Consider the following 57671-nt stretch of genomic DNA (forward strand, 5'->3'; position numbering starts at 1 on the left):
GGGGGTGTGCGCCGCATGGATGCGGCGACCAAGCCCCCATGGTTGGGTTTACGGCGTCCCCCGCCAACCCACCCCCGCCGGCCCAAAACAGTGAAGCCTGCAAACGAGGGCTTTGGAAACGAAACAACCTGTTACCCGAACGGGCCATGCAGCAGATGAAACACCGTGCAATGCTTCCAACCTGTCCCCCGCCAGCGAGAAAGCCCGCATGACGACCATCATCGCCCCGCGCGTCCATGACATCGGCGGCCTCGAAGTCCGCCGCGCCGTGCCCAGCATCCAGGCGCGCAGCGTCGGACCGTTCGTGTTCGTCGACCAGATGGGCCCCGCCGTCATGGGCGCCGGTGCCGGCATCGACGTCCGCCCGCACCCGCACATCGGCCTGGCCACCGTCACCTTCCTCTGGTCCGGCGCCATCGGCCACCGCGACACCCTCGGCTCCGACCAGGTGATCCGCCCCGGCGACGTCAACTGGATGACCGCCGGCCGCGGCATCGCCCACTCCGAACGCACCCCGCCGGTCGAACGCGAACACGACCATCCCATCCACGGCATGCAGACCTGGGTCGCACTGCCGAAGGCGTATGAAGAAACCGCGCCCGCCTTCTACCACCACGCCGCCGCCACCCTGCCCGAGCAGCGCCGCAACGGCGCCTGGCTGCGCGTCATCGCCGGTCGCGCCTACGGCGAAGAATCCCCCGTGAAAGTCTTTGCCGACACCCTCAACGTCGCCATCGACCTGGACCCCGGTGCCGAACTCGACCTCGATACCGGCCACGTCGAACGCGCGCTCTACATCCTCGAAGGCGAGGCCCAGCTCGACGGCGTCGATCTGCCCGCCCAGCATCTCATCATTCCCGAAACCGGCGCCCGTGGCCGGTTGCGTGCCAAGACGCCGTTGAAGGCCATGCTGCTTGGTGGTGAACCGCTGGACGGACCGCGCCACCTCTGGTGGAACTTCGTGTCCAGTTCCAAGGAACGCATCGAGCAGGCCAAGCACGATTGGGAATCGGGGGCTTTCGGCAACATTCCCGGCGACGACAAGGAATTCATTCCACTGCCGGCGTAATGCGCGCCCGTTGCATCATCCGATTTCCGACGTGATTCCCCTTGGGCATCCGTGGAGATCTTCAATGAGCATGGGCAAGCGTCTGGCCGCCGAATTCCTCGGCACCTTCTGGCTGGTTCTCGGCGGCTGTGGCAGCGCCGTCCTCGCAGCGAAATTCGGCGGTGACGGCAACCCGCTGGGCATCGGCTTCCTCGGCGTCGCACTGGCCTTCGGCCTCACCGTACTGACCGGCGCCTACGCGTTCGGCCACATCTCCGGCGCCCACTTCAACCCCGCTGTCAGCGTCGGCCTGTGGGTCGGCGGGCGCTTCCCGGCGCGCGACCTGCTGCCCTACATCGTCGCCCAGGTGCTGGGCGGCCTGCTGGCCGGCTTCATCCTGCTGCAGATCGCCTCCGGCGCACCCGGCTTCCAGATCGACGGCAGCCAGGCCGGCGCCTTCGCCAGCAACGGTTACGGCGCACTCTCGCCCGGTGGCTACAGCGTCGCCGCCGCCTTCCTGTGCGAAGTGGTGCTCACCGCCCTGTTCCTGGTGGTCATCATGGGTGCCACCCACGGCCGTGCCCCGGCGGGCTTCGCCCCGATCGCCATCGGCCTGGCCCTGACCCTGATCCACCTGATCAGCATCCCGGTCACCAACACCTCCGTGAACCCGGCCCGCTCCACCGCCGTGGCGGTGTTCGCCGGCAGCGGCGCGCTGGGCCAGCTGTGGCTGTTCTGGCTGGCCCCGCTGCTGGGCGGGCTGATCGGCGGCATCGCCTACAAATGGATCGGTGCCGATGGCCCACCCCGCTAACCGGGTTCAGAATCATTTGAAACGGTTATTTGAAGAACCGGTCACATTCCGTTAAGGTCGAAATCACCAGACCGTCACCTGACGGGTCCTTCCGGTACGCGCATGGGGCATGCGCAGCACATCGGCCAGGGAACGCTTGGCCACCGGAAGCGCCCGCAGGGGACGACACGGCTACTTGCACACTTGGGGGAACGCATGAAGATCCTGCACGCCTTGATATTCCTTGGCCTTTCACTGACGGCCGGCATCGCCTCGGCGCAATCGGCCGCCAAATGCCCGGCACTGCCCGAATCCAGCGGCCTGCAATGGCAGGAACAGTCTGCGGCCACCTACGTGCTCTGCAAGGCCACTGCGGCAGACGGGCGCGAGGTCATGACCATGATGCTCACCGGGCGCGACCCGGATATTCCGCTGCCCCGCCCGCTGCGCCAGGAAAAGGGCAACTTCGCCGGTGAGTCGCTGTACTGGTACCAGCCTGACCTGGGCGGACAGCAGCCGCCGGGGTATGCCACCCGCCGCATGACCGTGGTCAAGTTCGACAAGAACCGCTACGCGCAGATTTCGCTGTATCCCAGCGACGCCAGCGAGCTGCGCGCGCTGCAGACGTTGTCGCAGGGCATGAACCTCAATCCGTCGGCGGTCGCCGCGGAGCGCTGACACCCGGTAGCGCCGGCCGTTGGCCGGCGCTGGCTTGTTTCAGAAGCGGCCTTCCTGGAAATCCACGAAGGCCTGCATCAGTTCCTGCCTGGTGTTCATCACGAACGGGCCATGGCGCATCACCGGCTCCCGCAACGGCCGCCCGGCGACCAGGATCAATCGCGCTCCACCGGCGCCCGCGCGCAGCTGCAGCAGTTCGCCGCCATCGAGCACCGCCATTTCCTGCCGGTCGACCGGACGCGCGTCATCGCCGTCGCCAATCGTCAGCCCGCCTTCGAACACATAGGCGAACGCGTTATGCCCTTCAGGCAGCACGTAATCCCAGGCCGTGCCTGCATCCAGCTGCACATCCAGGTACAACGGATCGGTGGCCGGCTGCACGATCGGGCCGACCGTGTCGCCCACCTGCCCGGCGATCACCTTGACCTGCACGCCCGGCGCCGGCTGCGCCAGCGGGATGCGGTCCGGCGCGAACTCCTGGTACTTGGGATCGGTCATCTTGTCGCGCGCCGGCAGGTTCACCCACAACTGGAAGCCGCGCATCTGCCCCGATTCCTGCTCGGGCATTTCCGAATGCACCAGGCCGCGGCCGGCGGTCATCCACTGCACGCTGCCCGGGGTGAGCAGGCCCTCGTTGCCGTGGTTGTCCTTGTGCCGCATGCGCCCGTCGAGCATGTAGGTCACGGTCTCGAAGCCGCGATGCGGGTGGCTGGGGAAGCCTGCGATGTAGTCCTCGGCGCGATCGGTGCCGAATTCATCCAGCAGCAGGAACGGGTCAAGGTCCGGCAGCGAGGGGCCGCCGATGACCCGGGTCAGGCGCACGCCGGCCCCGTCGGAGGTGGCCATGCCACGGATGGTGCGCTGCACGCGCACCGGGGTTGGGCTGCTCATGTTGACTCCGGCGAAAGGAAGATGGATACAAGATGGGCGCAGCCCCCGGAGGCGCCAACCGTCATGCCCGCAACCGATTGTTCCAAGCGTGGTGTTCTGTACCCGTGTACGACCAAAGTACTAGCGGCAAGCCTCCGCAGGCGCATTGACCCGGTCACTGCCAGGGCGGACCCTTACGGAGTTCTTCAGGGAGACGCAATCTCATGAAAGGTTTTTCCAAGCTGGGTTGGGCGGCGCTCGCGCTGCTCGGCGCATTCTGTCTTGGCACCGTCGCATTGCGGCGGGGCGAACACATCAACGCGCTGTGGATCGTGGTCGCCGCAGTCTCCATCTATCTCATTGCCTATCGCTTCTACAGCCTGTTCATCGCCGACAAGGTGATGCAGCTCGATCCCACCCGGGCCACGCCCGCGGTGATCAACAACGATGGCCTGGATTACGTGCCCACCAACAAGCACGTGCTGTTCGGCCACCACTTCGCGGCCATCGCCGGTGCGGGGCCGCTGGTGGGCCCGGTGCTGGCGGCGCAGATGGGCTACCTGCCCGGCCTGCTGTGGCTGGTGGTGGGCGTGGTGCTGGCCGGCGCGGTGCAGGACTTCATGATCCTGTTCATTTCCAGCCGCCGCAACGGGCGTTCACTGGGTGACCTGGTGCGCGAGGAAATGGGCCAGGTGCCTGGCACCATCGCGTTGTTCGGCGCATTCCTGATCATGATCATCATCCTGGCGGTGCTGGCGATGGTGGTGGTGAAGGCACTGGCGGAAAGCCCGTGGGGCATGTTCACGGTGATTGCGACGATGCCCATCGCGATCCTGATGGGCATCTACATGCGCTACATCCGCCCGGGCAAGATCGGCGAAATTTCGGTGGTGGGGTTGATCCTGCTGCTGCTGGCGATCTGGTACGGCGGCAAGGTGGCGGCGGACCCGGTCTGGGGCCCGGCCTTCACCTTCACCGGGATCCAGATCACCTGGATGCTGATCGGTTACGGCTTCGTGGCGTCGGTGCTGCCGGTGTGGCTGCTGCTGGCCCCGCGCGATTACCTGTCGACGTTCCTGAAGATCGGCACGATCGTGGCGCTGGCCATCGGCATCCTGATCGTGATGCCGGAGCTGAAGATGCCGGCGCTGACGCAGTTCGCGGCAAGCGGCGATGGTCCGGTGTGGAAGGGCGGCATGTTCCCGTTCCTGTTCATCACCATTGCGTGCGGTGCGGTGTCGGGCTTCCATGCGTTGATCGCGTCGGGTACGACGCCGAAGCTGCTGGCCAATGAGCGCCACATGCGCTACATCGGTTACGGCGGCATGCTGATGGAATCGTTCGTGGCGGTGATGGCGCTGGTGGCGGCATCGATCATCGATCCGGGCATCTACTTTGCGATGAACAGCCCGGCGGCGGTGATCGGTGCCGATGCGGTCTCGGCGGCACACTACATCACCACGACGTGGGGCTTCACGATCACGCCGGAGCAGCTGGAGGCGACGGCGGCGGCGATTGGCGAGCCGACGATCCTGCACCGTGCGGGTGGCGCGCCGACGCTGGCGGTGGGTATCGCGCAGATCCTGCACCAGGCGATCCCGAGTGGCAGCAACGCGATGATGGCGTTCTGGTACCACTTCGCGATCCTGTTCGAGGCACTGTTCATCCTGACGGCGGTGGATGCGGGTACGCGCGCGGGCCGCTTCATGCTGCAGGACCTGCTGGGCAACTTCATCCCGGCGCTGAAGAAGACCGAGTCGTGGACGGCGAACATCATCGCGACGGCGGGCTGCGTGGCGCTGTGGGGCTATCTGCTGTACACGGGCGTGGTGGATCCGTTCGGTGGCATCCAGACGCTGTGGCCGCTGTTCGGCATCTCGAACCAGATGCTGGCGGGTATCGCGCTGATGCTGGGTACGGTGGTGCTGTTCAAGATGAAGCGTGACCGCTATGCGTGGGTGACGGCGGTGCCGGCGGTATGGCTGCTGATCTGCACGACGTATGCGGGGCTGATCAAGATCTTCGACAGCAATCCGGCGCAGGGCTTCCTGGCGCAGGCGCACAAGTTCCAGGATGCGATTGCGAGCGGGACGATCACGGCACCGGCCAAGACGGTGGGGCAGATGCAGCAGATCGTGGTGAACGCGTACGTCAACACGGGGCTGACGGTGCTGTTCCTGTTCGTGGTGTTCGCGATCCTGGCCTATGCGATCAAGACGATCGTGGTGGCACGCCGTACGCCGCAGCGCACGGACCGTGAGACGGAATACGTGGCGCTGCAGCCGCACCAGATGGCGGACCTGTGATGAGCACGGGTCTGGTTCCGGTCGGGCAGTACCAGGCGCACCGCCGCATCTGGCGGCGCCTGGTGCAGACGGCACGTCTGTGCTGCGGGATTCCCGATTACGACAACTACGTGCGGCACGTGCTGGAGAAGCATCCGGACCGCACGCCGATGGACTACAAGACGTTCTTCCGCGAGCGCCAGGAAGCGCGTTACGGCGGCCGCAATGGGGGTCGCTGCTGCTGACATTGGCGCTATCGCGCCGTTGACCGGTAGGTCTCGACCGTTGGTCGAGACGGCTTCTAGAACCGAAAAGGCGGCGCACCTGCGCCGCCTTTTCTCTGGGCTCTGATTTGATATCGGCCATGGCGGGGCGCCGGTAAGGGTGCGGGACACGCCGTAAACCCATCCCTGGGGGCTGGTAGAAAACATCCATGTTTTCTACAGTCCCGCACCCCCACCGCCGCCCCGCCATCCACAGATGGCAGATGACGGAACCTAGAGCAGGTAGCGCCAGCCGTTGGCTGGCCTTCCCGATGCTGATGGTGTCGTTACGCTCCGGCCATCCATTTAAGGATCAAGCCGGTTACGTATGCCAGACCGGTTCCCGTGGCGTATCCGACTGTTCCGAGGAGCACCCCCACCGGCGCCAGGCTGGGATGGAATGCCGCTGCCACCACAGGTGCCGATGCCGCTGCGCCGATGTTGCCCATCGAGCCGATGCCGAAGAAGAACAACGGCGCTTTGACCATCTTGGCGACGGTCCACAGGACGAGAATGTGGGTCAGCATCCAGATCACGCCGAGCAGGAACAGCCACGGGCGGTCCAGCAGGGACAGCAGGTTCATCTGCATGCCGATGCAGGCGATCAGGAAGTACAGGAACACGGTGCCCAGGCGGGATGCGCCTGCCGATTCGAGCCGGCGTGCGCGGGTGAAGCTCAGGCCGAGGCCGAGCAACGTGGAGAGCAGGACCACCCAGACGAAGGCACTGTCGAGGCTGAACTGGCTGGCCCAGCTGATGTGGGCTTTGAACCAGGCGCTCAGGGGGGCGGCGATGGCGTGGGCCAGGCCGACGCCGCCGAGGGCGACGCCGACGATCAGCATGAGGTCGGTGAGGCTGGGAATGCGGGCGTTCTGGGCCTCATAGGCACTGATGCGCGCTTTCATTTCGTCGATGGCGCGGGTGTCAGCGCCGTTGCGGGTGTCGATCTGGGTGGCGCGGTTGGCCAGGAACAGCAGGACGGCCATCCACAGGCTGGCGCAGGCGACGTCGACGACGGCGAACTGGCCGAAGGTGGTGGCGTCGGTGCCGAATACTTCGCGCATGGCGACCATGTTGGCGCCGCCACCGATCCAGCTGCCGGCCAGTGCGGCCATGCCGGCCCAGGTGTCGCCGGCGACGGTTTCCGGGTGGATCCAGGACATCAGCTGGAACGACACCACGGCGCCGAGCATGATGCCGAAGGTGCCGGCGCAGAACACGATGAGCAGCTTGGGGCCGAGCTTGAGGATGCCCTTGAGGTCGATGGAAAGGGTGAGCAGCACCAGGGCGGCGGGCAGCAGCACGTCGCGGGCGATGGGGTTGTAGAGGGCGGTGTCGTGGCCGTCGATGAGGCCTGCGGTGTTGTAGATGGCCGGGATGAAGTAGCACAGCAGCAGGGCGGGCACCCAGGCGAAGATTTTCTTCAGCAGGGGGGTCGGGCCGCTGGCGGCCCAGAAAATCAGGGCCAGGGTGGCCGCGATCAGGCCAAGGCCAACGATATCGTTGGTGATGAGGGCAGTAATGGGTTCGGTCGGCATGCGATCCTCTGTCGATCGAAAGGGCAAAAAAAAGCGCCGCATGATGCGACGCCTTTTTGAGCTTAACACTGTCTTCACCACATGCCACGTTGCGCTGCCGCGAACTGCCACGGCTACCCTGGCAACGATGCGCTCAGGTCGAGGATGACGCGGGTACCGCGCGGTTCGCTCTGTTCGATGGTGAGTGCCCAGCCGAGGTGTTCGCACAGGCGGGCGATCAGTTCGAGGCCGATGCCGCTCTGTCCGTTGCGATCACCGCGGGCCATGCGCGCGTAGACCGCGGCAATTTCTTCAGGGCTCATGCCTTCGCCGGGATCCTGCAGGGTGACCACGGCACGGTCGGATACGTTGATGGTGATGGTGCCGCGGCCACTGTTTTCGATGGCGTTGCGCAGCAGGTTGCCGATCGCGGCCTGGACCACGCCGAGCGGCGCGATGATGTCCACGTTGGCCAGGCCCTGCACGGCGATCTGCAGGTCCTTGTCGCCCATCAGGTGGCGATGGTCTTCGATGATGTCCGGCACCAGCTGGTCCAGCGGGATGCGTTCCTTCAACGCGGCCAGGCGCGCCGGTTCGCGCGCGAGTACCAGCAGCAGCTGGATAAGCTGCTCCACGCCCTGGGCGGTGCGGTGCACGCGCTGCATCTGCTGGCGCGCACGGTCGGGCAGCGCGGGCTGCTCCAGCGCCAGTTCGGCGGCGCCGGTGATCACCGCGATGGGGGTGCGCAGTTCGTGGCTGGCGGTGCTGATGAACACCCGTTCGCGTTCCACGAACTGTTCGTTGCGGGCCAGGTAGTCGTTGAGCGCGGCGGCGATGACGTACAGCTCGGAGCTGCCGCGCGGGTCGACTTCGACGCGCTGGCCAGCCATGCCGGGCTTGAGGCCGTCGATATGCCGGGCCAGTGAGCGCAGCGGGCTGACCAGGCGGCTGACGCCGAACGAGGCCATCACTACCGTCACTACGATCATCACCACGCTGGCCAGCATCACCCAGCGGGTGGCGAATTCTTCCAGGTCGTGGAAGTCGTTGATGTCCAGCACCAGTGCAAGCCGGCCCTGCCCGGCGGTGTCGCGCACCATCACCGCGCTGGCGCGGCCGGCGATTTCCACGCCGTCGTGCAGGCCCGGATGCAGGGTGCGCAGGATCGGCGGAACACCGGGACTGTCATCGACGGTGAACAGGCGCAACGTGTCCGAGTCCTGCCAGCGGTAGTGCGGTTCGTGTTCGATGTGGCTGACGATGCTGTCCAGTTCGGAGTTCAACAGTGCGCGCCACGCCGAATGCTCGGCATGCTCGTGCACGTAGTTGCCCACGCTGAACACCGCCAGCGAGATCAAAGCCAGGTAGCCCAGCAGCCACCAGACCAGCCGCCGGTGCAGCGGCGCGGGCTTACGCAGTTTCATCGTGGCCTTCGGTGGCCGGCGCACCCAGGCGATACCCCACGCGCGGCAGGGTATGGATGAGCTTGTGCTGGAACGGACCGTCCACGCTGCGGCGCAGTTCGTAGATGTGGGAACGCAGCAGGTCGCCGTCGGGCAGCTCATCGCCCCACAGCGCGAACTCCAGCTGCTGGCGGGTGACCGCCGCCGGGCTGGCGCGCATCAGCACTTCCAGCAGCTTGCGGCAGGCCGGGTACAGGTGCAGGGCCTGGCCGTCGCGCTGCGCTTCCAGCGTGGCCAGGTCCAGGGTGAGATCGGCTACTTCCAGCACCTTGCGCGGGTTGCGCCCCTGCGCGCGCACGCGCAGCGCTTCCAGCCGGACTTCCAGTTCCGGCAGGGCGAACGGCTTGGTCAGGTAGTCGTCGGCGCCGGCGCGGAAGCCGGCGATCTTGTCGGGCAGTTCGTCGCGCGCGGTGAGCATGATCACCGGCACTTCCGAGCCGTGCTCGACGCGTAGGCGGCGCAGCACGTCGGGGCCTTCCATGCGCGGCAGCATCCAGTCCAGGATCAGCGCGTCGTAGCTCTGGGTGGCGGCCAGGTGCAGGCCGGTGACGCCATCGGGGGCGACGTCGAGGACATGGCCACGCGCTTCGAAATACTCGAACAGGTTAGCGACCAGTTGGCGGTTGTCTTCAATGACCAGGAGCCGCATGCGTCGGGAACTCGGGAGTGATACCGCCATGGTAGCCCGTGGAATGTCGGAATCCGGTCGCAATCGCCCCGGTTCGACGCCTTTCTTACATCGGCTGGGCGACAGTGCGGGCTTTCCAACCGATCCCTTGCCCTTGCAGACGATCCTGACCCGCCATCGGTGGCGACTGCTGACCTGCCTCGCCCTGCTGTTGGCCCTTGCCGCAGGGATCGGACTGCGCGCCCCTACCCCGCCGGATGAGCCCCGTTTCGTGCTGGCCGCCCGGGCCATGGTCGAGACCGGCCAGTGGCTGCTGCCCCACCGGGGCAGCGAACTGTACGCCGAAAAGCCGCCGGTGTTCATGTGGATCCAGGCGGCGACCTACCAGGTCATCGGGAACTGGAACCTGGCCTTCCTGCTGCCCTCGCTGCTGGCCGGGCTGGCCACGTTGTGGCTGAGCTGGGACCTGGCGCGGCGTCTGTGGAACCGGCGCATCGCCTGGTGGGCGCTGCTGGCGCTGGCCAGCTGCCTGCAGTTCGGGCTGATGGCCAAGCGTGCACAGATCGACATGGTGCTGGTCGCGCTCACCACCCTGTCGTTGTGGGCGCTGCTGCGCCACCTGCTGGAACGGCCGAACACGCGGTTGCTGTGGGTGGCCGGGTTCGCCGCGGGTCTCGGCACGGTCACCAAGGGCGTGGGCTTCCTGCCGCTGCTGGTGCTGCTGCCGTGGGCGCTGTGGCGCTGGAAAGGCCAGCCGCGGCCTGGCGCTGCCCTGCCCCGCGCGCGTTCACTGCTGTGGCTGATACCGGCATTCCTGCTCGGCACCGCCGTATGGCTGGGCCCACTTGGGATCGCGCTGCTCAATGACCCCTCGCCGGAGCTGCAGGGCTATGCGCGCGAACTACTGTTCAAGCAGACTGGCACCCGCTATGCCAATGCCTGGCACCACGTGCAGCCGGCCTGGTACTACCTGCAGGTGATCGCCACGCTGTGGCTGCCCGGCAGCCTGCTGCTGCCCGCGCTGGTTCCCGCGTGGTGGAGGCGCCTCAAGCGCCTGGATGGGCGCTACTGGCTGCTGCTCGGCTGGGCGCTGCTGGTGCTGCTGTTCTTCAGTGCCAGCCCCGGCAAGCGCGAGGTCTACATCTTCCCGATGCTGCCGGCGCTGTGCGTGGCCGCCGCCCCGCTGCTGCCCGGCCTGCTGCGCCGGCCTGGTCCGCGCTGGCTGCTGCTGGCCTACGTGCTGGTGCTGGGCGCGGCGGCTCTGGGGATCGGCGCGCAGTTGCTGGGCGACGGTGCCTGGGCGCATGCGCAGCTGGCCAAGCGCGGCATGCCAGAAACCCTGCTGCCGGTACTCGGGGCGTGGCTGCTTGGCTTCGGCATTGTGGTGCTGCTGCTGGCCGCCTGGCTTCGCCAGCGGCGTGCCGGCATGCTTGCTGTGTTGACTGCGGTGCTGTTGTGGAACCTGCACGGCTGGGGCCTGATGCCTGCATTGGGTCCGTACAGTTCTTCGTCGGCATTGATGCAGCAGGTCGGCGAGCGGATCGGCCCGTCGGCCGAGCTGGGCGCGCTGGCCTGGCGCGAGCAGAACCTGCTGCAGGCCGACCGGCCGGTGACCGACTTCGGGTTCAAGCGCCCCTGGGACGAACAGTGGCATGACGCTGGCCCGTGGCTGGCGCAGGCGCCGCACGAGCGCTGGCTGCTGGTGCTGGAGCAGGCGATCAGTCCGTGCGTGGATCGCGCGCAGGCGGTAATGATCGGCAGTGCCAACCGCAACCGCTGGTGGCTGGTACCCGGCACGGCATGGAATGCAGCCTGCCACGCGGAACTGTCCAAGGATGCAGCCGCCGGCGTGGACGACGGTGACTGAATCGCGGATGCACGGCGCGGCCGATTAACGCGCGGGGAACATCGCTCCGACCGGTCTCCGACACGCCGCTGACGACCATGGCGCCGGTTTCCCCGCCGGCCCTGCCTGATGCTTCCTGCTTCCCCTGCACTTGTCCCGCTCGCTTCCGACGCGCCCGCGCAGGCGTCCGGGTTCCTGCGCCGCCATCTCGGTTGGCCGCTGCTGGCCGTGCTGGCCGCCAGTGCCGCACTGATGGCGGGCGGGGGTGACCAGTGGCTTGCGGACCAGCTGTACCGCATGGAAGGCCATCACTGGCTCCTGCAGAACGCATGGGCGACGAGCCAGTTGATCCACAAGGGTGGCAAGTGGCTGAGCGCAGCGGCAACGCTGCTGACCCTCGTGCTGTGCTTCCACGCCTGGCGCCACGAACGCGCGGCCGCATGGCGCTGGCCGCTGCTGTACCTGGTAATGGCCGTCGCGCTGGGCACCGGCGTGGTGTCGCTGCTGAAGTCCCTCACCAACATGGATTGCCCGTGGGACCTGGCGCGCTACGGCGGCCTGCGCGAATACGTGGGCCTGTTCGCCACCCGCCCGCACGGCATGCCGCGCGGGGTGTGCTTTCCGGCCGGGCATTCCAGCGCCGGGTTTGCCTGGGTGAGCCTGTACTTCTTCGCGCTGCTGGTGCGCCCGGCATGGCGATGGCGTGGCCTTGCCGTGGGGCTGGTCGCCGGCGGCGTGTTCGGTGCCGCGCAGCAGCTGCGCGGCGCGCATTTCCTGTCGCATGACCTGTGGACGCTGGCGACCTGCTGGACGGTGTCGCTGCTGTTGTTCCTGCTGGTACGCCGCATGGCAGGAGCACGCGCGTGAATGCCATCGCCTCGCGCATGCCGCGCCTTGCTTCGCTGTCAGCCCTGCGCCACTGGCGCCCCACCTGGTCCACCGAAACCCTCATCGCGCTCACCAGCATGTTCTTCGCGCTGGCCTGCAACGGCCTGTTCTGGCACAGCGCGATGGCCACCCATCCGGGCAGCCTGCGCTTCGGCCTTTCGCTGCTGTTGCTGCTGGTCGGCGCGCACAGCCTGCTGATGGGCCTGCTGGTGTGGCGCTGGAACGCAAAGGTGATGATCGGCGTGCTGCTGCTGGGCACAGCGATGGCCGCGCATTACATGGGCAGCTACCACATCTACCTGGATGCGGACATGCTGCGCAACGTGCTGGCGACCGACCACAAGGAAAGCCGCGAGCTCATCACTCCCAGCCTGATCGCCCCGCTGGTGCTGCTGGCGGCGCTGCCGATGGTCGTGCTGTGGCGCGTGCAGCTGCTGCGCCGCAGCTGGGGCAAGGCACTGCTGTGGCGTGGCGGCTTCCTGCTGCTGTCGGCCGCCGTGGCACTGGGCGGTTCGCTGCTGTCGTTCCAGGAAATGTCGGCGCTGATGCGCAACCAGCGCGAGGTGCGCTACCTGGCCACGCCGGGCAACTACCTGCTGGGCCTGCCCAAGGCGCTGCGCGGCGACAACCCGATCCAGCGCGCACCGAAGCTGCCGATCGGGCTGGATGCCAAGGCCACCCCGCGCGCGGCCGACAGCAGGCCGCGGCTGCTGGTGATCGTGATGGGTGAAACCGCGCGTGCGCAGAACTGGGGCTTGAACGGCTACGCCCGGCAGACCACGCCGCAGCTGGCGCAGACCAGCGCGATCAACTTCCCGGACATGCATTCGTGCGGCACCAGCACCGAAGTGTCGCTGCCCTGCCTGTTCTCGCCCTATGGCCGCCACGATTACGATGAGAAGAAGATCCGCGCGCACCAGTCGCTGCTGCACGTGCTCGACCACGCCGGCATCGGCACGCTGTGGCGCGACAACCAGTCCGGCTGCAAGGGCGTGTGCGAAGGGCTGCCGATGCAGGCACTGGACGATGCAACGCATCCCACCCTGTGCGCCAACGGCCGTTGCAGGGACGAGATCCTGATCGACAACCTCGCCGAGCAGGTCCGTGCAACGCCGGGCGACCGGGTGGTGGTGCTGCACCAGCTGGGCAACCACGGCCCGAGCTACTTCGAGCGCTACCCCACCCGCTTCCGCCACTTCACCCCGACCTGCGACACCCCGGACCTGGGCAAGTGCAGCCGCGAGGAAATCACCAACAGCTACGACAACGCGCTGCTGTATACCGACCAGCTGCTGGCCCACACCATCGGCACGCTGCAGGGCATGCAGGACTACGACACGGCGATGATCTATCTGTCCGACCATGGCGAATCGCTCGGCGAGAAGGGCCTGTACCTGCACGGGGTGCCGTACGCGATCGCCCCGCAGGAACAGACCCGGGTGCCGATGACCATGTGGTTCTCGCCCGGCTTCGCCGCCAGCCGTGGGCTGGACCTGGCCTGCGTGCGCCGGCGCGCCACCCAGTACACGGACCATGACAACGTGTTCCCGTCGGTACTGGGCCTGATGCAGGTGAAGACCGCGCTGTACGAGCGCGACCGCGACCTGTTCGCCGGCTGCGGGCGCTGACGGGACCTGTGGCCCTTGCGGTGCGGCGGCGGCCCCACTAGCCTTCGCCGGTCTGTCACCACCCAAGGATGTCCCCGTGAACCACCGCCCGCTCCTGCTGGCCCTGGCTGTCGGTGCTGCCGCACTGACGCTGGCGGCCTGCCAGAAGGACCCGTCCCCGGCCGATGCACCGGCCGCAGGCACCGCCGCGCCGACCGAAACCGCGGACCAGTTCATCGCCCGCGTCAACGCCGAGTACAAGGCGCTGTACCCGGAAATGACCTCGGCCCAGTGGCTGTCCTCGACCTACATCAATGACGATTCCGAGCGCGTGGCGGCCAAGGCCAACGAACGCTGGCTGACCATCCTCAACGGCTGGATCGCCCAGGCTGGCAAGTACGACGGCCAGCCGATGAGCGAGGACACCAAGCGCCAGATCCACCTGCTCAAGCTGATGACCGCCATGCCGGCCCCGCGCGACCCGGCCAAGCTGGGCGAGCTGACCCGCATCGCCAGCCGCATGGAAGGCGCGTACGGCTCGGGCAAGTACTGCACCGACGAGGCCAACCCGGCCACCTGCCGCCAGCTGGGCGACCTGGAAGAAGTGCTGGCCAGCAGCCGCGACTATGACAAGCAGCTGGACGCCTGGCAGGGTTGGCACGCCACCACCAAGCCGATGCGCGCCGACTACCAGCGCTTCGTCGGCCTGGTCAACGAAGGCGCCAAGGAAATGGGCTTCGCCGATGCCGGGCAGATGTGGCGCAGCGGCTACGACATGCCGCCCGAGCAGATCGGCCCGGAAACCGACCGCCTGTGGGAACAGGTCAAGCCGATGTACGAGCAGCTGCACTGCTACGCCCGTACCAAGCTGGACGGCACCTACGGCAAGGACAAGGCCGAAACCGAAGGCGGCCTGATCGCCGCGCACCTGCTGGGCAACATGTGGCAGCAGGACTGGTCCAACCTGTGGGACCAGCTGGAACCGTACCCGGGCGCAGGCAGCCTGGACATCACCGCCGCCTTGGAAAAGCAGTACCAGGCCAACCTGAGCGGTGCACTGGCCAAGGCCGGCGGCAGCAACGCGAACGTGGAAGCGCTGTACAAGGCGCAGCGTGAGGCCGAACTGCGTACCGCCAAGCAGATGACCGAACGCGCGCAGGACTTCTACGTGTCGCTGGGCATGCCGGCGCTGCCGAAGTCGTACTGGGACAAGACCCAGTTCATCAAGCCGCTGGACCGCGACGTGGTCTGCCACGCCAGTGCGTGGGACATGAACATGGAAGGCGACGTGCGCACCAAGATGTGCATCAAGCCGACCGAGGAAAACTTCACCACCATCTACCACGAGCTGGGCCACATCTATTACGACCTGGCCTACAACCCGCTGCCGCCGCTGTTCCAGGGCGGTGCCAACGATGGCTTCCACGAAGCGATCGGCGACACCATCGTGCTGGCGATGACCCCGCAGTACCTCAACTCGATCGGGCTGGTCGACAAGCCGCAGGAAAGCCGCGAGGCCACCATCAACGCGCAGATGCGCATGGCCCTGAGCGGCGTGTCGTTCCTGCCGTTCGGCCTGATGATCGACCGCTGGCGCTGGGGCGTGTTCGATGGCTCGATCACCCCGGACCAGTACAACAAGGCGTGGTGGGACCTGAAGGCCAAGTACCAGGGCGTGGCCCCGGCCTCGGCGCGCGGCGAGGAGTTCTTCGATCCGGGCGCCAAGTACCACGTGCCGGGCAATACCCCGTACACCCGCTACTTCCTGGCGCGCATCCTGCAGTTCCAGTTCTACAAGGGCCTGTGCGACGCGGCCGGCTACAAGGGCCCGCTGCACCAGTGCAGCTTCTACGGCAACAAGGAAGCCGGCCAGAAGTTCTGGGCGATGCTGAGCAAGGGTGCCAGCCAGCCGTGGCAGGCCACGCTGAAGGAAATCACCGGCGGCGACAAGCTCGATGCCGGCCCGATGATCGAGTATTTCACCCCGGTCAACGAGTGGCTCAAGCAGCAGAACCAGGGCCAGATGTGTGGCTGGCAGCCGCCTGGCGCGGCGGCAGCGCCGAAGGCCCCGTAAACGAAAAAAACCGGCCAATGGCCGGTTTTTTTCTGCGCGGTCGGTTGTCAGGATTTGGGTTTCAGCGACGCGGCCAACTCGGTCTTGAACTGCTCGAAATCCTTGCCCTCGCCCTTGGCTTCGGCGTGCGCGGCGTCTTTCAGCGCATCCGAATACACCAGGCGCACCGGGGTGCCCTGGCGCTCGTGCAGTTCGGCGGCCTGCATGATCAGCGCCAGCACGCGGGCGGCGCTGGGGGTCTGCCCGGCGATACGGCCATCCATGCCCAGCACCCACTCGCCGTCGCGACGGACCACCCCGGCCAGCAGCGTGCGTTGCTGGTCGCGCAGCTCGGCATGCGGCTCGACCGGCGATGCATGGGCCTTTTCGCGGTTGGCTTCTTCGATTTCGCGGCGCCGGCGCAGGTCACGACGCAGTTTGGAGGTGGTCGACATCAGGGGGAGTTCCGTACCGCAACAATGGTGAAAGAATACCGCACGGGGGCTCAGGCAAGGGCCGCCGCAGCCTCGCGGCGGCGTTCGCAGCGACGCTCCCAGAACCAGAAGCTGGCGCCGATGGCGAAGAAGCCGGCATAGCCCAGCGCCAGGTGCAGCGGAGTGTGGCTGAGCATCGGCGACACCACCCCGGCCACCACGGTGTTGATCATCAGCTGCAGGAACATCTGCATCGACGAGGCAAGACCGCGCTGGTGCGGGTACATATCCAGCACCGCAAGCGCCAGGATCGGGAAGATCAGCGCCATGCCCACGCCACCGACGAAGATCGGCAGCACCGCCCAGGGCAGCGCGATCTGGTCCACCGCCAGCACATAGGCCAGGTTGACCAGCGCCGATACCGCGCACAAGCTGAAGCCGATCCCGACCTGGCGGGCGGCGGTCATCCGCCCGGCCATGCGTCCGGAGAGGAACGAGCCCGTGGTCATGCCGCCGATGGTGGGAATGAACAGCCAGGCAAAACCGCCCTCGCCCAGCTGCAGGTGCTGCATCACGAACACCGGTGCCGAGGCGATGTACAGGAAGATGCCGGAGAAATTGAACGCACCGGCTGCCGCCAGGCGCAGCAGGCGCGGATTGGTACCCATCTGCAGGTAGCTGCGCAGCAGCGCGCGGGTGGACAGCGGGGTGCGGGCTTCCACCGGGTGGGTCTCCGGCAGCCACTTGCCGGTGGCGGCAAGCAACACCAGCGCGAACACCACCAGGAACCAGAAGATCAGCGGCCAGTCGCCGCCGCCGAGCAGGATCCAGCCGCCGATGATCGGCGCGATCGCCGGGGCGATGCCGAAGATCATCGAGACCTGGCTCATCAGCCGCTGCGCGTCGGCGCCATGGTAGAGGTCGCGGATCACCGCCCGGCCGACGATCACGCCTACGCCGGCGGTGACGCCCTGCAGCGCGCGGAACACCAGCAGCGTGGTCAGGTCGCGCGACAGCGCGCAGCCGATCGAGGCGGCGATGAACAGCACCAGCCCGCCCAGGATCACGCGGCGGCGGCCGAACGCGTCCGACAGCGGGCCGTGCGCCAGGCTCATCAGGCCGTAGAACAGCAGGTACACGCTCACGGTCTGCTGCACCGCCACCTGGTCGACCTGCATGCGTTCGCCCAGCAGCAGGAACGCCGGGAAAATGGTGTCGATCGAGAACGGGCCGAACATGGCCAGGCCGGCGAGCAGCAGGGCCAGGCGGCGGTTGGAGGGCGGAGCGGGTGTCATCGGGTCTTCCGTCAGCGGCCGTGCGAACGCACGGAAGGCGCCGGCCGCAGCCTGCGGTGGCGCCTGATGAATACGAGGATGCAGCCATGATAGGCCGTCCGCCTGCCTGGCACCATGCCCGGCGCCCGGTTATGGCGCGGTCGGCGCCCCCTGTTCATGTGCCGGACGGGCGTTGCCGACCGGGCCGCTGGGCTATAATTGCCGGGCTACATGGTGGGAGAAGCGGCGCTTTGTGTTGAAGCACCCGCTGCCGAAGGCGCAACGCCCGTAATCGCTCAGGCCCGATACCACCCGCACCAAAACTCTGGAGAGACCGGCCAGTGCCGGCGCCGAAGGGGCACGAAGCACGCAGCCGCGCGCTTTTAAACTCTCAGGCAAAAGGACAGAGGGGCACCCAGGAAGACCGCAGGGTCCGGTGGATCGTTGTCGCCCATGACACGCCCCGTCCGCGCTTCCGAACGTGCGTGCCCACTCTTTTGGATGCCAGCCATGTCCCAGAACACCCCTACCCTGCGCGAGCTTGAACACCACCACGCGTTCGTTGAACGCCACATCGGCCCCAACGACGCCGAAATCGCGCAGATGCTCGACGTGGTCGGCCACGCCTCGCTGGACGCACTGACCGACGCCATCGTGCCGTCGGGCATCAAGTCGCCGGCCGCACTGGCGCTGCCCAGCTCGCTGACCGAAGTGGAAGCACTGGCCAAGATCCGCGCCATCGCCGACAGGAACCAGGTGTTCCGCACCTTCATCGGCCAGGGGTACTACGGCACCCTCACCCCGAACGTCATCCTGCGCAACGTGCTGGAAAACCCGGCGTGGTACACCGCCTACACCCCGTACCAGGCCGAGATCTCGCAGGGCCGCATGGAAGCGCTGATCAACTTCCAGACCCTGTGCGCCGACCTGACCGGCATGGAGATCGCCAACGCCTCGCTGCTGGATGAAGCCACCGCCGCGGCCGAAGCGATGACCCTGGCCAAGCGTTCGGCCAAGTCCAAGTGCGACACCTTCTTCGTGCACGACGCCGTGCACCCGCAGACGCTGGAACTGCTGCGCACCCGCGCCGAGCCGATGGGCATCGTGCTGCGCGTGGGCACCCCGGCCGAAGCCATGGAAGCCGAAGCCTACGGCGTGCTGCTGCAGTACCCCGATACCTTCGGCCACATCGGCGACTACAAGGCGCTGGCCGATGCCGTGCATGCCCGTGGTGGCCTGGTGGCCGTGGCCACCGACCTGCTGGCGCTGACCCTGATCGCCGCCCCCGGCGAATGGGGCGCGGACATCGTGGTGGGCAATTCGCAGCGCTTCGGCGTGCCGTTCGGCTTCGGCGGCCCGCACGCGGCCTTCATGGCCTGCCGTGATGCCTACAAGCGCTCAATGCCGGGCCGCCTGATCGGCGTGTCGGTCGATGCGCAGGGCAATGCCGCCTACCGCCTCACCCTGCAGACCCGCGAGCAGCACATCCGCCGCGAGAAGGCCACCTCCAACATCTGCACCGCGCAGGTGCTGCTGGCGGTGATGGCCTCGATGTATGCCGTGTACCACGGCCCCGAGGGCCTGACCCGCATCGCCCGCCGCACCCACCGCCTGGCCGCGATCCTGGCTGCCGCGCTGCGCACGGCCGGCATCAACGTCGGCGAGCATTTCTTCGACACCCTGCACGTCAAGGACATCGACGCGACCGCGATCCATGCCAAGGCCGCCGCCGCCCGCATCAACCTGCGCGCGATCGACAGTGAAGCGGTCGGCATCAGCCTGGACGAAACCACCACCCGCGCCGACATTGTCGCGCTGGGCCAGCTGTTCGGTGCCAGCGTGGATGTGGAAGCACTGGACGCGGCCACCGCCGATGCCCTGCCGGCCGGCCTGGTGCGCACCAGCGCGTTCCTGACCCACCCGGTGTTCAACACCCACCACAGCGAACACGAGCTGCTGCGCTACCTGCGCTCGCTGGCCGACAAGGACCTGGCGATGGATCGCACCATGATCCCGCTGGGCAGCTGCACCATGAAGCTCAATGCCACCGCCGAGATGATCCCGGTGACCTGGCCGGAGTTCGCCAACATCCACCCGCTGGCCCCGGCCGACCAGGCCCTTGGCTACAAGGAACTGATCGACGGGCTGGAAGCGATGCTGGTCGAGTGCACCGGCTATGACGCGGTGAGCCTGCAGCCGAACTCCGGCGCGCAGGGCGAATATGCCGGCCTGCTGGCGATCCGTGCCTACCACCGCTCGCGCGGCGAAGGCCATCGCGACGTCTGCCTGATTCCGGATTCGGCGCACGGCACCAACCCGGCTTCCGCGCAGATGTGCGGCATGAAGGTGGTGGTGACCAAGACCGACGGCAATGGCAACGTGGATGTGGAAGACATCCGCATCAACGCCGAAAAGTACAGCGACCGCCTGGCCGCGATCATGATGACCTACCCCTCCACGCACGGCGTGTTCGAGGAAGAAGTGGTCGAGATCTGCGAGATCATCCACAAGCATGGCGGCCAGGTGTACACCGACGGCGCCAACATGAACGCCCTGGTCGGCGTGGCCAAGCCCGGCAAGTGGGGCTCGGACGTGTCGCACCTGAACCTGCACAAGACCTTCTGCATTCCGCACGGCGGCGGCGGCCCGGGCGTGGGCCCGTGCGCGGTCAAGTCCCACCTTGCCCCGTTCCTGCCGGGCAAGCTCGGCGACAACGGCCCGGTGGGCATGGTCAGCGCGGCCAGCTTCGGCAGCGCCTCGATCCTGCCGATCAGCTGGATGTACATCACGCTGATGGGTACCGAAGGCCTGCGCAAGGCCACCCAGGTGGCGCTGCTCAACGCCAACTACATCGCCAAGCGCCTGGCCCCGCACTTCAAGACGCTGTACACCGGCCGCAACGGGCTGGTGGCGCACGAGTGCATCCTGGACGTGCGGCCGCTGGAGAAGACCTCCGGCGTGGGGGCTGAAGACGTGGCCAAGCGGCTCATCGACTTCGGCTTCCACGCCCCGACCCTGAGCTTCCCGGTCGCCGGCACGCTGATGGTGGAGCCGACCGAAAGCGAATCGCTGCACGAGCTGGACCGCTTCATCAACGCGATGATCCAGATCCGCGAGGAAATCGCCGCGATCGAAGACGGCCGCCTGGACCGCGAGGACAACCCGCTCAAGCACGCCCCGCACACTGCCACGGCGGTGTCGGCCAGCGAGTGGTCGCACGCCTACCCGCGTGAACTGGCCGCCTTCCCGCTGGCCAGCCTGCGCCAGCAGAAGTACTGGCCGCCGGTGGCACGCGTGGACAACGTCTACGGCGACAAGAACGTGATGTGCGCCTGCATCCCGGTCGACGCGTACAAGGAAGACGAGGGCGTGGAGGTCTGATCCTCCTGCCTGGTTTAAACGAAAACGGCCCGCGAAAGCGGGCCGTATTCATTTCACGCAACACCCATCCGGGATCAATCGACCTGGCGGTTGCGGCGCGCGCGGCGGGCAATTTCGCTGGTGATGGCGATCACCGCGGTGAGCGCGGCCATCGACAGGAACTGCACGCGGGTGTGCGCTTCGGAGAGCAGCAGGCCGAAGATCAGTGCCAGCACGCACAGGCCGAGCACGGTCAGGTACGGGTAGCCGGCCATGCGGAACGGCAGGCGGGTGCCGTCGCGGTTGGCGCGGTGGCGCAGGATCAGCTGCGACAGCAGCGAAATCGTCCACACCAGCAGGCAGGTGGAGCCCACGATGTTCAGCAGCACCGGCAGCACCTTGTCCGGGAACACCAGCTCCATCACCGTGGCGGCGAAGCCGAACAGCACGCTGGCCAGCACCGCGATGATCGGCACGTGGCGCGGGTCGGTCCATCCCAGCACCGCCGGGGCTTCGCGGCGGCGCGCCAGCGAATACATCATGCGCGAGGCGCCATACAGGTTGGCGTTGAGCGCCGACAACAGTGCAATCACCGCGATCAGGGTGATGGCCGTGGCCGCCCCCGGAATGTTGGCCACCTGCAGCACCGCGGCGAACGGCGACTTCAGCGCTTCGCTGGTCCACGGCACCACGGCGATGATCACGCTCAGCGAGCCGATGTAGAACACCAGGATGCGCCAGGCCACGGTGCGGATGGCACGGGCAATGCTGCGCTCGGGGTCTTCGGTTTCGGCCGCGGCCACTGCCACGATTTCGGTACCGCCGAAGGCAAACACCACCACCAGCAGCGCGGCACCGATCCCGGCCAGCCCGTTGGGGGCGAAACCGCCATGCTGGGTGAAGTTGCTCAGGCCCGGCGACGCCACGTCCGGCAGCCAGCCCATCAGCAGCGCCACGCCAATCAGGATGAACCCGATGATGGCGGCCACCTTGAGGATGGCGAACCAGAACTCGAATTCACCGAAGTTCTTCACCCCCAGCAGGTTGATCGCGGTGAAGAACAGCATGAATGCCAGCGCCGCCATCGGTACCGGGATCACCGGCCACACCGTGGCCAGCAGGCCCGCCGCACCGACCGCTTCGGCAGCGATCACGATCACCAGCTGCACCCACCACAGCCACCCCACCGTGGCACCGGCGGTGGCGCCCATGGCGTCGGCGGCATACACCGAGAACGCGCCACTGGTCGGTTTGGCCGCGGCCATCTCGCCCAGTGCGTTCATCACGATGATCACCAGCGCACCGGCCACCAGGTAGGACAGCAGCACGGCCGGCCCGGCCGCCTGTACGCCCACCCCGGAGCCCAGGAACAGGCCGGCGCCGATGGCGCTGCCCAGGCCCATCATGATCAGCTGGCGGGGTTTGAGCGAGCTCCCGAGGCGGGTGTCGGCGGGTGCGGCGGCGGAGGCCGGAGTCTGGGATGCGGGCATCGGAATCGATTGGCGGGCAACAGGTGCGACACCATACCTTGTCCGGCCGGCGGACGGGATAGGGGCGGCGTCCCTGCCCCTTTAATCAGGCCTCGGCGCGCTCTGCGATCTGGGCGCGATAGGCCCGCGGCGACACCCCGACCTCGGCCTTGAATTTGCGGGTGAACGCGCTCTGGTCGGTAAACCCGCAGGCCTGGCCGATGCTGGCGATGGTGTCGCTGCCATGCAGCAGATGCACCGCCATCTGGATGCGCAGCCGGGTCAGTACCTGCTGCGGGGTCATCTGGAACACCCTGCGGAAGGTGCGCTCCAGCTTGGACAGCGAAAACCCGGTGATATCCAGCAGGGTCTGCATGCGCACGTTCTCGGCGTAATGCGCGTTCAGGTGGGCCAGCGCCAGCCGCAGCTGTTCGTATTGGGTGCCCAGGCTGTCTTTCTGCCCCAGGTCGCGGGAGATGCCGATCAGCCCTCGGATCTGCCCGTCCACCAGCAGCGGCCGCTTGCAGGTGAGGCACCAGCCCGGCTCGCGGTTGGCGAACAGGTGCAGCTCCATCAGGTTCTCGATCACTTTGCCGGCCAGCACCTGCGCATCCTGGGTGGCGTAGTCCGCGCCCAGCCCCGTGGGGTAGATCTCGGCAGCGGTGCGCCCGATCACTTCCTTGCGCGACTTCAGCCCCAGCCGGCGCAGCATGGTCTGGTTGATATGCGTGTAGCGCCCGTCGCGGTCCTTCATGAAGAACAGCACATCGGGAATCGCATCGAACAGGGCTTCGATGTCGGCAGGTTCAACGCGCATGCGGGGATGGCAGGAGGATGGACACGCCACCAAGGATACCTGCCTGGTTGCCGGCGTGAAGCGCAGGTGCATGCGCGACCGGGTTCTCCGACCGGCGATTAACGCCCCGCCCGCCACTGTGAGGCGTTGCATCCCCCCTGCCAGCCCGGAGTCGCCTGATGGCCACCAGCAAGCCCCGCACCAAATCCGCCCCTCCCGCCGATCGCCGTGGCGAAGGCGACGAACTTCACCAGCAGGCCGGCGGTGGCCATCCGGCACTGACCACCAACCAGGGCATCCCGGTGGCGGACAACCAGAACTCGCTGCGCGACACCCCGCGCGGGCCGACGTTGCTGGAAGACTTCATCCTGCGCGAGAAGATCACCCACTTCGACCATGAGCGCATTCCCGAGCGCATCGTGCACGCGCGCGGCAGCGCTGCGCACGGCTATTTCGAACTTACCCGTTCGCTGGAGGAGTTCACCCGTGCGCGCGTGCTGACCGAAGTAGGCGTCCGCACGCCCGTGTTCACCCGTTTCTCCACTGTGGCCGGTGGTGCCGGTTCCGTGGACACCCCGCGCGATGTGCGCGGCTTCGCGGTGAAGTTCTACACGCCCGAGGGTAACTGGGACCTGGTGGGCAACAACATCCCGGTGTTCTTCATCCAGGACGCGATCAAGTTCCCCGACCTTATCCACGCGGTCAAGATGGAACCGGACCGTGCATTCCCGCAGGCCGCCAGCGCCCATGACACGTTCTGGGACTTCGTTTCGCTGATGCCCGAATCGATGCACATGATCATGTGGGCGATGAGCGACCGCACGATTCCGCGTTCGCTTCGCACCATCGAAGGCTTCGGCATCCACAGCTTCCGGCTGTTGAACGATGCCGGCGAATCCACCTTCGTGAAGTTCCACTGGCGGCCCAAGCTTGGGGTGCAGTCCACCGTGTGGGACGAGGCGGTGAAGCTGCAGGGGGCGGACAACGATTTCCACCGCCGCGACCTGTTCGAGGCGATCACTGCCGGTGACTTCCCCGAATGGGAGCTGGCGGTGCAGCTGTTCACCGAAGAAGAAGCCGAGGCGTTCCCGTTCGACCACCTGGATTCGACCAAGATCATTCCCGAATCGCTGGTGCCGCTGACCGTGATCGGCCGGATGGTGCTGGATCGCTGGCCGGACAACTTCTTCGCCGAAACCGAGCAGGTCGCCTATTGCCCGGCCAACGTGCCGCCCGGCATCGATTTCAGCAACGACCCGCTGCTGCAGGGACGGCTGTTCTCGTACCTGGACACCCAGCTCAGCCGCCTGGGTGGGCCGAACTTCCACCAGATTCCAGTCAACGCACCCAAGTGCCCGTTCGCCAACCATCAACGCGACGGCCATATGCAGATGAACATCCCCAAGGGCCGGGTGGCATATGACCCCAGCTCGCTGCAAGGCGACAGCCCGCGCGAGACCGCTGATGGCTTCCCCAGCCATGCCACGCCGGCCGATGATGGTCGCAAGGGGCGCGTGCGTGCTGCCAGCTTCGCCGACCACTACAGCCAGGCGCGCATGTTCTTCCGCAGCCTGGAGGCGCCGGAGCAGGCGCACCTGGCCTCTGCGCTGGTGTTTGAATTGTCCAAGGTGGAAACGGTGCCCGTGCGCGAGCGCACGGTGAGCCACCTGCGCAACATCGACGAGTCGTTGGCCAAACGCGTTGCCGACGGCCTGGCGATGCCCGCCCTGCCCGCCCCGGCCCCTACCGCCACTCCCGCCCAGGACCTGCCCAAGGCGCCGGAGGTGCGCATCATCGGCCGCACCAAGGACCTGCTCAAGGGCCGCTGCATCGGCATCCTGTTCGACGAGGGCTCCGACGCGGGGCTGATCGCAAACCTGCGCAAAGCGGCCGAGAAAGCCGGCGCGAAGGTGAAGCTGGTCGCGCCCAAGGTCGGCGGCGGCAAGCTGAGCGACGGCAGACTGCAGCCTGCGGATGGCCAGCTGGCAGGCACGCCCTCGGTGGTGTTCGATGCAGTGGCGATCGTACTGAGCGCCGACGCCGCCAAGCGCCTGAGCAAGGAATCGGCCGCGATCGATTTCGCCGCGGACGCCTGGGCCCACCTGAAGGCCATCGCCGCCGATGACGGCGCCCAGCAGCTGCTCAAGACGGCGCGCGTTGGCAAAGACAATGGCGTGGTGGAAGCCGAAGACGCCAAGGGCTTCATCGCCGCCGCCGCCACCCGCCAGTGGGCGCGCGAACCCAAGGTGCGCACCCTCGCCTGACCCGTCCCGGCAGGAGCGGACAGTGGATCCGCTCCTGCCGGGCAACGTGTAGAGCGGACCGTTGGTCCGCTGCTCCCTGAAGAGAGGACGATTCCCATGCCGCGCGGAGACAAATCCAGTTACACCGACAAGCAGAAGCGCCAGGCCGAGCACATCGAGGAAAGCGAAAAAGCCGAGGGTCGCAGCGACGAAGCCGCCGAACGCATCGCCTGGGCGACCGTGAACAAGCAGGATGGCGGCGGCAAGAAACGGCCGGCGAAGAAGGCCTCCAAGGCATCCCGGTAGGGTTGGTTCCCAAACAACCGCCAGTACAGGTGCCACGCACTTTGACGCATGGACCTGAAATCGAAACAGGTTTCCGCATCACCAACGCCTACGCCAGCGCGCCACCACCGCGCCTGGGTAAGCGGCCCCCTGACCCGATGCAGGGTTTGGCCCGGCACCGCCTTGACGGCCAGCGCGGTGGATGGGCGATACTCGCGCATCACCGCAGGATGCGGACAGGGGAATCACTTACATGAAATCTGCACGCACGCTGGTCTTGTTGGCCCTGCTGATGCCGTTGTCCGCACTGGCGCAGACGGCCCTCCACGATGGCCAGGGAAACGCCCTGCCTGAGACGTCTTCGGCGAAATCCAGCGAAGGCTTCTCGGCGTCGATGGTGGTTACCGCAGACCCGGAATGGCAACAGAAGTGGGAGAACCCGGTCAACGGGGTACCGAGCTTCGAACTGGCCACCGAGGTCAAGGAAGGTGGCTCGCTCTACATCCTGTCCTTCCTGACCAACCCGAAGCTGGACGCCGCCGGCATGGCGCAAGTGCGCTGCGACCTGCGGATCACCCGCCCCGACGGCAGCCTGAGCGGCGACGAGCACGACCTGCCCTGCTTTGTCACCCAGCTCGATACCGATCCCAACAGTGTCTATCTGTCTTCGGTGGGGATGAAGTTCACCGCGGAAGCAGGCGATCCGCATGGCACATGGACCGTGGCGATCACCGTGCGCGACACCGTGCGCAACGTCAGCCTGCCGCTGCAGTCGTCCTTCGACATCAACTGAATCCGGCCGAGGCTCATCACCGATGCTGGGACACATCGCATGACGCGCATCCTTGGAATGTTCCTGTACGTGACCAGCCTGCTTGCGGTGCTGGGAACGGGGGCTTACATCGCCCAGCTGATCCAGGTATTCCCCGTAGAACATCTGGCCAGTTATGGCCCGCGCATTCCCGCGGTGGCTGCACTGAATGCGCGGTGGCTGCCTCATGCTCCTGCCCTGCTGTTCGCTGCCGCAGCCGTATCGGCACTTGTTGCCATGGGAATATGGCGGCTGCCGACCCAGGTGTCCAACCGGCCCTTCGCGCTGGCCGCACTGGCGGCGGTCAACTACTTCCTCAGCCTCCACTGCTGCATGTCACTGCTGGTTGCCTGGTTCCTGCTTCCGCGACTGGCCAACGCGGCCTAAGCGGAAGGCTCGAAGCTGAGTGATTTACCCGGCCCGCTCAAGTTGTATCAAGCGCGCCAGGGAAAACGCAGAAGCCCCGCTTTCGCGGGGCTTCTGGTTGCCAGGCAGGCCTGGCACTACGCCGGATGGTGTCGGGCGTGGCCCGGCACCTGGATCAGGCGAACGGGTCCTGCAGGACCATGGTGTGGTCGCGGTCCGGGCCGGTGGAGACGATGCTGATCGGGCAACCGGCCAGCTCTTCCAGGGCACGCAGGTAGGCACGCGCGGCCGCCGGCAGCTTGTCCCACTCGGTGATGCCGTGGGTGTTCTCGTTCCAGCCCGGGAATTCCAGGTACACCGGGGTGCACTCTTCCCAGCCCTGCGCGTCCAGCGGTGCGTATTCGGTGCGCTTGCCACGGTATTCGTAGGCAATGCAGACCTTCAGCTTTTCCATGCCGTCCAGCACGTCCAGCTTGGTGATGCACAGGCCGCTGATGCCGTTGATGGCCACGGCGCGCTTGAGCGCGACGATGTCCATCCAGCCGCAACGACGCGGACGGCCGGTCGAGGCGCCGTATTCGGCACCGCGGTCGCGGATGCCCTGGCCGATCTCGTCGTCCAGCTCGGTCGGGAACGGACCGCCGCCGACGCGGGTGGCATACGCCTTGGCGATGCCCAGCACGTAGTCGATCGCATCGGCGCCGACGCCGGCACCGGCCAGCGCACCGCCCACGGTGGTGTTGGAGCTGGTGACGTATGGGTAGGTGCCGTGGTCGATGTCCAGCAGCGCGCCCTGCGCGCCTTCGAACAGCACGCGCTTACCCTGCTTGCGCAGGTCGTGCAGGATGCCGGCCACGTCGGACTTCATCGGCTGGACGTACTCGCCGAAGGCCAGTGCTTCGTCGTAGGTCTTCTGGAAGTCGACCGCGTCGGTCTTGAGGTAATTGGTCAGCACGAAGTTGTGGTAATCCAGCGCGGTGCGCAGAAGTTCTTCGAGCTGGGCCGGGTAATGCAGGTCGGCGATGCGGATGCCGCGACGCGCCACCTTGTCTTCATAGGCCGGGCCGATGCCACGGCCGGTGGTGCCGATCGCCTTGCCGCCGGCGGCGCGTTCGCGCGCCTGGTCCAGGGCGATGTGGTACGGCATGATCAGCGGCGCGGCCGGGGAGATCTTCAGGCGCGAACGCACTTCCACGCCGGAGGTTTCCAGCTCGGCGATTTCCTTCTGCAGCGCAGCCGGCGAGATCACCACGCCGTTGCCGATCAGGCACAGCGCGTCTTCACGCAGGATGCCCGACGGGATCAGGTGCAGCACGGTCTTCTTGCCATTGATGACAAGGGTGTGGCCGGCATTGTGGCCGCCCTGGAAACGCACTACGGCACCGATTTCCTCGGTGAGCAGATCGACGATCTTGCCCTTGCCTTCATCGCCCCATTGGGCACCAAGCACTACGACAGACTGACCCATGACGGGCTCCTCGAATTGTTGCGGCCATCGGGGCCGCGGACGGGTAAACCGTAGCAGGGCCGGCCGGCGCGGAAGTGACGGCTCCAATCGGGGAGCGGTCGGCGCAGGCAGGCCCAGACACGGAAAAAGCCGAACGGGGAGGCCCGTCCGGCTTTTGTGCATTATCCGGGTTTCCGGGGTCGACCGCCACCCCGAAGGGGGGCGGATTCAACCGGCGGTCAGCGGTCGTTCTTCATGTACTGCAGGAACGGGTCGTTCTTGTCCAGCACGATCACCCCATTACCATCGGTCATGGAGTTGCGGTAGGCCTCCAGGCTGCGGTAGAACGAGAAGAACGACGGATCGGCCGAGCCGGCCTGGCCGTAGATCCGGGCCGCTTCGGCGTCGCCGGCACCACGCAGGCGCTGGGCGTCGCGCTCGGCTTCGGCCACGATCACGGTGCTTTCGCGGTCGGCCTGGGCACGGATGGTGAGCGACTGCTCTTCACCCTCTGCCCGCAGCTTGGCCGCTTCCTGCTTGCGCTGGGCGCGCATGCGCTCGTACACGTCGTTGATCACCTGGCTGTCGGTCGGCAGGTCGATCTGCTTGATGCGCAGGTCGATGATCTGCATGCCCAGGCCCTTGACCGCCTCGTTGATGCCGGTCAGCTGACCGGCAATCAGTTCGCTGCGATCGCCGGAGACCAGCTGCTGCAACGAGCGCGAGTTGATCTGGTTGCGCAGCGAGTCGGTGATGATCGGCGCCAGCCGGGCATCGGCCACGCTGGCATCGCCGCCGGTGGCGCGGTAGTACGCGCGCACGTCGGAGATGTAGCCAATGGCGAAGAAGTCGACGCTGACGTCCTTCTGCTCGGCGGTGAAGTAACGCGCCGGGGCGGTGGCCAGCACCTGGAAGCGACGGTCGAACACGCGCACCGTTTCCACCAGCGGCAGCTTGAAGTGCAGGCCGGGCTTGATGTCGGCACGGACCACCTTGCCCAGGTTCAGCACCATGGCGGTCTGGTCCTCACGGACCACGAACACCGAACCCAGCAGGCCCAGCAGGACAGCAACGGCCAGGCCAATCCAAAGCGGACTCTTCATCGGATGGCTCCTTCGCTACCGGTCGGTCGGGTGGTCGGGCGCGTGGTCGGGCGCTCGGCGTTGCGCACGCCGTCAACCGGAGTGCTGGCCGGCAGCGACGGCATCATCACTTCCGGGGTCACCAGCGGGGTGCCGCTGGTGCCGGCGGCAGCGCCGGCGCGGTTGTCGGGCATGGGCACGTAGATCAGCTGGCGGCCATCGCCGCCGATGACCTTGCGGTTCTCGGCCAGCACCTTCTCGACGGTTTCCAGCCACAGGCGCTTGCGGGTGACTTCCGGGGCGTCCTTGTACTGGGCCTGCAGCAGGCTGAAGCGCTCGGCGTCACCCTGCGCGCGGGCCACCACGGCCTGCTTGAAGCCTTCGGCGGTGGTGCGGGCGCGCGAGGCCTGGCCGCGGGCTTCGGGCACGACCTTGGCCGCGTAGGCCTGGGCTTCGTTGATCAGGCGTTCCTTGACCTGCTGGGCACCGTTGACCTCGTCGAAGGCCGGCTTGACCTCTTCCGGCGGACGGGCATCGGGCAGGGTGAGCCCGGTCACGACCAGACCGGTACGGTAGGCCTTGAGCGCGGCCTGCAGGCGTTCCTGCGCGACCACGGCCAGCGGGCCACGGTTGTTGAGGACGGCGTTGAGGTCGGCACGGCCGACCTGCTCGCGCACCGCGCTCTGCGCGGACTGCTCCAGCACCTGGTCGGCCGACACCGAGCCGAACAGGTACAGGCGCGGATCGTCGATGCGGTACTGCACGTTGAGCGACACGCGCACGATGTTCTCGTCGCGGGTCAGCACCGGCACTTCGCTGCTGAAGGTTTTGATCTGGGTCGCGTTGACCTTGGTCACCGACTCGATCGGCCAGGGCAGCTTGAAGTTCGGGCCGGGCTGCAGGATGCGCGAGAACTGGCCGAAGCGCAGCACCACGCCGCGTTGCTGTTCGCCGATCAGCTGGAAGCTGGAGAACAACAGCAGCAGGACCACCGCCACCGCCACCCAACGCAGGATGCCGCCATCGAACAGGTCCTTGAGCGGTCCGGGCAACCCGCCCCAACCACCACCACCGCCGCCACCGCGCGGGCCGAACGGCCCTCGTCGATTCTCGTCGGAACCCTGTCCGCCCTTGTTGCCGCCGGGTGTATTCCAGGCCATGCACGCTCCATCAGTAAAGGTTGCCTGCGGGCCAGTCCCGCACCGTCAACCGTTCAATCCTGTCCGATTCTACTAGATGGGGCTGACCGACAGGATTGGAAGGGGCAACCCGGCGCAGGGCGCGATTCATCACGGTAAGGTGGAGCCCCCCATTCTGCAGGGCCACCCCCATGGCGATCCCCGAGCGGTTCACCGCTTTCCGCATCCACCAGGACGAGCAGGGCCACCACAGCGGTCTGGAGCCGATCGGCCTGGCCCAGCTCAACCCGGGCGAGGTGGTGGTGCGCGCCGAATGGTCGTCGGTGAACTACAAGGATGCCCTGGCCGGCACCGGCAAGGGGCGCATCCTGCGCCGCTTCCCGCTGGTGGGCGGGATCGACGTGGCCGGCACGGTGGTGGCCTCGACCGACCCGGCCTGGCGCGAGGGCGATGCGGTGCTGGCCACCGGCTGCGGGCTCAGCGAGACCCGCGATGGCGGTTACAGCCAGTATGTCCGGCTGGCGTCCAGCGCGGTCATCGCACGCCCCGCCGGCCTGGGCGCGCGCGAAGCAATGGTGATCGGCACCGCCGGTTTCACCGCGGCGCTGGCCCTGCTGCGGATGCTCGACAACCGGCTCACCCCGGCCCACGGCCCGCTGGCGGTGACCGGTGCGACCGGCGGGGTCGGTTCGCTGGCGGTGGATATCTTCAGCCGGGCCGGGTTCGAGGTGCACGCGATCAGCGGCAGGGCCGAGCAGGCCGATTACCTGCGGGGGCTGGGCGCGCGCGAGGTGCTGCCGCGCGACAGCCTGGCCACGGACAAGCCGATGGCGTCCGCCCGCTTCGGGGGTGGCCTGGACAATGCCGGCGGGCCGATGCTGGCCGGCCTGCTGGCCCAGACCGTGCCCTACGGCAGCGTGGTCAGCGCGGGCCTGGCCGCCAGTCCGGCGCTGGATATGACGGTGATGCCCTTCATCATCCGCGGCGTGTCGCTGCTGGGCGTGTCGTCGTCTTCGGCCCCGCGTGCGCTGCGCGAGCAGGTCTGGGAGCGACTGGGCGGCGACTGGAAGCCGCGGCACCTGGACGCAATCTGCACCGGCGAGATCGCCCTGGAGGCATTGCCGGCCGCGTTCGAGCGGATGCTGGCTGGCGGCGCGCTGGGCCGCACCGTGGTGCGGATCGACTGAGCGTTGCAGCTGGGCGACGGACGGCGCGGCGGACGCTTCTCTCTGACACGGGCGCGGCCCTACACTGCGGGCATCACTTGGGGAACAACATGGCACGCATTCTGATCGTCGACGATTCACAGTTGCAGCAGGTCGCAATCAAACGCATCGTCGAGAAGCTGGGGCACGAGACGTTGACCGCCGTGGATGGCGCCGACGGGGTGGAAGTGGCCAAGGCCGAGCTGCCCGACCTGGTCCTGATGGATGTGGTGATGCCCAACCTCAACGGGTTCCAGGCCACCCGCACCCTTGCGCGCGATGCCACCACCAAGCACATTCCCGTGATCCTGGTGACCACCAAGGACCAGGACACCGACCGCATGTGGGGCATGCGCCAGGGTGCCAAGGCCTACATCACCAAGCCGTTCTCCGAAGACGAGCTGTCCGAAGTGCTGGAACGGGTCTTCAGCGGGCAGCAGCCGCCTTCGGCGTGATGTGAGTGCGTACCGACCAACGGTCGGTACCTACCCGTTGTGGATACCGACCGCTGGTCGGCAGGCCGGCTAGATCTTTTCGCCGAACGCCTTGGCCAGCGCCTTGTAGGCCTTCTTCTGCGCCTCATCGGTCGGCACCGGGGCGATGATCTCGATTTCCACGATCTGGTCGCCGTCCGGGTTGCCCGGCAGGCCGCGGCCACGCAGGCGCAGCTTGCGCCCGGCATCCGAGCCGGCCGGCACCTTCAGCTCCACGGCACCGCCCAGCGTGGGGACGCTGATCGACGTGCCCAGCGCGGCCTGCCACGGGGTGACATCCAGCGTGTACAGGATGTTGCGGCCGTCGACCTCGAACTGGGGATGCGCGGCGTATTCCACTTCCAGCAGCAGGTTGCCGCCGTTGGTGCCCTGCCCGGTCAGCCGGATCACCTGGCCCGGACGGATGCCCTTGGGCACGCGCACGTCCAGCTGCTTGCCGTTGACGGTGATGCGCAGGCTGTCACCGCCGTAGGCCGCTTCCAGCGGTACCGACAGCTTGGCGCGGGTGTCGCGGACCGGCTGCGGGCCGGCGCCGGCGCCGCCAAAGCCACTGGCGCGGCCAGCCCCGCCGCCGCCGCGCTGGCGGGCGAACAGGCTTTCGAAGAAGTCGCTGAAGCCACCACCACCGGCGCCGCCGCCGAACACTTCCTCGAAATCGAAGCCCTGGGCGCCGCCATAGTTCGGCGGGGCATGGAACTCCTCGCCCGGCCGGTAGCCCTGGGCCTTGAGCTGGTCATAGGCCGCGCGCTTCTGCGGATCGCGCAGCGCCTCATAGGCCTCGTTGACCGCCTTGAACTTCTCTTCCGCGCCGGTTTCCTTGCTCACGTCCGGGTGGTACTTGCGCGCCAGCCGGCGGTAGGCGGTCTTGATTTCGGCATCGCCCGCGCTGGGTTCCACACCCAGCGTGGCGTAGTAATCCTTGAATTCCATCCATACACCTCGAATAAGTTCGGCCGCCCGCGCCGGCGGGAGCCATGCCGGCAATTCTAGCGGCTGGCCGCCCCGCTGCCGTGATCGAACGAATGATCCTGCGCAATGCAGTCGCCACGGGCGTCGGCTACGGTCGATATGGGAATGAACAGGTTTGTTTCAACGTTTTGACGCCGCCCTCCCACGCCCCTCACTACCCTGCCCTTGACCCAGGAGCTCCCATGACCATCCACGTTGGCGACCGCATTCCCGAAGTCACCCTCAAGCGCATCCGCGAGGGCATGGAGACGCTGGACACCCATGCCCTGTTCGATGGCCGCAAGGCGGTGCTGTTCGCGGTGCCCGGCGCGTTTACCCCGACCTGCTCGGCCCGCCACCTGCCCGGCTATGTCGAGCATTTCGCCGATTTCCGCCACCGCGGCATCGACGTGTTCTGCATGGCGGTCAACGACCCGTTCGTGATGAAGGCCTGGGGCGAAAGCCAGCAGGTCCCCGACGGGCTGCAGCTGCTGTCCGATGGCAACGGCGATTTCACCCGCGCGCTCGGCCTGGAACTGGATGCCAGCAGTTCCGGCATGGGCATGCGCTCGCGCCGCTTCGCGCTGTACGTGGAAGACGGCGTGGTCCGCAACACCTTCATCGAAGAGCCCGGCAAGTTCGAGGTCTCTTCGGCGCAGTACGTGCTGGAGCACCTGCCCAGCTGATCCCCCTCCCGCAACAAAGGAACCCGGCCAGCCATGTCAAAGCCAGCCAAGCAGCACCCGAAACCCTCCTCCAACGACAGCACGCCCCAGCCCGCCAGCCGTCCGCCGGGCATCAGCGACACGGCCACCCTGCGCGCCAAGGCCCGCAAGGACATCGAAGATGGCGCCATTACCGACAGCTACACCGCCGACCGCGAAGCGGTGATCAAGCTGCTCAACGATGCGCTTGCCACCGAATACGTGTGCGTGCTGCGCTACTACCGCCATTACTTCATGGCCAAGGGCATGCTGGCCGACGCGGTCAAGGGCGAGTTCCTCGAGCACGCGCAGCAGGAACAGGCGCATGCCGGCAAGCTGGCCGAACGCATCGTGCAGCTGGGCGGTGAACCCGATCTCAACCCCGACACGCTGACCCGACGCTCCCATGCCGAGTACAAGGAAGGCAAGGACCTTCGCGACATGGTCCGCGAGAACCTGATCGCCGAACGCATCGCCATCGACAGCTATCGGGAAATGATCAACTTCGTGGGCGACAAGGACACCACCACCAAGCGGATCCTCGAGGAAATCCTGGCGCAGGAAGAAGAACACGCCGATGAATTCGCGGACCTGCTCGAGGGTTGGATCGGCGAATGATCGCCGTACCGACCAACGGTCGGTACCTACCAGATACGCATGCATGATCGGTAGGTGCCGACCGTTGGTCGGTACCGTGCAATGAATCGGCAATGCGTCGGCCATGGCACGGTGGTAAGGTCGGCGACGTCCTCCTTGCAAGGAATGCATCGTGACCATCGCCCTTCGCCCTGCCCCGCTTGTGCTTGCCCTGCTGGCCTCTGCCGGGGCCTTCGCGCAGCCTGCCCCCGCGGCAGGCGAGCGCTCGCCGCCTTCGCCGCACTGCCTGGATGCACGTGGCGTACGCCAGGTTGAGCAGGCCAGCCCTGCGGCCATCGCCGTGCTGGGCGCCAATGGCCAGGCGTACCGGCTGGAGTTCACCGATGCCTGCCCCGGTGTCAACGAGGCCGAACAGGTCCGGCTGGACGCACCCGATGGCTGGGCCTGTGGCAGCCCCGGTGAGCGACTGGTGGTCGACGGCCGCACCTGCGCGGTGGCGGCGGTCGGGCTGATGGACAACCGCAGCTTCGCCGAAGCCGCCCGCGAGAGCAGCCGCCAGTACGCGGCGACCCTGCCGACAGTCAATGTGACGGCCAGATCAGCGCGCAGCAACCGGGCCCAGGCCTTCCAAGGCTCGCCCGAGTTCTGCTTCGCCACCCGCAACGTGCGCGGCTGGAGCGAAGATCCCAAGGGCGTGGTGGTGGAAACCAATCCGAAGAAGAACGGCGGTCATCGCTATTACCACCTGGAGCTGGGCAGCAGCTGCAGCATCCTGGAGGGCGCCACCGCCGTGGACTTCCAGTCCGGTTTCCAGAACGGGTTGATCTGCGGCAACCCGGGCGACCGCATCGTCATGGCCGACAATGGCCTGGTCAACGACGGCGAGGGCGGCGATCAACGCGCCCACACCCCACGCTTCGCCCGCCCCGGCTGTTCGGTATTGGCCGTCTACCCCCGGGAATGACGGTTACCGGAGGATCCGGAACCGCACCTGGGTCCAGGCACCATCGGCGGCGAGCGCGGTGAGGGTGTGCTCGCCGGCTTCGTCGAAATCCCGCTGGAAGCTGCGCGCGCCTTCGCTGCGTGCAATCCAGCGGTCATCCAGCAACCAGTCCACCGCGTGCTCACTGCCCAGCGCACGCAACTGCAGGCGCACGCCGTGTTCGGCATTGGGCGCGCGTGCGAGCGTTGCGCGGTCGTTGAGGCCCTCGATATGCAGGCTGCCCGCACTGCTGCGGCCATCATCGCGGCAATCCGGCGACAGCGCCGGCAGCTGCGCGGCCTGGCGCTGGGCCAGTGGCAGCCACGGCGACACCAGCGCCGGCCACCGCGCTATTTCACGGCGCTGGGCCTCGTGCGGTTCGCTGCATTCCGGTGACAGCCGCAGGCCGGTGCGGGCATCCACGTTGAATGCCTGCCGCCCCGCCTGCCACAGCCGCGCATCGCGTTCTGCGAAGGTGGGCGGCACCACATCATCGAGCAGGTAGGCCTGCAGGCGTCGCTGGCACAGTGCCGGCGGCGTGGCCTCGGCGCGTTCGCCGGTCGGCCAGCACACCTCGGCCTGGGTGACGTTGGCGGGCAGTGGCGCGGCGGCGGCGTCACCGCGCTGGCGCGGCAGGCTGTCGACCACTTCGAACATCAGCGGCAATGCGGTCACCGCGCCGTACTGGCCCGGCAACGGCGTGCCGTCCGGTCGCCCCACCCACACGCCCACGGTGTAGTGGCGGGTGGTGCCGATCGCCCAGGCATCGCGATAGCCGTAGCTGGTGCCGGTTTTCCACGCCACGCGCGGGCGCCCGGTCACGTCGAACGTCCCGGCGCCATAGCCCGGGCGCGGGTTGGATTCAAGTACTTCGCGGGTGATCCATGCGGCGCCCGGTGACATCAGCCGCCGTTCGATCACTGCATCATCGGGCGTGTAGCGCACGCGGCCGGCGATGCCGTTGCGGTTGAACGCGGCGAACGTGCCAACCAGATCTTCCAGCCGCGCCCCGGTGCCGCCCAGGATCAGCGACAGGTTCGGCGCGCTGCCGTGCGGGAAGCGCAGGGTGATGCCGGCATGTGACAGGCGTGCGGCGAAACGTGCCGACCCGACCCGGTCCAGCAGGTCCACCGCCGGTACGTTGAGCGACAACCGCAACGCGGTAGCGGCGCTCACCGGGCCATTGAACGCTGCATCGAAGTTGCCGGGGCGATACCCGGCAAAACTCTGCGGCGCATCCACCATCAGGCTTTCGGAATGGATCAGGCCGTCGTCGATGGCCATGCCATACAGGAACGGCTTGAGCGTGGAGCCCGGCGAACGCCAGGCCTGGACCATGTCCACGTGACCCAGCCGCTGCTTGTCACCGAACGCCACCGATCCGACGTAGGCACGCGCCTCCAGCGTCCGGTTGTCCACCACCAGCAGGGCCGCCGAGGTGCGTTCGGGCAGCTGCGAAAAATACGACGCCACGCGCTCTTCCAGGGTGCGCTGCAGCCCGCTGTCCAGCGTGCTCTGGATGCGCGCGGCGCGCGGCTGCGCGGCATGCAGCCGCTGGGCCAGCAGCGCCGCATGCAGCGGCGGCTGCAGCGCGCGGGTCACCACCGCTTCGATACGGGCGTCGTCCACTTCCTCGCGTGTCCATACCCCGAGCGCCGCCATGCGCTCAAGCACCTTGTCGCGCGCAGCCTGTGCCGCCTCCGGGTGGCGGTCCGGGCGCAGCCGGCTGGGCGACTGCGGCAGCACCGCCAGCAGCGCGGCTTCGGCATGCGACAGCTGCGCTGCCGGCTTGCCCAGATACGCCCAGCTGGCCGCTTCCACGCCTTCAATGGTGCCGCCGTAGGGTGCGCGCTCGAGGTACAACGCCAGGATCTGCGCCTTGTCCAGGTGCAGTTCCAGTTGCACCGCGCGCAGCAGCTGCTTGGCCTTTCCCCACGGGGTGCGCGTGTGCGGGTCCAGGATGCGGGCCACCTGCATGGTGAGGGTGGAGCCGCCGGACACGATCCGCCGTTCCAGCACCCATTGCTTGCCCGCGCGCAGCAGCGCCCAAGGGTTGACCCCGGGGTGCCGCCAGAACCAGCGGTCTTCGTAGTTCAGCAGGGCCTGCAGGTACAGCGGCGACACGCTGCTGGCGGAGGCCGGGTAACGCCACACGCCATCGGCGTCGGCAAACGCGCGCAGCGGCGTGCCGTCGCCGGCCACCACCAGCGTGCTGGTATCGCGCTGCCGGGGCAATGGCGGCGGGAACGCCAGGTCCAGCACCAGCAGCAGAGCCAGCAGCCCGGCCGTGCCCCAGCGCAGCACCGGCCACAGCCAGGGACGCCAGCGGTTCCAGTGCAGTCGGGAGCGAAGGGTCGTCATTGCAGTACGGCCGGCATCGCGGGCCCCGGCGTCGGCCGGGGCCCGCCCTGGGTCACGGCTGGACCACCGTCAGCGTGGTCGGGTTGCTGCGCCCCACCCCGCGCAGGTCGGGCCGGTACATGTCCTCGACCAGCGGCGGGGGCACCGTGTAGGTGCCGGGGGTGACCGCACGCACCAGGTAGAACACCTTGGCGGTGCTGCCACGCGAGAGCTTGAGCGCGGCCACGTAGCGGTCGTCGCGGAACTCCTCATGGCGGAGCGTGGCCGCCTCGCCACGGTCTTCCACGCGCAGTCCATCGACCACCACGTCGGCCCACTGCTTGGCATCGCCCAGGTTGAAGTTCTCGATCTCCAGCCCGGCCGGCAGCAGGTCGGTCAGCAGCGCATCGGGCATGTCCACGTTCGGGGTGACGCTGACCCGCACGATCAGTGCTTCGCCTTCCTTCAGCGCACGCGGGGTCCACGGCTTGCCGTCGGTGGTGAACCAGCTGCGTTCCACGCCGAGGGTGCGGCTGTCCGGTTCCGGCGCGGTGCGCGGAATGCCGGCCACTTCCAGGCTGGCGAACATCGGCGGCTCGCCCTTGGGGCTGAACCGCACGCCCTTGGCCAGTGCGGCGTAGTCGAAACTGCGGCCGAACATGCGGCGCGCGGCGATCGCTTCCACTTCGCTCCCGACGGCCAGCTCGCCGGATACCTGCCTGGCCTGGTTGGCCGCCAGCGCCTTGCCCAGGCGCGCGATGGCCACCTGTTCCTGCGTGCTCAGCCACATCCAGCCGTTGTTGCGGCGGGCATCCAGCGCGCGGCCCAGTTCCACCGCGCGTGCGTCGTAGGCCGGCTTGGACAGCTTGCGCTCGTGCAGCAGCGCGATCATCAACGCATCGTCGCGCACCGCGCTGCCGTAATCGCCGAAGTACTGCGGGCGCTCGCTGCTGGGCTTGGCGAAACCGGCCGCAATGGCCGCATCGCCCCGCTTGTGGTCACCCTGCAGCGACAGCGCGATACCCAGGTGGACCAGCGACAGGCCGGTGAGCGACTTGCTGCGTTCGTTGTCGTACAGCGCGCGCAGGGTACCCAGCGGGGCCCGGTTGACCCGCGCCAGCACGTAGCCCGAATACGCCTGGTTGGCGAATTTCAGGTTCTCGCGGCGGTCCTCGCCGTAGAACTGGTTGCCGCCGGACAGCAGGTCCTCGCTGAGCCGGTTGAGCGCCTTCTGCAGCACGCCGTCGGGCACGGCGAAGCCGGCGTCCTTGGCATCGAGCAGGAACTCGGCGATGTACGGGGTCAGCCACGGATTGACGTAGCCGTCGTCGCCCCACATCGAGAAGTTGCCGTTGGCTACCTGCATCGACGCCAGGCGGCCGAACGCGCCTTCCATGCGTTCGCGGCGGGTCCTGGCATCCAACCCATCGGCACCGAGCATGGCCGAGGTGGCTTCATCCAGCATCAGTGCGGCGTAGCCCTTGCTGGTGGTCTGCTCGGCGCAGCCATACGGATACTTCAGGGCACCGTCGAGCGCACTGGCGAAGGGAATCGGCGGCAGCGCGCTGACCAGCATGCGCGCGGTGACCGAATCGCTCATCAGGCCATCGGCCAGGCCTGCGCCCAGCTCCACGTCGGCCAGCGGGTCCAGCGTACGGGTCTGCGCGCGCAGCACCTGCGGCCACGCCGCGCGTACCGGCAGGTCATAGCGGCGGTCGACCTTGAAGCCGTTGCCTTCCACCCGCACGCGCACCTTGGCCACCGTGTAGCCCTCGCGCGCCACCAGCGGGAAGCTGAGCGTGCTCTTGGCATCGGCGTTGAGCTTGAGCGTCCGGCTGGGCTCGCCGAGGGTCAGCGGGCCGATCCCATCGACCTGCACGTTGAACTCGCCCGGTTTGCCGGTGAAGTTCTGCACGTCCAGGGTGACCGTGCTGCGGTCGCCCGGGGCCAGCACGCGCGGCATGCTGGCTTCGGCCAGGATCGGTGCACGCACCACGGTTTCCACGTCGCGCTTGCCGTACTGGTCATCGGCGTAGACCAGCGCGGAGACGCGCAGGGTGCCGTTGAAATCCGGCACCTTCAATGCGATCCGGGCAATGCCCTTGGCATCCAGTTTCACCGGGCCGGAGAACAGGTCCACGGTCTGCACGCGCGCGGTGGGGCGCTTGGCCTGCGGCAACGCGGCCAAGGCCATGTCACCACCGAACTTCAGTTTGCCGCTGCTGCCATCGAAGCTTTCGATCACCCGGCTGTAGATGTCGTAGGCATCCACGCCAAGGCGACGCTGGGCGAAGAAGTGGCCGGCCGCGTCAGGCACCGGGAAGCGCGTGATGTTGAGGATGCCCACGTCCACCGCCGACACCGTGACATGCGCCAGCTTGCCCGCCAGCTGCGGCGCGCTCACCGTCACCGGCAGGGTCTGCTCCGGCCGCATCTGCTTGGGCGCGGACAGGCCGACCGCGATCTGGCGTGCCTTGCGGTCCATCGGCACGTGCACCACGCCGACCGCGCGGGCCGGGGTGATCTTGCTCGGCGCACTGCCACCGCGGAACACCAGCGCGGTGATGTAGACATCGTGGCGCTCCCACTCGGCGGTGACCGGAATGTCGAAGGTGCTGCCCGGCTTGGCGTCGATTTCCTGCACGTACAGCATCTTGTCGCTTTCAACCATCAGCACGCCCTTGCCGGCGTGCGGCGGGGTGACGGTGACGCGGACCTTGTCGCCGGCCTTGTAACCGGTCTTGTCCAGGCCCAGCTTGATCTTGTCCGGGCGCGCATCCAGGCCGCGGTTTTCGTCGTTCCAGCTCCAGCCGGCGTGGAACGGATAACGGCTGGTCAGCCCGGTGGCCGGGTCGAACACATCCAGGCGGTACTCGCCCCATTCCACCGGGAAGTCCACGCCCACCGCCGCGCTGCCGGCGTCCAGGGTGCGGCTTTCCTTGTTCTCGAAGCGGCGGCTGAAGTCGTAATCCCAACGGTTGTCGTTGAAGGTCCAGTGGTAATCACGCAGCTCGCGCACCAGGGTAACCTTCAGGCCCTTGCCGGGCTGCGGCTTGCCGGCCGCATCCACGCGCAGGACTTCAAAGCGCGCGTTGCTGTTCGCATCGGCGCCGTCTTCGGGGTTGAACAGCGGGCGCACGCCGACCAGCACCGGAGCCGGCCACAGCACCCGCTTCAGGGTGCGGCTGACCGTGCGGCCGCCGGTTTCATACACGCTGCCCGACAGCACCACCGCCACCGGCGCGCTGGCCTTGACCTCGGCCGGCAGCTCCACGTCCTGGCGCAGCGTGCCGTCGGCGGGGAACTCGGTATCGATCACATCGCGCGCTTCGCGCGGCAGCTCCAGGGTCGGGTCGCCGAAGAAGTAGCCCGGCAGCGATTCCACCGGCGACTGCTCGGCCGCCACCGCCAGGCGCGCGGTGAAGCGGTTGCCATCGGCCGGCGCACCGTACAGGTAAGCCGCATCGGCCTGCAGCTTGAGCGGCTCGCCCGGCTTGAGGGTCTTCTGCGGGCTGTCCAGGTCCAGCTTCATGCGCTCGGGCAGGAACTCCTCGATCCGCAGGGTCATGCCCTGGATCGCCTCCTTGCTGGCCGGGTTGGTGCGGAACTCCACCTGCCAGCGCCCGGTCGGCGCCTCCACCGGGATGGTCTGTTCGAAGCTCAGGTAGCCCTGCTCGCCCGGTTGCAGGCGGGTTTCGCGGAAGGTCTTGCCGTCAGGCTGCTTCAGGCGCAGGAACACCGGCTGCCCGCCCTTGCCAGGGCCGCTGACCGGCTTGCCGTCGTTGTCGCGCAGCAGCGCGGAAATGCGCACGGTTTCGCCGGGGCGGTACAGGTCGCGACCGGACCAGGCGAACACGTCGAACCACGCGTTGTCGCGGCCGGCCACGGCAAACTCGCTCAGGTCCAGCGCCGGCTGGTTGAACGGCAGCATCGAGGTATCCGCACCGCTGCTGGCAATCAGCACATGGCCCGCATCCAGGGTGTAGTTGAGCAGCGCGTTGCCGTTGCCGTCGGTACTGCCCTTGAGCACCACCTCGCCCTTCGCGTCGATGATGCGCAGGTCGATCTTCTTCAGCGCCGCGCCGCTCTGCAGCGAGGCGGTGTGCACGAACAGGGTGTCCTTGTAGGCGCGGGTGTGCAGGCCGATGTCGCTGACGGTGAAGAAGGCGGTGTCGAACTCGCTGTCGAACGAGCCGCTACGCTTCATCACCGCGAAGTACAGGCCCGGCTCCTGCAGTTCCTTGATGTCCTGGGTGGGGAGGTAGGTCAGCACGCGCTCGTTCTGCTTGCCGCCCAGCACGAAGCGGTTGACGTAGACCGGCTCGGCCAGCTGCGACATCGGGGTCTTGTCGCCGTATTCGCTGTCCAGTTCCCAGCTGCCACGGCGGCCGCCGCGCTGGTACTGGCTGAAGAAGCTGGACAGTTCCTTGTCGCGCACGCGCAGGAACTCCACGTCCACTTCCTTCACGTTGACCGACACCACCGGCAGGCCGCGGCTTTCGCGCGCTGGCAGCACGCTGCCCTGCGAGGCGAAGCCGGCCACCGGCTTGAGCTCGCCACTGAAGACCTTCTGGCGCAGCTCCTTGCCGATCCGGCTGCCGTCGGCGGCCAGCAGGTCCGGCGAGACGATCAGGGTGTACTCCTTGGCCGCCTCCACGAACGGGTAGCGCAGGGTCTTGCCGTCGTCGGACAGGGTCCAGCTGCTGTCCTCGGTGCCGACCTTCTCGCCGAAGCGGACCAGCTTGTCGAAGTCCTGGGTGCCGACCAGCGGCCGCGAGAACTCGAGGGCCAGCGACAAACCGTCACTCTTCTGGTCGGGGAAGGCGCGTATCAGGGTGAACTCGCTGACGGCTTCGGCCTTGGCGGCAATCGGCGCGCCCGACGGCGTGGGCAGCTGGCCGCTGTCGTTGCGCTTGCAGCCGCCGATCCCCAGTGCCAGGCCGGCGACCAGCGCCATCCCCAGGATTCCCTTCCAGCCCCACCGCCCGACCGTTGCCATATGTCGCTCCTTGAACAAGGGCTTCATTATGCACCCGGGCGTTACGGGCTGCCTGGGCACGCATGGCGTGTCCCAGGTGGTGCGTACGGGGCGGTCAGACGGTCCCGGCCGGGACCCTTACCGCGCCTTCCATCAGCACCCGTGCGCTGCGACTCATGATCGCCTTGGTCACGGTCCACTGACCATCGACCTGCGCCGCCGCCGCGCCCACACGCAGGGTTCCCGACGGATGCCCGAAGGTGACCGCGCCGCGCTCGCCGCCGCCGGCCGCCAGGTTCACCAGCGTGCCCGGAATGGCGGCAGCAGTGCCGATGGCTACCGCCGCGGTACCCATCATGGCGTGGTGCAGCTTGCCCATCGACAGCGCGCGGGCGTGCAGGTCGATGTCGCCCGCCGCGATCTGCCTGCCACTGGAGGACACGTAGTCCTGCGCCGGTGCGACGAACGCAACCTTGGGCGTGTGCTGGCGGGTCGCAGCCTGGTCGATGCTGTCGATCAGGCCCATGCGCACTGCGCCGTGTGCGCGGATCGCCTCGAACCGGGCCAGCGCGGCCTTGTCCTCGTTGATCGCCGGCTGCAGCTCGGTACCGGTGTAGCCCAGGTCCGCCGCGTTGAGGAAGATGGTGGGAATGCCAGCGGTGATCATCGTCACCTGGAAGCGGCCCACGCCGGGCACATCCAACGTGTCGACCAGGTTGCCGGTGGGAAACATCGAACCGCCCTCGCCTTCGCCGTCGTCGGACGGATCGAGGAACTCCAGCGCGATCTCAGCGGCCGGGAAGGTCACCCCGTCCAGTTCGAAGTCCCCGGTCTCCTGCACCTGCCCGTCCACCACCGGCACGTGGGCCAGGATGGTCTTGCCGATGTTGGCCTGCCAGATCCGCACCGTGCAGATGCCATTGCGCGGAACGCGGGTCGGATCGATGAAACCGTTGCTGATCGCGAAGGGGCCTACGGCGGTGCTGAGGTTGCCGCAGTTGCCGCTCCAGTCCACGAACGCGGTGTCGATCGAGACCTGCCCGTAGAGGTAATCCACGTCATGGTCGGGCACCGATGGCGCCGAGATGATCACGCACTTGCTGGTGCTGGACGTCGCCCCGCCCATGCCGTCGGTGTGCTTACCATAGGGATCGGGCGAACCGATCACGCGCATCAGCAGCGCATCACGCGCCGGACCTGGGACCTGCGCGGCGAACGGCAGGTCCTGCTGGCGGAAGAACACACCCTTGCTGGTGCCACCGCGCATGTAGGTGGCGGGAATGCGGAGCTGGGGAAGATAGGTCATTGCGTATCCAATAGGGCATCAAGGCCGCGACGTGCATTCCAGATCCTGACGACACGGATGTGGTCGGCCAACGCTATGTAGTAGATGAGGTAGTCATCAAAACGACGAATGGGAAGGAAGCGCAGCGATCCTTCAGGAAAATCCAGGACACCAACGTGTCGGGTTGAGCCTGCTTCCGGGTGCCGCTCCAACAGTTCAACGGCTGCCTGAAGCGCATTGATGAAAGCCAGTTCCAGCGCCGTTCCGCCTGCGCCGGCGAACCACTGGGCCGCCTCGTCGGCGTCCTGGAGCGCGCGCGGATACCAACGGGAGGGCTTCATTTCCCGCTGCGCTCCTTGGCCCGCTCACGCATGCGATTGAAATGATCGGCTTCCAGCGGCTCTGCGGTTCCTGAGGCAAGGCCCTCTGCAACCAACTTGCGGAGCAGGTCTTCCGATTTGCTCCGCTGACGCTGGCGGATCAGGTCACGCACGTAATCGGAGGTACTGGAGTAGCCGCCTTCACTGACTTCTTCGTCGACAAACTGCTTGAGCGGGTCACTGAGCGAGATGTTCATCGTGGCCATGGGGGCCTCCTATGGCAATTCTTGCCATAGATGGTGCGCCTACAGCCACACGGCTGCAAGCGCACCCCCATTCATCCTTCAGCTTCGGTCGGACCGACAGGATTTCACGCCACCTGCGAGGATTCCAGGAAGTCCTGCGCAAAACGCTGCAATACCCCGCCCGCTTCGTAGATCGAGACTTCTTCTGCGGTGTCCAGGCGGCAGGTGACCGGCACCCGCAGCTGTTCGCCGTCGCGGCGGTTGATCACCAGGGTCAGCTCGGCGCGCGGCACGCGCTCACCGACCACGTCGAAGGTTTCGGTACCGTCGATGCCCAGCGACAGGCGGTTCACGCCCGGCTTGAACTCCAGCGGGAGTACGCCCATGCCGATCAGGTTGGTGCGGTGGATGCGTTCGAAGCCCTCGGCGGCGATGGCTTCCACGCCGGCCAGGCGCACGCCCTTGGCCGCCCAGTCGCGCGAGCTGCCCTGGCCGTAATCGGCGCCGGCGATGATGATCAGCGGCTGCTTTCGCTCCATGTAGGTTTCGATCGCCTCCCACATGCGGGTGACCTTGCCTTCCGGTTCGATGCGCGCCAGCGAACCCTGCTTGACCTGGCCATCGACCACGGCCATTTCATTGATCAGCTTGGGGTTGGCGAAGGTGGCACGCTGCGCGGTGAGGTGGTCGCCGCGATGGGTGGCGTAGGAATTGAAGTCCTCCTCGGGCAGGCCCATCTTCGCCAGGTACTCACCGGCGGCGCTGCTGGCCAGGATCGCGTTGGACGGCGACAGGTGGTCGGTGGTGATGTTGTCGCCCAGCACCGCCAGTGCACGCATCCCGGTCAGCCCGCGCTCGCCGGCCAACGCGCCTTCCCAGTACGGCGGGCGGCGGATGTAGGTGCTCTGCGGGCGCCAGTCGTACAGCGGGCTGATCGGCGCACCGTGTTCGACCTTGAAGGTGAACATCGGCTCATAGACCTGGCGGAACTGTTCCGGCTTGACGCTGGCAGCCACCACCGCGTCGATCTCGGCATCGCTCGGCCACAGGTCCTTCAGGGTGATCGCGCTGCCATCGGCGCGGAAGCCCAGCGCATCCTTCTCGATATCGAAGCGCACCGTGCCGGCAATGGCGTAGGCCACCACCAGCGGCGGCGAGGCCAGGAACGCCTGCTTGGCATACGGATGGATGCGCCCGTCGAAGTTGCGGTTGCCCGACAGCACGGCGGTGGCGTACAGGTCGCGGTCGATCACTTCCTGCTGGATCTTCGGATCCAGCGCACCGCTCATGCCGTTGCAGGTGGTGCAGGCAAAGCCGACGATGCCGAAGCCCATCTGTTCGAGGTCGCCGATCAGGCCGGCCTCTTCCAGGTACAACTGGACGGCCTTGGAACCGGGCGCCAGCGAGCTCTTCACCCACGGCTTGCGGCTCAGCCCGGCACGGTTGGCGTTGCGCGCCAGCAACGCGGCAGCAATCACGTTGCGCGGGTTGCTGGTGTTGGTGCAGCTGGTAATGGCCGCGATGATCACCGCGCCGTCAGGCATCAGCCCCTGCTCCTGCTCGAGCTTGCCGGAGGCCAGCTTGGCTTCGTCGGCAATGCCGCGCGCGGCCAGTTCGCTGGTGGCCACGCGCTTGTGCGGGTTGGATGGGCCAGCCATGTTGCGCACCACGCTGGACAGGTCGAACTGCAGCACGCGCTCGTAGCGCACCTGGCCCAGGTCGTCCGACCACAGGCCGGTTACCTTGGCGTAGGTTTCCACCAGCTGCACCTGGGCCTCTTCGCGGCCGGTCAGGCGCAGGTAGTCCAGGGTCTGCTGGTCAATCGAGAACATCGCAGCCGTAGCGCCGAACTCCGGGGTCATGTTGGAAATGGTGGCGCGGTCGCCGATGGTCAGCGCGGTGGCGCCTTCACCGTAGAACTCGATCCACGCCCCCACCACCCGCTCTTTTCGCAGGAACTCGGTGAGCGCCAGCACCAGGTCGGTACAGGTGATGCCCGGCTGCGGGCGACCAGTCAGCTCGACACCAATGATGTCCGGCAGGCGCATCCACGAGGCGCGGCCGAGCATGACGTTCTCCGCTTCCAGGCCGCCCACGCCGATGGCGATCACGCCCAGCGCGTCCACGTGCGGAGTGTGGCTGTCGGTGCCCACGCAGGTATCGGGGAAGGCCACGCCATCGCGCACCTGGATCACCGGCGACATCTTCTCCAGGTTGATCTGGTGCATGATCCCGTTGCCCGGCGGAATCACATCGACGTTCTTGAACGCCTTCTTGGTCCAGTTGATGAAGTGGAAGCGGTCTTCGTTGCGGCGGTCCTCGACGGCGCGGTTCTTCTCGAACGCGGCCCTGTCGAAGCCCGGGTATTCCACCGCCAGCGAGTGATCGACGATCAGCTGGGTGGGCACCACGGGGTTGATCTGGGCCGGGTCGCCACCGGCATCGGCGATGGCGTCGCGCAGGCCGGCCAGATCGACCAGCGCGGTCTGGCCGAGGATGTCATGGCACACCACGCGGGCCGGGTACCACGGGAAATCCAGGTCCTGGCGGCGCTCGATCAGCTGCCGCAGCGAGGCCTCCAGGGTGGTCGGGTCACAGCGACGCACCAGGTTTTCCGCCAGCACGCGCGAGGTGTACGGCAGCGTGGCATAGGCACCCGGGGCAATCGCATCGACTGCGGCGCGGGTATCGAAATAGTCCAGCGCGGTGCCGGGCAGGGTCTTGCGGTAATCAGTGTTCATGGCTGGCGGTAGCTGCTTCTGTTTGGCGGGCCGTGCGGGAAATGCGGAAAGGCCGGCCCGTGGGCCGGCCCCTCGTTCAGCGGCGCTGGTCGATCGGCACGAAGGCCTGGTCTTCCGGGCCGGTGTAGTTGGCGCTGGGGCGGATGATCTTGCCGTCGATGCGCTGCTCGATCACGTGTGCGCTCCAGCCCGAGGTGCGGGCGATCACGAACAACGGGGTGAACATCGCGGTCGGCACGCCCATCATGTGATAGCTGACGGCGCTGAACCAGTCCAGGTTCGGGAACATCTTCTTGATGTCCCACATCACCGATTCCAGGCGCTCGGCGATGTCGTACATCTTCAGGTTCTGCTGCTCGCTGGACAGCTCGCGGGCCACGTCCTTGATCACGTTGTTGCGCGGATCACTGACGGTGTAGACCGGATGGCCGAAGCCGATCACCACTTCCTTGCGCTCGACGCGGGCCTTGATGTCGGCCTCGGCTTCGTCCGGGGAGTCGTAGCGCTTCTGCACTTCGAACGCCACTTCATTGGCGCCGCCGTGCTTCGGCCCGCGCAGCGCGCCGATGCCGCCGGTGATGCAGCTGTACATGTCGCTGCCGGTGCCGGCGATGACGCGGCAGGTGAACGTCGAGGCATTGAACTCGTGCTCGGCGTACAGGATCAGCGACGTGTGCATCGCCTTCACCCACGAATCCTGCGGCTTCTCGCCGTGCAGCAGGTGCAGGAAGTGGCCACCGATGGAATCGTCGTCGGTCTCCACGTCGATCGCGCGGCCGTTGTGGCTCCAGTGGTACCAGTACAGCAGCATCGAGCCCAGGCAGGCCATCAGTTTGTCGGCGATGTCGCGGGCACCGGGGTGGTTGTGGTCGTCTTTTTCCGGCGACACGCAGCCCAGCACGGAAACGCCGGTGCGCATCACATCCATCGGGTGCGCCGACGGCGGCAGTTCTTCCAGCGCGGCCTTGACCGCGGCCGGGATGCCGCGCAGCGACTTCAGCTTGGCCTTGTAGGCGACCAGCTCGGCGCGTGTGGGCAGCTTGCCGTGCACCAGCAGGTGGGCGATTTCCTCGAACTCGCTGGTGTTGGCCAGGTCCAGGATGTCATAGCCGCGGTAATGCAGGTCGTTGCCGCTGCGGCCGACGGTGCACAGGGCGGTGTTGCCGGCGGCGGTGCCCGACAGGGCGACGGACTTCTTCGGCTTGAAGCCGGGGGCGGTGGTTGCTTCGCTCATGATCCCTCCAGAAAACAATGGTGCGACGTTACTTCTTGGCGGCGAACAGCGCATCGAGCTGCTGCTCGAAGGCGTGGTAGCCGATACGGTCGTACAGTTCCTCGCGCGTCTGCATGCTGTCCACCACGTTCTTCTGGTGGCCGTCGCGGCGAATGGTCTCATACACGTTCTCGGCGGCCTTGTTGGCCGCACGGAACGCCGACAGCGGGAACAGCTGGATGGCCACGCCGGCCGAGGCCAGTTCATCGCGGCTGAACAGCGGGGTCTTGCCGAATTCGGTAATGTTGGCCAGTACCGGCACTTTCACTGCGTCCACGAAGCGGCGGTAGGTGGCCAGGTCGTAGGCGGCCTCGGCGAAGATGCCGTCGGCACCGGCCTCCACGCAGGCGATGGCGCGCTCGATTGCCGCATCCACGCCGTCCACCTGGATGGCGTCGGTGCGCGCGATCAGGAAGAAATCCGGATCGGTCTTCGCATCGGCCGCAGCCTTGACCCGGTCCACCATCTCGCCCTGGGTGACGATTTCCTTGCCCGGCCGATGCCCGCAGCGCTTGGCGCCGACCTGGTCCTCGATATGGCAGGCGGCTGCGCCGGCCTTGATCAGCGATTTGACCGTGCGCGCGATGTTGAACGCGCTGGGGCCAAAGCCGGTGTCGATGTCGACCATCAGCGGCAGGTCGCACACATCGGTGATGCGGCGCACGTCGATCAGCACATCTTCCAGGGTGTTGATGCCCAGGTCGGGCAGGCCCAGCGAGCCGGCCGCGACGCCGCCGCCGGACAGGTAGATGGCACGGTAACCGGCGCGCTGCGCCAGCAGGGCGTGGTTGGCGTTGATCGCCCCGATCACCTGCAGCGGCGATTCGGCGGCCAGCGCGGCGCGGAAACGAGCGCCGGCGGAGGAAACAGGGGTGCTCATGGGCAACATTCCATCGTGGTTGTCGGGTAACAGGCGCAAGGCGCGTGCCAACTCGCAAGTGATTGATTCCACTGGCTTGGCTGCTGTAACGACTTGTTTCACTTTGAAACATTGAAACGGATGTAACATGGATGGAACTGAAACACGGTGCCCGACGATGTCCATCCGCCTGCCCCGCCCTCGCCTGCCCGACCTGGATCCCGGCGCCCTGCCGGTGATCTGGACGGTGAGCGTGTCGCGCCTGACCGGCCTGCTCGGCGACGTCATCCCGGAGTTCGACCGCCGCGCGCGCATCGTCCCCATCAACCTCGGTTTTGAAGAGGCGGTGGACGTGATCGGCCAGCGCCTGCGTCGCGAGCATTGCGATGTGGTCATTGCGGGCGGCTCCAACGCCGCCTACCTGCGCAGCCGCCTGGAGGTACCACTGGTACCGATCCAGGCCAACGGCTTCGACCTGATGGAAGCACTGGCCCGGGCGCGGCGGATCGCATCCAGGATCGGGCTGGTTACCCACGCCACCGATGTGCCGAGTTTCGGCAGCTTCCAGCACAGCTTCGGGCTGGATATCGAACACCGCCGCTTCGTCACCCGCGAAGATGCGCGCGACTGCATCGCCGACATGCGTGCCAACGGCATCGAGGTGATCGTGGGCACCGGCATGGCCATCGACCACGCCGAACGCGTCGGCCTGCCCGGCGTGCTGCTGTACTCGGCCGATTCGGTGCGCCAGGCCTTCGAACACGCGCTGGAACTGACCCAGACCCTGGCCCGCTCCGGCGTGGCCGCACCGCGCCGGCGCGCCCCTGCCCGCTCGCGCCCCACCGAGCACCGCCTGCTCGGCGAAAGCCCCTCGATGCAGCAGGTGCGCGAGCGCATTGCCTTGTATGCCCCGCACGACAGCACCGTGCTGGTCACCGGCGCCACCGGCACCGGCAAGGAGCTGGTCGCCCGGCAGCTGCACGCCGCCAGTGGCCGCGGCGGCCGCTTCGTGGCGCTCAACTGCGGGGCAATCAGTGAATCGCTGCTGGAAGCGGAACTGTTCGGCTACACCGAAGGCGCCTTCACCGGCGCACGGCGTGGTGGGCGGGTCGGCCTGGTGGAGGCTGCCGATGGCGGCACGTTGTTCCTGGACGAAGTCGGCGAGCTGCCGTTGCCGCTGCAGACGCGTCTGTTGCGGGTCCTGGAAGAGCGCGAAGTGCTGCGGGTGGGTGCGACCGAACCCACCCCGGTGGATGTGCGCGTGGTGGCGGCCACCCTGCAGACGCTGGAATCGCTGGTGGAAGCGCAGCGCTTCCGGCGCGACCTCTACTACCGCCTGGCCGCGCTGCGGATCGAACTGCCTACCCTGCGCGAGCGCCCGCAGGACGTGCCGATGCTGCTGGAGCACTTCTTCCAGCAGTTGGGCCAGCGCCCGTCGCCGCTGGATGCGGCCGCCACCGAGCGCCTGTGCGGGTATGCCTGGCCGGGCAACGTGCGCGAACTGCGCAACCTGGTTGACCGCCTGCGCATCCACTGGCGGATCGACCAGGGGGCATTGGGCCTGGCACAGCTGCAGTCGTGGCTGCCCGAACTTCTGCCGGCTTCGGGCGGCGCTGTCGTGCCCGATAGCGCCGCGTTGCATGCCGGCCCTGCGCCCGCACGCCCCTCGCCAGCAACCCTGCAACAGTGGCTGGTCGAACATCAGGGCAACCGGGAGCAACTGGCCGCACAGCTGGGCGTATCGCGCACGACGCTGTGGCGTTGGCTGCGGCACCCCGTTTGACCAACGCCGCTGACCGCGCTTTGCGCATCCCGCGCCTGCAACGACATCCCTGATACGCAGAGCAGGCTTCAACCGACAACGCATTAGGGAAACTCCTAAAGCCAAATGCGGATATCCGGTTGTGCGACATGTTCATCATTTCGTCTGCTGCATGGGCAGGAACTGACAGCGCGGGACATGGAGGGTGATCGCATGCGTCCGGCCGCGACATCGCCGCGCAGGGCGCATCGGGCGGTTTGAAGCCCGGATTTCCCGCCATACCAGGCCTTGCCGCCCGATTCCGATGCACGAGGACCGATACACGCCATCGATGACGTCAAGAGGAAGAACGTTTCGATGGCCCGCGCAGGAGGTTCATCAACGGAAACCCCGGGTGAACTGTCTGCGAATACTGCAATGTCCAACGGCCCGCCGCACGGCTAGGTTCCAGAGCGAGGATCCGCCCACCACCAAGGACACTGCATGTTCCCAGCCACTCACGCCAGGCCCCTTTCCACCCTCGTCGCCCGCACCACCGCGCTGGCCCTGCGCAGGCCGCGCGATGCCGCGGCGGGCCCGACCCGGGCCATCCCGCTGACCGGTATCAGCAACCACGCGAACCGGCCGCAGCCCGCCCCCGCCCGCGTATCGCGGATGCCCGCGTCAGCGTCCAACACCGACCCCGAGCGGGACGATGCACCCAGCGCCCCCGGCCCCACCGAGCATGCACTGGTGGTGCTCAGCGGCCAGATCCATGCCCTGCTGGCGCAGTGCCGCGCCGAAGCGCCTGCGGATGTTGCCAACGCACTGGACGCGCTGGACCTGGACCCACGCGAGCCGTTGGCCCGCAAGCAGAGCAGCGCGCTGCTGCGTGCGATCAAGCGCCTGCCCAACGGCCGCCATGTCCCCGAACGGCAGAAGGCACTGCGGGCGGCGCTGTACGACCTGACCCGCGCAGCGCGCGCCGAGGCGATGCTGCACGAGCAGATCGCACGCCACACCGAGCGCGAACGCATCAACGCGCTGCCGGGTTCGCAGCGCAGCGCCGGCACCGGCGGCATGCTGGGCGTGCGCTTCGGGTTGCCCAGCGGCGTGCATGCCGGCGCGGCGGCCGGTGCACGCCAGGAATCCAGCGTGGCCACCTTCGACGACCTGACGGTCGCCACCATCCGCAGCGCGACGGTAAGTGCTGAAGCCAGCGTCCAGGCCACCGTCGGTCCCGGGGTAGGCGTGGAAGGCAGACTGAGCGGCTACTCGACCGAAGGCGATGCGGACATCTCCATGTCGATGCGCACCCGCGTGCTGCGCCTGGCGCATGCATCGGTCGCCCGCCGGTTGGGCGGCAATGTCCTGCAGCGCGCGTTCAAGCGCGTGACCGAGCCACGTCGCGACCGCTACGACGAGCGCACCAGCCGCGCGATGGCCTTGCAGTCGACGCTGCCAGTCCTGCTCGGCAAACAGGCCGTGGCGCAGCCTCTGGCATTCGGCAAGCGCGGCCTGTTGATCACCGCCGGCATGACCACCCATGGCGGCGCGCTGGCCGCCAGTGCCGGCTATGGGCTGGGCCAGCTCGGCGCCACCGCTGCGGCCAACCGCACGGTACTGCGGGCGGCGCTGCCGACCCGGCTGACCGAACTCGGCGAAGACGGCCTGCCTGCCAGCAAGGATCCCGGCATCCGCACCGTTCTGGAAGCGCGCGTGGCGCATCTGGTGGGCAACCAGCCCCGTTCGCACGCGCTGCAGATCGTCCAGCAGGTCATGGCGTCGCCGCGGGACCCGGACACCATTGAGAAACGACAGAATGCCGTGGCACATGTCGGCGCCGCGTTCGATCACCTGCAGGCGCTGGCCGACCTGTCGTTGCGTGCGCCGGCCCAGACACGCGCGCCGCTGGCCTCGCTGGCACGCGACTGGGGCAGCAGCACCGCAGCGCCCGAACCGGTGATGATCGCCCTGCTCGACACGCTCGCCTGGCTGCAGGCAGTGCCGGCACCCGACACCCGCGCAGCGGCAGAACATGCAGGTTGGGCCCGCCTGCAGCGCAGCGTGCAGTCCGAAGCGCGGCGCATCCATGACACCACGCTGCCGCACGACCGCGCGTGGGTGTACCGGGCGACGCATGCGTTCCGCGAGCAGATCCAGCGCATCGCCACCACCCGCGGCAGCTTGTCGCTCTCTGCATCGCTGCCGTTGCTGACCGCTACCGGAGAGATCGGCGTGGCACGCCATGTGCGCCAGGATCCGGATCCGCTGCGCAATGGCGACTATCTGGAGCTGACCGTTGCTGCCCATCTCGCGCCCGCGTTGGGCACCATCCTGTCCGAGGTGGAGCGGCAGTTGCCGGAGTGGGGGGCGCTGCCCCTGCACGAAGCCGAAGCATTGGTCGCCCCGCTGTCGGCCGACCTTGGGGTCAGCGGCACCAGCCAGCTGTTGGTGCGCTTCTTCCGCCCTTCCTTCCAGACCGATCCAGACTTCCCCCCGTCCGCGCGTGGCAACCACCTGCATGCGGTGCGTGTTGCCACCGGCACCGCACAGTCGCTGGGCGTGACGGTACCCGTGCCGGTGCTGCCGGGGCTGGCACCGACGATCCGGGTGGAGCACAACCGCGCAACCCAATTCACGCGGTACGACCGGCTGGGCGAAGGCACGCTGACCAGCCCGCTGATGCGCTACCTGTCCCTGTGTTCGGCCACGCAGCCCCGTGCTGAGACGTGGGCCGCGCTGCTGGATTCGCATGGTGCCGACCTGGACCGGCTGGCCGAAGCGCTCACCGACCCCGGTTCCGTACCTTCGCTGGAAGCGCGCTACTGGCTGCAGCGCGAGCCCACCACCACTATCGGTGGTGCCACCACGCGCCGCGAAAATCCCGATACCAGCACGCTGGACGCGTTCACGCAGGCAGCCGATGCCGAAACCCGGCGCGCCCAGCTGTATGCGCTGTTCGAAGCGGTCGGGGCCATCACCACCCGGCAGAAGGCCATGTCGTCGCTGATCGGCGCATTGACCCTGCCGGTGGTCGGTTGAGCGCCGCTTACGGGTACAGCAGGCGCTTGCACCACTGCCCGTTGGCATCGATCTCGTAGCACCAGCGCTCGTGCAGGCGGAACTGCGCGCCGTACCAGAACTCGATCCGGCGCGGCACCACCCGCAGCCCGCTCCAGCCGTCCGGCCGCGGAACATCGCGGCCGGCGAAGCTGGCTTCGGCAGTGGCCACGCGCGTATCGAATTCCTCGCGCGAGGCCAGCGTGCGTGACTGCAGCGACGCCCACGCGCCGATCTGGCTCAGGCGCGGACGCGAGGCAAAGTACGCGTCGGCTTCTTGGTTGCTGACCTGTTCCACGGTGCCTTCGATGCGCACCTGGATGCCGGCCTCGCGCAGGCTGCGCCACAGGAACAGCAGCGCAGCGTGCGGGTTGGCCTGCAGCTCGCGGCCCTTGTGGCTGTCCAGATGCGTGTAGAACACGAAACCGCGGTCATCGAAGGCTTTCAGCAGTACCGTTCGCGCCGAGGGGACGCCGGTGGCGGTAGCGGTGGCCACGGTCATTGCGTTGGGTTCGATTTCAGCGCTGCCTTTGGCTTCGTCGTACAACTCGGCGAAGGTGGACAGGGCTTCAGCGTAGAGATCGGTCATGGTCGGCTTCTTTGCGGCTCGGTTTGGGTTTATTGTCACCGCATGTCCGTTGCTGCGTACATTCCCCGGAACAAGGGTTTCCCCGATGCACTGGTCGCGCAGGCGCTGGATGATGCGTTGGCCGTGACGGCCACGGTGCCAGTATTGGCGATCAGCGGCCTGCAGGGCAGCGGCAAATCGACGCTGGCCGCCCAGGTGGTGGGCCTGGCCCAGCAACGCGGGCTGCGCGCGGCGGCAGTGTCCATCGATGACTTCTACCTCACCCGTGCCCAACGCCAACGCCTGGCGCGGCAGGTGCACCCGCTGCTGCTGACCCGTGGGCCACCCGGCACGCATGACCTGCCGCTTGCCCATGCCACGCTGGAGGCGATCACCGCGCGACAGCCGGTGGCGCTGCCGCGTTTTGACAAGCTTGCCGACGAACGCGTGCGGGAAGCGCAATGGCCGCAGTGTCACGAACCACTGGACCTGCTGGTGTTCGAAGGCTGGTTCCTGGGCACGCCGGCACAGGCCGACAGCGAACTGGATACCCCGCTCAATGCGCTCGAACGCGAGGCTGACGCCGATGGCCGCTGGCGCCGCTGGTGCAATCAGGCCCTTGCCGGGCAGTATCCGGCGCTGTGGCAGCGCTGTGACCGGCTGTGGTTCCTGCAGCCGCCGGATTTCGCGGTAGTGCCGCGCTGGCGCTGGCAGCAGGAGCAGAACCTGCAGGCCGCCCAGCCCGAGCGCAGCAGCATGAGCCGCGCCCAGCTGGAAAGGTTCGTGCAGTACTACGAGCGGGTCAGCCGGCAGGCACTGCGCACGCTGCCGGCGCTGGCCGACCGCGTGGTGGTGCTGGATGACCAGCGCCGGATCGTCAGCTGACCAGGAAGGTCACGCGCAGGTTGACCCGCCACTCGGTGATGTTGCCCTGGCCGTCGGTGACCACCTTGGTCTCGTTGATCCACGCCCCCTGGATGCCCTTGACCGTTTCGGACACCTTCTTCAGGCCGCTGCGGACCGCGTCTTCGACGCTGGTGGGCGAGGAGGCATTGATCTCGATGATTTTGGCCACTGACATGGGCGTACTCCGGCTGCGCGCGGGACATTCCGCACCGCCCACCATGGGGTCCCGGACGTAAAGGCGGCGACACGGAGGTGTTAGCATTCCGGGTAATGAATCCCGCTCCGAACCTGATCCTGATTGGCCCGATGGGCGCCGGCAAGACCTGCATCGGCCGCCGCTTGGCCGAGCGCTTCACGCTGGACTTCGTCGATGCCGACCAGGCCATCGTCGACGCGGCAGGGGCCAGTATTCCGACCATCTTCGAGCACTCGGGCGAAGCCGGCTTCCGCCAGCACGAACGCCAGGTGCTGCAGCAGCTTCTGGCCGGGAAGGGGCAGCTGATCTCCACCGGCGGTGGCGCCGTGCTCGATGCCGGCAACCGCGAGGCGATCGCACGGCGTGGCTTCGTGGTCTACCTGCGGGTGAGCGTGCCGGCGCAGCTGGAGCGGCTGGCGCGCGACCGCGCCCGGCCCCTGCTGCAGCGGCCCGACCGCGAGCAGGTGCTGCACGAGATGGCGAGCCTGCGCGATCCGCTGTACCAGGGCCTGGCCGACCTTACCCTCGATACCGATCTGTACACGCCCAGCGAGGCAACCGCGCAGCTGGTGCTGCGCCTGGCCTCGCAATGGCAGCGACTGGAACCTTCCGCATGACCGCGTCCCCCCGCACCGTCGCCGTTGGCGGCGACACCCCCTACACCATCCATATCGGCCCCGGCCTGCTTGGCCAGGGCGAGCTGCTGGCGCACCACGTGCGCGGCCGCCACGTGCTGCTGCTCAGCGATTCGTCCGTCGCCCCGCTGTATCTGGCCGGGGTCAAGCAGGCGCTGCTGGATGCACGCCCCGGACTGCTGATCGGCGAACTGGTGCTGCCGGCTGGCGAAGCCTCCAAGACGCTGGCCAACTTCGGCGCGGCGATCACCGCGCTGGCATCGCTGGGCGCCACCCGCGATGCGTGCGTGATGGCCCTGGGCGGCGGCGTGGCCGGCGACCTGGCCGGGTTTGCCGCGGCCTGCTGGATGCGCGGGGTGGATTGCGTGCAGCTGCCGACCTCGCTGCTGGCGATGGTCGACTCGTCGGTCGGCGGCAAGACCGCGGTGGACATTCCCGAAGGCAAGAACCTGGTGGGCGCCTTCCACCCGCCGCGCGCGGTGATCGCCGATACCGTCGCGCTGCGCACCCTGCCGGCGCGTGAACTGCGCGCCGGCCTGGCCGAGGTGATCAAGTACGGCGCGATCCGCGACCCACTGTTCTTCCAGTGGCTGCAGGCCGAACACGCCGCGCTGCTGGCCGGCGACGATGCGGCGCTGGCCCAGGCCATCGCGCGCAGCTGCGAACACAAGGCAGAGATCGTCGCGCGCGATCCGCTCGAGCGCGGCGAGCGCGCGCTGCTGAACCTGGGCCACACCTTTGGCCATGCGATCGAGACCGAACAGGGCTACGGCGCGCCAGGCAACGACAACCTCAACCATGGCGAAGCGGTGGCGGTGGGCATGGTGCTGGCTGCGCGGCTGTCGGCCCAGCTGGGCATGAGCCACGAGGACGACACCACCCGCCTGCGCGAGCTGCTGCTGCGCTACGAGCTGCCGGTTGCCATTCCGGCCGGCCTGGCGCCCGA

The 57671-nt window shown here is 67.4% G+C and carries 45 protein-coding genes, 1 pseudogene and 1 riboswitch (1 of these 47 cut by a window edge); of the genes and pseudogenes, 24 read left to right on the forward strand and 22 right to left on the reverse strand.

Annotated features, from left to right (window positions below; genetic code table 11):
• Positions 1-208 precede the first annotated feature (208 nt).
• The 3 genes from ACQG3P_RS07655 (at position 209) to ACQG3P_RS07665 (ending at position 2519) form a co-directional block, all read left to right on the forward strand.
• The gene (locus ACQG3P_RS07655; protein ID WP_426804688.1) at positions 209-1069 is read left to right on the forward strand and encodes a pirin family protein; all 861 of its coding nucleotides are present in this window, start codon (positions 209-211) and stop codon (positions 1067-1069) included.
• Between the two features lie 64 nt (positions 1070-1133).
• Positions 1134-1862: an aquaporin Z gene (aqpZ, locus tag ACQG3P_RS07660; RefSeq protein WP_426804689.1), complete on the forward strand. Its 729-nt coding sequence runs from the start codon at positions 1134-1136 to the stop codon at positions 1860-1862.
• Positions 1863-2057: 195 nt separating this feature from the next.
• Positions 2058-2519 carry a hypothetical protein gene (locus tag ACQG3P_RS07665; RefSeq protein ID WP_426804690.1) on the forward strand — a complete coding sequence of 154 codons (462 nt, stop codon included), beginning with the start codon at positions 2058-2060 and terminating at the stop codon, positions 2517-2519.
• A gap of 39 nt (positions 2520-2558) precedes the next feature.
• Here ACQG3P_RS07665 and ACQG3P_RS07670 read toward each other — a convergent pair whose 3' ends face one another.
• Positions 2559-3410, reverse strand: a complete 852-nt coding sequence (locus tag ACQG3P_RS07670) for a pirin family protein (RefSeq protein ID WP_217537761.1) — start codon at positions 3408-3410, stop codon at positions 2559-2561.
• Positions 3411-3613: 203 nt separating this feature from the next.
• Here ACQG3P_RS07670 and ACQG3P_RS07675 point away from each other — a divergent pair, with 203 nt between their 5' ends.
• Both ACQG3P_RS07675 and ACQG3P_RS07680 read left to right on the forward strand, forming a co-directional pair.
• Positions 3614-5695 (forward strand): carbon starvation CstA family protein, encoded by a 2082-nt coding sequence (locus tag ACQG3P_RS07675; RefSeq protein ID WP_068853635.1) that lies wholly within the window; start codon positions 3614-3616, stop codon positions 5693-5695.
• A complete protein-coding gene (locus ACQG3P_RS07680; RefSeq protein ID WP_068853636.1) occupies positions 5695-5919 on the forward strand; it encodes a YbdD/YjiX family protein in 225 nt (74 codons plus the stop codon). The genes ACQG3P_RS07675 and ACQG3P_RS07680 overlap by 1 nt, the downstream gene beginning before the upstream one ends.
• A gap of 305 nt (positions 5920-6224) precedes the next feature.
• Here the strand turns inward: ACQG3P_RS07680 and ACQG3P_RS07685 are convergent, their stop codons facing one another.
• The 3 genes from ACQG3P_RS07685 to ACQG3P_RS07695 all read right to left on the reverse strand — a co-directional run bounded on the left by ACQG3P_RS07685 (position 6225) and on the right by ACQG3P_RS07695 (position 9566).
• The gene (locus tag ACQG3P_RS07685) at positions 6225-7475 is read right to left on the reverse strand and encodes a DUF819 domain-containing protein (protein ID WP_426804732.1); all 1251 of its coding nucleotides are present in this window, start codon (positions 7473-7475) and stop codon (positions 6225-6227) included.
• A gap of 113 nt (positions 7476-7588) precedes the next feature.
• Entirely contained in the window at positions 7589-8878 is a 1290-nt protein-coding gene (locus ACQG3P_RS07690) for a sensor histidine kinase (RefSeq protein WP_217537763.1), read from the reverse strand.
• Positions 8865-9566: a response regulator transcription factor gene (locus ACQG3P_RS07695; protein WP_426804691.1), complete on the reverse strand. Its 702-nt coding sequence runs from the start codon at positions 9564-9566 to the stop codon at positions 8865-8867. The genes ACQG3P_RS07690 and ACQG3P_RS07695 overlap by 14 nt, the downstream gene beginning before the upstream one ends.
• 133 nt (positions 9567-9699) lie before the next feature.
• On the opposite strand from ACQG3P_RS07695, the gene ACQG3P_RS07700 reads away from it, so the two are divergent.
• The 4 genes from ACQG3P_RS07700 (at position 9700) to ACQG3P_RS07715 (ending at position 15960) form a co-directional block, all read left to right on the forward strand.
• The gene (locus ACQG3P_RS07700) at positions 9700-11412 is read left to right on the forward strand and encodes a glycosyltransferase family 39 protein (protein WP_426804692.1); all 1713 of its coding nucleotides are present in this window, start codon (positions 9700-9702) and stop codon (positions 11410-11412) included.
• A gap of 108 nt (positions 11413-11520) precedes the next feature.
• The gene (locus tag ACQG3P_RS07705) at positions 11521-12258 is read left to right on the forward strand and encodes a phosphatase PAP2 family protein (RefSeq protein ID WP_217537766.1); all 738 of its coding nucleotides are present in this window, start codon (positions 11521-11523) and stop codon (positions 12256-12258) included.
• Between the two features lie 17 nt (positions 12259-12275).
• Positions 12276-13907, forward strand: a complete 1632-nt coding sequence (locus tag ACQG3P_RS07710) for a phosphoethanolamine transferase (protein ID WP_426804733.1) — start codon at positions 12276-12278, stop codon at positions 13905-13907.
• Between the two features lie 76 nt (positions 13908-13983).
• Entirely contained in the window at positions 13984-15960 is a 1977-nt protein-coding gene (locus tag ACQG3P_RS07715) for a M2 family metallopeptidase (protein WP_426804693.1), read from the forward strand.
• A 47-nt stretch (positions 15961-16007) separates the two neighbouring features.
• Here the strand turns inward: ACQG3P_RS07715 and ACQG3P_RS07720 are convergent, their stop codons facing one another.
• Positions 16008-16394 carry a hypothetical protein gene (locus ACQG3P_RS07720; RefSeq protein WP_095364411.1) on the reverse strand — a complete coding sequence of 129 codons (387 nt, stop codon included), beginning with the start codon at positions 16392-16394 and terminating at the stop codon, positions 16008-16010.
• Positions 16395-16444: 50 nt separating this feature from the next.
• Complete coding sequence (locus tag ACQG3P_RS07725) at positions 16445-17668, reverse strand: multidrug effflux MFS transporter (protein WP_217537769.1); 1224 nt, start codon at positions 17666-17668, stop codon at positions 16445-16447.
• Between the two features lie 294 nt (positions 17669-17962).
• A riboswitch (glycine riboswitch) is annotated at positions 17963-18064 on the forward strand.
• 84 nt (positions 18065-18148) lie between these two features.
• Here ACQG3P_RS07725 and gcvP point away from each other — a divergent pair.
• Positions 18149-21028, forward strand: a complete 2880-nt coding sequence (gene gcvP / locus ACQG3P_RS07730; RefSeq protein ID WP_426804694.1) for an aminomethyl-transferring glycine dehydrogenase — start codon at positions 18149-18151, stop codon at positions 21026-21028.
• A gap of 74 nt (positions 21029-21102) precedes the next feature.
• Here the strand turns inward: gcvP and ACQG3P_RS07735 are convergent, their stop codons facing one another.
• Complete coding sequence (locus ACQG3P_RS07735) at positions 21103-22497, reverse strand: amino acid permease (protein WP_426804695.1); 1395 nt, start codon at positions 22495-22497, stop codon at positions 21103-21105.
• 85 nt (positions 22498-22582) lie between these two features.
• The gene (locus tag ACQG3P_RS07740; RefSeq protein WP_282246974.1) at positions 22583-23293 is read right to left on the reverse strand and encodes an AraC family transcriptional regulator; all 711 of its coding nucleotides are present in this window, start codon (positions 23291-23293) and stop codon (positions 22583-22585) included.
• Between the two features lie 158 nt (positions 23294-23451).
• On the opposite strand from ACQG3P_RS07740, the gene ACQG3P_RS07745 reads away from it, so the two are divergent.
• From ACQG3P_RS07745 to ACQG3P_RS07760, 4 genes and pseudogenes are all read left to right on the forward strand, one after another.
• Positions 23452-25536, forward strand: a complete 2085-nt coding sequence (locus tag ACQG3P_RS07745; protein ID WP_426804696.1) for a catalase — start codon at positions 23452-23454, stop codon at positions 25534-25536.
• 96 nt (positions 25537-25632) lie between these two features.
• Positions 25633-25809, forward strand: a pseudogene (locus tag ACQG3P_RS07750) (HupB); the annotation flags it as partial.
• Between the two features lie 244 nt (positions 25810-26053).
• Entirely contained in the window at positions 26054-26593 is a 540-nt protein-coding gene (locus ACQG3P_RS07755; protein ID WP_426804697.1) for a hypothetical protein, read from the forward strand.
• Positions 26594-26632: 39 nt separating this feature from the next.
• Complete coding sequence (locus tag ACQG3P_RS07760; RefSeq protein WP_143584239.1) at positions 26633-26998, forward strand: hypothetical protein; 366 nt, start codon at positions 26633-26635, stop codon at positions 26996-26998.
• Positions 26999-27152: 154 nt separating this feature from the next.
• Here ACQG3P_RS07760 and ACQG3P_RS07765 read toward each other — a convergent pair whose 3' ends face one another.
• The 3 genes from ACQG3P_RS07765 to hflK all read right to left on the reverse strand — a co-directional run bounded on the left by ACQG3P_RS07765 (position 27153) and on the right by hflK (position 30666).
• Complete coding sequence (locus ACQG3P_RS07765; RefSeq protein WP_068853655.1) at positions 27153-28445, reverse strand: adenylosuccinate synthase; 1293 nt, start codon at positions 28443-28445, stop codon at positions 27153-27155.
• A gap of 218 nt (positions 28446-28663) precedes the next feature.
• The gene (hflC, locus tag ACQG3P_RS07770; protein ID WP_093532862.1) at positions 28664-29527 is read right to left on the reverse strand and encodes a protease modulator HflC; all 864 of its coding nucleotides are present in this window, start codon (positions 29525-29527) and stop codon (positions 28664-28666) included.
• Positions 29524-30666, reverse strand: coding sequence for an FtsH protease activity modulator HflK (gene hflK / locus ACQG3P_RS07775; RefSeq protein ID WP_093532861.1), 1143 nt, complete (start codon positions 30664-30666; stop codon positions 29524-29526). The genes hflC and hflK overlap by 4 nt, the downstream gene beginning before the upstream one ends.
• A 170-nt stretch (positions 30667-30836) precedes the next feature.
• Here hflK and ACQG3P_RS07780 point away from each other — a divergent pair, with 170 nt between their 5' ends.
• Positions 30837-31832 carry a YhdH/YhfP family quinone oxidoreductase gene (locus ACQG3P_RS07780; protein WP_426804698.1) on the forward strand — a complete coding sequence of 332 codons (996 nt, stop codon included), beginning with the start codon at positions 30837-30839 and terminating at the stop codon, positions 31830-31832.
• An 89-nt stretch (positions 31833-31921) separates the two neighbouring features.
• Entirely contained in the window at positions 31922-32305 is a 384-nt protein-coding gene (gene pilH / locus ACQG3P_RS07785; RefSeq protein ID WP_068853659.1) for a twitching motility response regulator PilH, read from the forward strand.
• A 69-nt stretch (positions 32306-32374) separates the two neighbouring features.
• Here pilH and ACQG3P_RS07790 read toward each other — a convergent pair whose 3' ends face one another.
• Positions 32375-33274, reverse strand: a complete 900-nt coding sequence (locus ACQG3P_RS07790) for a DnaJ C-terminal domain-containing protein (RefSeq protein WP_093532859.1) — start codon at positions 33272-33274, stop codon at positions 32375-32377.
• A gap of 221 nt (positions 33275-33495) precedes the next feature.
• Between ACQG3P_RS07790 and ACQG3P_RS07795 the strand changes: the two genes are divergently transcribed.
• The 3 genes from ACQG3P_RS07795 to ACQG3P_RS07805 all read left to right on the forward strand — a co-directional run bounded on the left by ACQG3P_RS07795 (position 33496) and on the right by ACQG3P_RS07805 (position 35557).
• The gene (locus ACQG3P_RS07795; protein WP_068853661.1) at positions 33496-33978 is read left to right on the forward strand and encodes a peroxiredoxin; all 483 of its coding nucleotides are present in this window, start codon (positions 33496-33498) and stop codon (positions 33976-33978) included.
• A gap of 33 nt (positions 33979-34011) precedes the next feature.
• Positions 34012-34614: a ferritin-like domain-containing protein gene (locus ACQG3P_RS07800; protein ID WP_068853662.1), complete on the forward strand. Its 603-nt coding sequence runs from the start codon at positions 34012-34014 to the stop codon at positions 34612-34614.
• Positions 34615-34765: 151 nt separating this feature from the next.
• On the forward strand, positions 34766-35557 hold the full coding sequence (locus ACQG3P_RS07805; protein WP_255220527.1) for a hypothetical protein: 792 nt from the start codon (positions 34766-34768) through the stop codon (positions 35555-35557).
• A gap of 3 nt (positions 35558-35560) precedes the next feature.
• Here ACQG3P_RS07805 and pbpC read toward each other — a convergent pair whose 3' ends face one another.
• The 8 genes from pbpC to prpB form a co-directional block, all read right to left on the reverse strand.
• Positions 35561-37936 carry a penicillin-binding protein 1C gene (gene pbpC, locus ACQG3P_RS07810; RefSeq protein WP_426804699.1) on the reverse strand — a complete coding sequence of 792 codons (2376 nt, stop codon included), beginning with the start codon at positions 37934-37936 and terminating at the stop codon, positions 35561-35563.
• Positions 37937-37988: 52 nt separating this feature from the next.
• Complete coding sequence (locus tag ACQG3P_RS07815; protein ID WP_426804734.1) at positions 37989-42872, reverse strand: alpha-2-macroglobulin family protein; 4884 nt, start codon at positions 42870-42872, stop codon at positions 37989-37991.
• Positions 42873-43008: 136 nt separating this feature from the next.
• Positions 43009-44199, reverse strand: coding sequence for a 2-methylaconitate cis-trans isomerase PrpF (gene prpF / locus ACQG3P_RS07820; protein WP_426804700.1), 1191 nt, complete (start codon positions 44197-44199; stop codon positions 43009-43011).
• Positions 44196-44519, reverse strand: a complete 324-nt coding sequence (locus tag ACQG3P_RS07825) for a type II toxin-antitoxin system RelE/ParE family toxin (RefSeq protein ID WP_426804701.1) — start codon at positions 44517-44519, stop codon at positions 44196-44198. Before ACQG3P_RS07825 ends, prpF begins: the two co-directional genes overlap by 4 nt.
• The gene (locus tag ACQG3P_RS07830; RefSeq protein WP_095364393.1) at positions 44516-44764 is read right to left on the reverse strand and encodes a type II toxin-antitoxin system ParD family antitoxin; all 249 of its coding nucleotides are present in this window, start codon (positions 44762-44764) and stop codon (positions 44516-44518) included. Before ACQG3P_RS07830 ends, ACQG3P_RS07825 begins: the two co-directional genes overlap by 4 nt.
• Positions 44765-44868: 104 nt before the next feature.
• Complete coding sequence (acnD, locus tag ACQG3P_RS07835; RefSeq protein WP_426804702.1) at positions 44869-47484, reverse strand: Fe/S-dependent 2-methylisocitrate dehydratase AcnD; 2616 nt, start codon at positions 47482-47484, stop codon at positions 44869-44871.
• A 76-nt stretch (positions 47485-47560) separates the two neighbouring features.
• Complete coding sequence (prpC, locus tag ACQG3P_RS07840) at positions 47561-48718, reverse strand: bifunctional 2-methylcitrate synthase/citrate synthase (RefSeq protein ID WP_068853668.1); 1158 nt, start codon at positions 48716-48718, stop codon at positions 47561-47563.
• A gap of 28 nt (positions 48719-48746) precedes the next feature.
• Positions 48747-49646: a methylisocitrate lyase gene (gene prpB, locus ACQG3P_RS07845; protein WP_068853669.1), complete on the reverse strand. Its 900-nt coding sequence runs from the start codon at positions 49644-49646 to the stop codon at positions 48747-48749.
• 148 nt (positions 49647-49794) lie between these two features.
• Here prpB and prpR point away from each other — a divergent pair, with 148 nt between their 5' ends.
• Together prpR and ACQG3P_RS07855 are read left to right on the forward strand one after the other, a co-directional pair.
• Positions 49795-51399 carry a propionate catabolism operon regulatory protein PrpR gene (gene prpR / locus ACQG3P_RS07850; protein WP_426804703.1) on the forward strand — a complete coding sequence of 535 codons (1605 nt, stop codon included), beginning with the start codon at positions 49795-49797 and terminating at the stop codon, positions 51397-51399.
• 462 nt (positions 51400-51861) lie between these two features.
• Positions 51862-54402, forward strand: a complete 2541-nt coding sequence (locus tag ACQG3P_RS07855) for a hypothetical protein (protein ID WP_426804704.1) — start codon at positions 51862-51864, stop codon at positions 54400-54402.
• Between the two features lie 7 nt (positions 54403-54409).
• Here the strand turns inward: ACQG3P_RS07855 and pdxH are convergent, their stop codons facing one another.
• Positions 54410-55048, reverse strand: coding sequence for a pyridoxamine 5'-phosphate oxidase (pdxH, locus tag ACQG3P_RS07860; protein ID WP_426804705.1), 639 nt, complete (start codon positions 55046-55048; stop codon positions 54410-54412).
• Positions 55049-55051: 3 nt separating this feature from the next.
• On the opposite strand from pdxH, the gene ACQG3P_RS07865 reads away from it, so the two are divergent.
• Entirely contained in the window at positions 55052-55873 is an 822-nt protein-coding gene (locus ACQG3P_RS07865; RefSeq protein WP_426804706.1) for a kinase, read from the forward strand.
• On the opposite strand, the gene ACQG3P_RS07870 is transcribed toward ACQG3P_RS07865, so the two are convergent.
• Complete coding sequence (locus tag ACQG3P_RS07870) at positions 55866-56069, reverse strand: dodecin family protein (protein ID WP_068853673.1); 204 nt, start codon at positions 56067-56069, stop codon at positions 55866-55868. The two genes, ACQG3P_RS07865 and ACQG3P_RS07870, sit on opposite strands and share 8 nt — an antisense overlap.
• Before the next feature lie 95 nt (positions 56070-56164).
• Between ACQG3P_RS07870 and ACQG3P_RS07875 the strand changes: the two genes are divergently transcribed.
• Both ACQG3P_RS07875 and aroB read left to right on the forward strand, forming a co-directional pair.
• Positions 56165-56707 carry a shikimate kinase gene (locus ACQG3P_RS07875; protein WP_307106557.1) on the forward strand — a complete coding sequence of 181 codons (543 nt, stop codon included), beginning with the start codon at positions 56165-56167 and terminating at the stop codon, positions 56705-56707.
• A protein-coding gene (gene aroB, locus ACQG3P_RS07880; protein WP_426804707.1) for a 3-dehydroquinate synthase crosses the window boundary here: on the forward strand, positions 56704-57671 show its 5' portion. 142 nt of this gene lie beyond the right edge of the window; 968 of the gene's 1110 nt are visible here — the first part of the coding sequence; it begins with the start codon at positions 56704-56706; its stop codon lies off the right edge, out of view. The genes ACQG3P_RS07875 and aroB overlap by 4 nt, the downstream gene beginning before the upstream one ends.

Source organism: Stenotrophomonas sp. SrG (assembly GCF_050031795.1).
Classification (GTDB): domain Bacteria; phylum Pseudomonadota; class Gammaproteobacteria; order Xanthomonadales; family Xanthomonadaceae; genus Stenotrophomonas; species Stenotrophomonas rhizophila_A.

Coding starts and splice junctions, on each gene's coding strand:
- ACQG3P_RS07655 (WP_426804688.1), top strand. CDS start 209: ATGACGACCATCATCGCCCCGCGCGTCCATGACATCGGCGGCCTCGAA.
- aqpZ (WP_426804689.1), top strand. CDS start 1,134: ATGAGCATGGGCAAGCGTCTGGCCGCCGAATTCCTCGGCACCTTCTGG.
- ACQG3P_RS07665 (WP_426804690.1), top strand. CDS start 2,058: ATGAAGATCCTGCACGCCTTGATATTCCTTGGCCTTTCACTGACGGCC.
- ACQG3P_RS07670 (WP_217537761.1), bottom strand. CDS start 3,410: ATGAGCAGCCCAACCCCGGTGCGCGTGCAGCGCACCATCCGTGGCATG.
- ACQG3P_RS07675 (WP_068853635.1), top strand. CDS start 3,614: ATGAAAGGTTTTTCCAAGCTGGGTTGGGCGGCGCTCGCGCTGCTCGGC.
- ACQG3P_RS07680 (WP_068853636.1), top strand. CDS start 5,695: ATGAGCACGGGTCTGGTTCCGGTCGGGCAGTACCAGGCGCACCGCCGC.
- ACQG3P_RS07685 (WP_426804732.1), bottom strand. CDS start 7,475: ATGCCGACCGAACCCATTACTGCCCTCATCACCAACGATATCGTTGGC.
- ACQG3P_RS07690 (WP_217537763.1), bottom strand. CDS start 8,878: ATGAAACTGCGTAAGCCCGCGCCGCTGCACCGGCGGCTGGTCTGGTGG.
- ACQG3P_RS07695 (WP_426804691.1), bottom strand. CDS start 9,566: ATGCGGCTCCTGGTCATTGAAGACAACCGCCAACTGGTCGCTAACCTG.
- ACQG3P_RS07705 (WP_217537766.1), top strand. CDS start 11,521: ATGCTTCCTGCTTCCCCTGCACTTGTCCCGCTCGCTTCCGACGCGCCC.
- ACQG3P_RS07710 (WP_426804733.1), top strand. CDS start 12,276: ATGCCGCGCCTTGCTTCGCTGTCAGCCCTGCGCCACTGGCGCCCCACC.
- ACQG3P_RS07720 (WP_095364411.1), bottom strand. CDS start 16,394: ATGTCGACCACCTCCAAACTGCGTCGTGACCTGCGCCGGCGCCGCGAA.
- ACQG3P_RS07725 (WP_217537769.1), bottom strand. CDS start 17,668: ATGACACCCGCTCCGCCCTCCAACCGCCGCCTGGCCCTGCTGCTCGCC.
- gcvP (WP_426804694.1), top strand. CDS start 18,149: ATGCCAGCCATGTCCCAGAACACCCCTACCCTGCGCGAGCTTGAACAC.
- ACQG3P_RS07735 (WP_426804695.1), bottom strand. CDS start 22,497: ATGCCCGCATCCCAGACTCCGGCCTCCGCCGCCGCACCCGCCGACACC.
- ACQG3P_RS07740 (WP_282246974.1), bottom strand. CDS start 23,293: ATGCGCGTTGAACCTGCCGACATCGAAGCCCTGTTCGATGCGATTCCC.
- ACQG3P_RS07745 (WP_426804696.1), top strand. CDS start 23,452: ATGGCCACCAGCAAGCCCCGCACCAAATCCGCCCCTCCCGCCGATCGC.
- ACQG3P_RS07755 (WP_426804697.1), top strand. CDS start 26,054: ATGAAATCTGCACGCACGCTGGTCTTGTTGGCCCTGCTGATGCCGTTG.
- ACQG3P_RS07760 (WP_143584239.1), top strand. CDS start 26,633: ATGACGCGCATCCTTGGAATGTTCCTGTACGTGACCAGCCTGCTTGCG.
- ACQG3P_RS07765 (WP_068853655.1), bottom strand. CDS start 28,445: ATGGGTCAGTCTGTCGTAGTGCTTGGTGCCCAATGGGGCGATGAAGGC.
- hflC (WP_093532862.1), bottom strand. CDS start 29,527: ATGAAGAGTCCGCTTTGGATTGGCCTGGCCGTTGCTGTCCTGCTGGGC.
- hflK (WP_093532861.1), bottom strand. CDS start 30,666: ATGGCCTGGAATACACCCGGCGGCAACAAGGGCGGACAGGGTTCCGAC.
- ACQG3P_RS07780 (WP_426804698.1), top strand. CDS start 30,837: ATGGCGATCCCCGAGCGGTTCACCGCTTTCCGCATCCACCAGGACGAG.
- pilH (WP_068853659.1), top strand. CDS start 31,922: ATGGCACGCATTCTGATCGTCGACGATTCACAGTTGCAGCAGGTCGCA.
- ACQG3P_RS07790 (WP_093532859.1), bottom strand. CDS start 33,274: ATGGAATTCAAGGATTACTACGCCACGCTGGGTGTGGAACCCAGCGCG.
- ACQG3P_RS07795 (WP_068853661.1), top strand. CDS start 33,496: ATGACCATCCACGTTGGCGACCGCATTCCCGAAGTCACCCTCAAGCGC.
- ACQG3P_RS07800 (WP_068853662.1), top strand. CDS start 34,012: ATGTCAAAGCCAGCCAAGCAGCACCCGAAACCCTCCTCCAACGACAGC.
- pbpC (WP_426804699.1), bottom strand. CDS start 37,936: ATGACGACCCTTCGCTCCCGACTGCACTGGAACCGCTGGCGTCCCTGG.
- ACQG3P_RS07815 (WP_426804734.1), bottom strand. CDS start 42,872: ATGGCGCTGGTCGCCGGCCTGGCACTGGGGATCGGCGGCTGCAAGCGC.
- prpF (WP_426804700.1), bottom strand. CDS start 44,199: ATGACCTATCTTCCCCAGCTCCGCATTCCCGCCACCTACATGCGCGGT.
- ACQG3P_RS07825 (WP_426804701.1), bottom strand. CDS start 44,519: ATGAAGCCCTCCCGTTGGTATCCGCGCGCGCTCCAGGACGCCGACGAG.
- ACQG3P_RS07830 (WP_095364393.1), bottom strand. CDS start 44,764: ATGGCCACGATGAACATCTCGCTCAGTGACCCGCTCAAGCAGTTTGTC.
- acnD (WP_426804702.1), bottom strand. CDS start 47,484: ATGAACACTGATTACCGCAAGACCCTGCCCGGCACCGCGCTGGACTAT.
- prpC (WP_068853668.1), bottom strand. CDS start 48,718: ATGAGCGAAGCAACCACCGCCCCCGGCTTCAAGCCGAAGAAGTCCGTC.
- prpB (WP_068853669.1), bottom strand. CDS start 49,646: ATGTTGCCCATGAGCACCCCTGTTTCCTCCGCCGGCGCTCGTTTCCGC.
- prpR (WP_426804703.1), top strand. CDS start 49,795: ATGTCCATCCGCCTGCCCCGCCCTCGCCTGCCCGACCTGGATCCCGGC.
- ACQG3P_RS07855 (WP_426804704.1), top strand. CDS start 51,862: ATGTTCCCAGCCACTCACGCCAGGCCCCTTTCCACCCTCGTCGCCCGC.
- ACQG3P_RS07865 (WP_426804706.1), top strand. CDS start 55,052: ATGTCCGTTGCTGCGTACATTCCCCGGAACAAGGGTTTCCCCGATGCA.
- ACQG3P_RS07870 (WP_068853673.1), bottom strand. CDS start 56,069: ATGTCAGTGGCCAAAATCATCGAGATCAATGCCTCCTCGCCCACCAGC.
- ACQG3P_RS07875 (WP_307106557.1), top strand. CDS start 56,165: ATGAATCCCGCTCCGAACCTGATCCTGATTGGCCCGATGGGCGCCGGC.